Raw genomic sequence first — 45,676 nt, 5'->3', positions numbered from 1 at the left:
AGCTCGGCCGCATCCAGGGCATCGGCCATCGCATCACCGGCGACCGCACCCGCCAGAGCAACCGGCGCGGGCGTGGCGAAGGGCTCGGCTGGGAGCGACCGCCTCGTGGGCGGCTCCGATGCCGTCCTCGTCATCGACGACACCGGCATCCCGAAGAAGGGCAGCCACTCGGTGGGCGTGGCGCCGCAATACGCCTCCATGCTCGGTAAGCGCGCCAACTGCCAGACTTTGGTCTCCGTGACCCTGGCGCGGGACGAGGTGCCCGTCGCCCTGGGATTGCGCCTGTTCCTGCCCGAGAGCTGGACCAGCGATGTCGAACGCATGGTCACGGCCGGCGTGCCGGAGCCGTTCCAGGCGCCGCGCTCCAAGCTGGAGATCGCCCTTCAGGAGATCGATCGCGTCACGGCGCAGGGCGTGCGCTTCGGCCTGGTGCTGGCCGACGCCGGCTATGGCCTGTCCGCGTCCTTCCGCCAAGGCCTGAGCGGGCGCGGTCTCACCTGGGCGGTGGGCATCCCGAAGCACCAGAAGGTCTATCCGGCCGATGTGGCGCTCGTCTTCCCCGTCGCCGGGCGCGGCCGGCCTCGGAAGAACCAGATCCCCGACCAGTTGTCCGTGTCCGCCGAGACGTGCTGGCTACAGCCCGATGGCGCAAGGTCTCCTGGCGGCGCGGCTCCAAGGGACCGTTGAGCGCCCGCTTCGCCGCCTGTCGCATCCGCGTCGCGGATGGGCCGCCCCAGCGCATCCATGACAAGGGCCAGCAGCACATGCCGGGGGAGGAAGCCTGGCTCGTGGGCGAGTGGCGGTCTTCGGGCGAGCGCAAATACTATCTCTCCAACCTGCCGGCCGGGGTTTCTCTGCGAAAGCTGGCCGCTGCCATCAAGGCGCGCTGGGTGTGCGAGCAGGGCCACCAACAGATGAAGGAGGAACTGGGCCTCGACCACTTCGAGGGCCGCTCCTGGCGCGGCCTCCACCGCCATGCCCTGATGACCATGATCGCCTATGCCTTCCTCCAGCACCGGCGCCTGGAACAGCCCACTGGAGAAAAAAAGCCTGCGGAAGGGACCGCCGAGGCCGACCCTGCCGCAGATCCGCAGAGCCGTCCTCAGCAGCATCACCAGGGCATCCACATCGCCAACATGCCCACACTGCCGAAGGGCCATCTGGAGACCGCCAATCTAATTCTGCCAAAGTAGTGCTAGGGTCAGGACCCATTCATCTGGTTGAAATGGTGTGAGGCCATTTGGCCGGATTGAAGAAGCGGAGGCGAAGGAAGCCTTTCGGCTTTCGAGCGCTGCGCGACGCCGTTGCCGGCCAAATGGACCACATCCGAAGGACGCCGAAACGGCTGCGACCTGCGGCGTCGAGCCGCTCGGCCGATGGAACCCCATCGACCTTCGCGTCTCTCCAGGAATCTCTTTTCGGCATCTCATTGCCGTTTCAGGCGCCATTTCCATCATATGAATGGGTCCTGACCCTAGCCGCGCCCCTCGGCCAGAAAGGCGATCACCCCCGCCTTATGCACCTTGTCGCCCACGGCAAGATTGTGATCCCGGCCGGGAATATCGAGGGCGCGGCCGCGCGGCAGGAGCGCGGCGAGAGCCGGGCCGGACCCGGCTACGTCATCCTTCGTGCCGACTGCGACGAGCGTCGGAACGGTGATGCGCGCCACATCCTCGCGGCTCAAGGTCTGGCGGGAGCCGCGAATACAGGCCGCGAGCGCGCGGAGATCGCTCTTCGTCTGCTCGGCGAAAGCGCGGAACATGCGCTGCATCGGGTCGGTCAGATCATCGAGGGATGCTGCCTCCATGGCATCGGCGATGCCGAGCGGCAGCCCGACCCCCTCGATGAGGTGGATACCGAGCCCGCCGAGAACCGCCGAGCGCACCCGCTCGGGATTGGCGAGGGCGAGATGGGCCGTGATCCGTGCCCCCATGGAATAGCCGAGCACATCGGCCCGGTCGATCGCCAGATGATCCATGAGGCGGCGGACGTCGTCGGCCATGATCTGCGAACCATAGGCGGCGGGATCGTAGAGCTTCTCGCTCGCGCCGTGCCCCCGGTTGTCGAGCGCGATGACACGGTAGCCCGCACGCCCCAAGGTGGTGGCCCAGGATGTATTCAGCCAGTTCACCGTGTGGTTCGAGGCAAAGCCATGCACGAGAATGACAGGATCACCCTCCCCCTCGGCGGGCGGCAGATCAACAAAGGCGATACGGACGCCAGCAGATGAAAAGCTTTGCATCGAACGGAACCATGCGCATGATTGGATAGGTCGACAGGCCCGCACAATTGCCCATTCATCGGCCCCGTCCAAGCCTAAATTCCAAGCCTTTACCCTCGGTCCAAGCCTTTACCCCCAGTCCAAGCCTCTACCCTCAGTCCAAGCCCTTTGCCCCTCAGTCCAAGCCGTCACCCGTTTTTCCAACCCGTCACCCATCTTTCCAAGTCACGATCAGGCCCTGGTCCGGGATCAATGAGAGGGCTGCCGCCGCGCGCCTTCGCGGGACCGAGACGATCCGACGCTGCCGCGCGGCCAAGGAGACGGTTGGCGGCACACGCGATAGCGACTATGGTGCCGGCCGATTCATTATGGCGACGACCGCCGCCGCAGTCTGGATAGCGACGATGGCTGACAAGAGCATCCCTCATTTCCACAATACGCGCGGCGTCCGTGTGATCGAAGTCGGGGCCAAGAAGTTCATGTGCATCGGCGCGCTGCCGCCTTTCGACCACCCGCATATCTACATCGACATGGGTGACGACAACGAAGCGGTCTGCAGCTACTGCTCGACCCTCTACCGCTACCGCAGCGATCTCGCCGGCACCGCCTGCATTCCCGAAGACAGCCTCTGGGACGATCATACGACCGTCGCAGCAGCCGGCTGAGATCGCATCAAACAATGACGAACGCCGATCCCATCGTCGTCGGTGGCGGCATCGGCGGTCTCACCGTTGCTCTGGCCCTCGCGCGCCGCGGTATCGGTGTCACCGTGATGGAACAGCGCACCGTTCTCACGGAACCCGGGGCCGGCATCCAGCTGTCCCCCAACGCAAGCCGTATCCTTATTGACCTCGGCCTCGCCTCGGCGGTCGGCCGCCGGGCCGTCGAACCTGAACAGCTCACCGTTCACGCCATGGGCAGCGCTCGGCTATTGGCGGCAATGCCGCTCGGGCGCGCGATGCGCGGGCGCCACGGCGCACCCTACTGGGTCATCCTGCGCAGCGATCTGCATACGGTGCTGCTCGATGCCGCGCGCTCGACACCGAATATCCGCCTGCGCATCGGCCGGCAGGTCGTCGCTATGGTGGAGGGACCGCTGGGTGCCACGGTCAGCGTGAATGGCGATCGCGGACAGGAGACCGTCAACACACCGCTCGTCATCGGCGCCGATGGGCTCTGGTCCAAGGTGCGATCGACGATCGCGCCGGCGACGCCCGAATTCCGCGGCTATATCGCATGGCGCGCGACCTTGCCGATGGCCGACGTTCCCGGCGAATTCAGAGGCAAGCAATCCCGCCTCTGGCTGGGACGCGATACCCATGTCGTCCATTATCCGGTCGCAGGCGGCCGCGAACTCAATGTCGTGGCGATCGTCGCCAGCAAGACGCCCGCGGATGGCAATGCCGCCGCGGGCGATCCGGCTGCGCTCAAGCGGCGGCTGCGGGGTGGCGACAGGGCGCTCCGCCAGCTCATCGACGCCGTGCCGCAATGGCTGATGTGGCCGCTCTACGACCTCCCGCCCCTGCCGCGCTGGAGCAAAGGCGGCGCTGTCCTCATCGGCGATGCGGCCCATCCGGTCCTGCCCTTCCTGGCGCAAGGCGGCGCGCTCGCCATTGAAGATGCTGCCATCCTTGCCCAGCTGATCGTGCCGGAGCCGGGCCGATTGGCCGCGACCGCGAGCGCCCTCGCCGCCTTCGAAGAGATGCGCAAGGCACGCGCCGCACGCGTCCAGGCCGAGGCTCGCCGCAACGGCGCCATCTATCACATGCGCTGGCCGCTGGCGCTTGCACGCAACATGGCCATGAAACGCCTGGGCTCGGAGGGCTTCCTCGCGCGCTACGACTGGCTCTACGGCTGGAGCCCTGACTAAGGCGCCGCCCGCGGGATGGGCCGGACGGGGTCGCGCCAGATCAGAGCCGCCCGCCGCTCAGCGTATTGCAGGCCTCGACCTTGCCGGACTTCAAGCCCGTCGTGAACCAGCGCACCCGCTGCTCCGACGACCCATGCGTGAAGCTTTCAGGCACGGCATAGCCCTGGGAGGCTTTCTGCAGGCGGTCGTCGCCGATGGCGCTCGCGGCATTCATGGCCGCCTCGACATCGCCCGGCTCGAGGGACCGGTATTTCGCATCGCTGTGGCTCGCCCAGACGCCGGCAAGGCAATCCGCCATAAGCTCGACGCGCACGGACAGCTGGTTGGCCTGCGCCTGGGACGCCTGGCGCTGCGCCTCCTGCACCCTCGGCAGGATGCCCAGGAGATTCTGCACGTGATGGCCGACTTCATGCGCAATCACATAAGCATAGGCAAAGTCGCCGCTGACATTGAACCGCGAACGCATCTCCCGGAAGAAATCGAGATCGAGATAAACGGATCGATCAAGCGGGCAATAGAACGGCCCTGTCGCCGATTGGGCGATGCCGCAGCCCGACCGCGTCCCGCCTGAGAACAATACCATGCGCGGCACCTGATAGTTGACGGCGACCTGCTGCGGCAGCACGACCTTCCAGACGTCTTCGGTATTGCCCAGAATAGCCGAGGCGAATTGTCCGTCCCGGTCCTGCGGCTGGCCCAAACGCCCGGTCTGCTGTGGCGCCGGCTCGGAATACTCGCTCCCGCCGGACAGCATCTCCGCCCCGGTGATCAGAAGGCGCGGATCGATCCCCAAGGCCCAGCCCAGCAGACCAAGCACCACGATAGTTCCGATGCCCAACCGGCCGCCCCGCCCCCCTGTCGGAACCCGGAATCCGCCACCACCGCCACCACGGCGATCCTCGACATTGTCGGATCGCCGAAAATCATCCCAACGCATAGCTCTCGCCCTTCCCAGGCTGGACCGAAGCGCTCGATATTAACACAAGCGCGAGACGCCTGTTCCGCTATCGCCTATGCGATCGGGTCGATCGCACAGGACAAGATTCAAAAGAATTCACCCCCGGTATTGGCAAGAAAGAAGGAGAGGCCGGAGCGCGCGTGGGACGAATGCCCCGCCGGCCACCGGCGCCCAGGAACTCCGGCCGTTCAGGGAATGCGCGATCACCCAGGGCCCAATAGGACCAGGAGACTTCGAGTGACCACCGAAGATGGCCGGATGGCGGCGTGAGATGATGACAAGATCACCCAACGGCGAGATCGCCCGCGCGAAGACACCGTACCGACCGCGCTCTTAAACGACATGGCTGTTGGCCGACCGAACCGCAGCAGGCACGTGAAGCACATCCGACTTGAATGGAGTGGTCCGATACCATGCAAGTCATTGACGTCTCGTCTTGCTTCTCGATCGGCCCCAGTCCGCAGAAAAAGGAACCGTCGGTTCGCCAACCAGGCCATGATGTGCCGTGACTGAACACCTCGTGCGGCCATCGCGATCATGGCTTTCCCCGGCCTCGCCGGCGACCTTCCTCCCGCTTGCCGACATGCCATTGATTCGCTCCGCTATCTTGGAAAGACCGCGATGACGGGCGTCTTTGTGCTCATCGGCAGCGAGGTCCAAGGAAACGTCGAAACCGCCGGGTGGTTGAAGCAGGTAAAACGGGGCAACGACGATAAACAGGATTTATCGGATATCTGAAATGCGAGCCGACTCGCGCGGAAATCTCGATGAAGACCTCCCCAAAGACGCCCCCGAGGACGCGGGGAAGCACATCTACGCATCGATCGATACGTAATCGGGGGTCAGGAGCGACACTGCTCCCGGTTATCCAGGCCGTGCATGAGGATTGCATAGGCCTTTGAACTCCGTCCGACATCCACGTCGTTGCAAACATCAAATCCGGATGCCCTTCCGATGGATGAAGTCGCTCGCGCTCATCCGAATTCCGACATTTGCTCGGCACTTGTAACTAAGGATGCAAATGTCGGATTGACGAGAAACACTAGCAAGTTATTGGCTTTGGTGGATCTTTTGAATTTGACAGGGGATCTGGGATCGCACGTCAGGCGGGCCTCAAATGTCAAATTCGCTCCCCTAGTATCCGGCAATGAACCCAGCATCATTCCCGCATATTCACTCCCACATCCGTTGGCGATGGCGTGAAGCGCCGGCCGACCTGCGCATGACGAACTTCTGAGACGCCCGGTCTCAACCATGCCGACACCCGCCTCGATCGGGAGGCGCTGAACGGCGGCGCACGTGGCGGCGCTGCTTGCGAATCATATTTAAAATCAATACGATAACAACAATCCGCAGCAGCCGGGGGACATATGGAATGCTGCAATGCGCGCCTTCGCATCCAAGTATTTGGAGCACCTGCCGGCACCGAAGGCCTCACAATCCCCCACCGTGACACGGGCGGAACAACCGGAGCAGACAAATAAAAATTCACCAATCGCAGCCAAAATTGGCTATACATGCGTATCAAGAATATACAAAATCATGACGATCGAATATATCTCGCAACGTGAGTGATGCGAGGCGAATTCTACCCCCCCTGTCGGGACATTTCTCATGCACCGTGTCCAGAAGGCGATTACAGGCGGAGCGTCAAGGGCAACTTCCGACGACAGGACAGACGGGAAGCAAAAGACAGGACGGATAAATGATGAGCACCTGCAGCCGGGTTCATCGCATATTTTTATCATGCCTTCGACCACTTTTCGCCATATCCATAGTTGATTAGATTGAAATAATCGAATAAGCGATCCAAATTGAAAGTCATTACTCGTACTTGAGAGGCTCCCATGACAACATCTTCTGAGACTACGGATCGTGTCGCATCCGTCGAACTCGCCGCTGAAATCGTCGCCGCTTATGTCGCCAATAACAGTGTAGCCGTTGGCGAATTGCCCGGCCTGATCGCCAATATTCACACGGCGCTGCAGCGCCTTGGTGCTCCGGCCGAGGAGCCGGCTTCCAAGCCACAACCTGCCGTTCCGATCAAGAAATCGGTTACGGCAGATTTCATCGTGTGCCTGGAGGACGGCAAAAAGTTTAAATCCCTCAAGCGCCACCTGCGCACGCGTTACGACATGACGCCTGAGGATTATCGCCAGAAGTGGGGCCTGCCCGCGGACTATCCGATGGTTGCTCCGAACTATGCTGCGGCGCGTTCGGAACTTGCCAAGACCATGGGCCTCGGCCAGCAGCGCCGTAAAACCCCGGAGCCCGCCCCGGTGGCCAAGTCATCCGGTCGCAAGGCCAAGGCCGCGGCGGAACCGGTTGTCGAAGTCAAGGCGCCGGCTCCTGCGAAGCGTAAGGCAGCTCCGCGCAAGAAGGCCGCAGCAAAAGCCTAGGAGTGCCTCATTCATTCCGTTTATCGGAATTCGCAAGATCCTGTGGCACATCCTACAGTGTCTTGATCTGAAGGACGTGGGTTACGTCCTCTTCAAAAAGCCTGTCCCGGTCATGCCAGGGCAGGCTTTTTCATGCGCGTACAAGCCCATGTCGATGAGCACGAGCGACGTTGCAACGCCCGGATCCTTTGAAAAGGGACCCTATTCATGGCCGCATCGCACTCATTCAACGTTAAACTCATGATCTCATCAACGCGCGTTGATCTGCGGCGAATGTCAAAAAGATCCAACATCAACCGCAACGAATTCTGCGAGTTGCATGAATAATCAAACATCCACGGCATGGTCGATACCTTATAACGGCGTCTGGTTCACAGATTTCCCGCGATCATGAGCAAACGCGGCTTCCGTCCGCGGCCTGCCGGCGGTACATTTTCTCCTCACCCGCGCGGGAGCTGCAGGGGACGGACTATTCGCAATGCAAGTTGACGTTGACGGGCTGAGTATCAAGGCGCTTCTCGAAGGACCGGAGACTGCGCCAGTTGTCACGCTCAGCCATTCACTGGCTGCGCATTTGGATATGTGGCGGCCGCAGATGGCAGCGCTCGTCCAGCATTTCCGTGTATTGCGCTATGACGTCCGCGGTCACGGCGGCTCGTCGATGCCTGCAGGGATGCCCGATATTGCCGACCTGGCGGATGATATACGTCGGCTGTTGGATTATCTGGGCATCAGCCGCACGCATTTCGTCGGCTTGTCGATGGGTGGGATGATCGGTCAGCAGTTGGCTATTGCCCATCCCGAATACATCGAAAGTCTCGTACTCGCCGACACGCTCAGCGCCTATGGCGAAGAACATCGCCCGATGTGGCAGGCCCGGATCGATGCGGCCATGACCGGGGCCGGCATGGAGCCCCTCGTCGAGCCGACCATCCAGCGGTGGTTCACGGAGCCCTTTCGCCGCACGAACCCGGCCGCCATGGATTGGATCCGCAGCATGATTCGCGCGACGCCTCCTCAAGGCTTCATCGGCTGCTGCCACGCGTTGATGGCGCTCAACCTGACGGATCAGTTGCCTGCGATTACGGCCCCGACCCTTGTGATGGTCGGCCGGCAGGACCCCACGACACCGGTTGCCGGCGCCGCATTGATCGCCGCGGCGATCTCACATGCGCGCCTTGTCATCATCGAGGATGCAGCGCATATCGCCAATGTCGAGCAGCCGGAGGTATTTACACACCATCTACTCGATTTTCTGCTGGAACAGCGCGGGCGCGGAAATATTGGATCGATCAAGCCGCCCTCGGTTGCGCCTGAAGGATGACGGGGCGCCCGTGGAGGGAGGAAGGCGACGCCTTAGCGCGGCATCAATTGTTCGCAGGCCGCGCGATGACGGGCTCCACGCAATATTCACATCAGGCAATATTCGCGTGCGGTTTGAGCACTCCAGGACGCCTTCGCCTGCAACCACGCCCTCGTTCATCAGGAGAGCACTGTAGCCGACCACGACGGTTCCAGGTGCATCGCCGTCCCATGGAAACCGTAGGATCCTCGCCTTGCTCGGATGAGAACGTGGGAGCCTTGGTGACCACCGCCTGGAAAGGGCCGGCCGGCGCGAACCCGACGCGGCCAATCCCTCTCAACATCTCTGCCGCGATGCACGTGATCAGCCTGCCTCTCCCCGCCCGCTGGATATGTCTCATTAGCGCATACGGCTGCGGTCACGTATGCGTCCCGCGCAGTGATCGGCCGAAAAATTGAGGCGCCGCAATAACAACAGCCCAATAGCGCCCCACCGGACCGGCCAGCCATTCATGGGAAGTATTTGAGTGCCGTGGGGCACAAATGTTAGATAGCAATCATCGCAGGACTCGGGGCTGCGACACCGGTGAACCTGTTGAGCCAGCCTCCCATGAAACGAACAAACCTGTTTATCGCCGTACCCGCGTATGATAGACGTATCTACACGGATACCTCCATCGCTATTATGGATACTGTCATGCAGTTGCGCGCCCGAAAGGCAGCTGCAAGTGTCTTCTTCATGCGTGGATGCGCGATCGTTCATCACGCCCGCAACATGATCGTCAGCGAATTCCTCGCCAATAAAGACGCAACGCATCTTCTCTTCGTCGATTCGGACATGAAGTTCGAGGCGAAGAGCATCCTCAATATGCTGCGCTGCGAGGTGCCCTTCGTCGCCGCGCCCTATGTCGCCAAGAGCTATCGCAACATGCCTACGCGCGCCGTGCAGCCGCGTGACCTCGACGCCTTTCATGAGGCCACGACGAACTGGAACGTGGTGTTTGAGGATCCCCGCGTCATGAGCGGCGAGATCCAGCCGAAGGACGTGCGGAACAACTTCGTCCGTGTCAAACGCATTGGCACCGGCTTGATGCTGCTGCGGCGCGATGTACTTGAAACCATGGTCAGGAAGTACCGGCACACGGAGTATCACGCCGGCGACGCCGATGAATTCCCCTACGCCGTGAACCGGTTCTACGATCTGTTCTCCACGCGCATTGATGAGACAGGGCTGTTCATTGGCGAGGATTTCGCTTTCTGTGATCGCTGGATCAACGAATGCGGCGGCGAGATCTGGTGCGATCTCACCGCGAAGGTGTCGCATCTAGGCCATCACGAATACACCGGCACCCTCGGCGACTACCTTGCGATTCACCGGGGCATCCGCAAGCGGGCCGAGCCCCCGGCTTGATGAAACGCCGGCCTGAACAGACCCCGGACTGGGGAATCCATGAACTTTGCCAGCACGGTTCATGGATTGTGGGGGCGCCCTGTTGGCTCGCCCAGGAACGACCTCGTTCCGCATGACGTCAGCACAGTCTGGAGATAGCGCTTTCAAGCCAGAATGGTGCGGACGACGGGACTCGAACCCGTACTCCCATACGGGAGGCAGATTTTAAGTCTGCTGCGTCTACCGATTTCGCCACGTCCGCAGAGCTTTGCTCACGGATGAAGGGTTATCCGGCGCGGGGCCGCAGGGCAAGCACGGGGCCGCGCCCGACAAGCCTCACGCACAGGTATCGAGGGCCGCCGCAACGCGCGCCCATTCGGCTTCCAGGCCGGGAAGCCCGAAGCGGAGATACTGGGGCTGTTCGGCAAAGCGTCGCACGAGAATGCCGCAGGCCCCGAGCCTCTGGTGCCAAGGCTCGGCCGCATGGGTGGCGACGAACCGGAACAACGAGGTGCCGCCGATCACCGTGAGCCCCGCCCCGCCGAGCAGGGCGTCCAGGCGTCGCGCCGATGCGGCAAGTTCGGCTCGCGTGGCCGCCTGCCAGGCCTGGTCCGCGAGCGCCGTCTGGCCGATCGCGATGGCGGCGCCGGAAACGGGCCAGGCCCCGAGGTGATCGCGCAGCCGCCCGGCGAGGTCGCCATCGGCCGTCAGTGCAAAGCCGAGCCGAACCCCTGCGAGACCGAAGAACTTTCCAAAGGAGCGCAACACCAGGATCCGCGGATGATCAGCGAGCCTTTCGGCAAAGCTGATCTCTGGCATCACGTCGGCAAAGGCTTCATCGATCACGAGCAGCCCGTCGGGACCGAGGCCGGCGCCTGCCGCGATGAGCGCCTCCGCCGACAGGCAGCGCCCGTCGGGATTATTCGGGTTCGTCACGACGACAACACCAGCCCCGGCGCAGTCCGCAAGCGACGCGACTGTCTCGACGCTGTGGCCGGCCGCTGTCCAGGCCGGCGCATGCCCGCCGTAGGTCGGCCCCAGCACAGCCACGCGCCGCGGAGACAAGAGCCATGGCACCCGCTGAATCAGCGCCTGGCTTCCCGGCGCGGCGACGACATGGGTGCCGGCGGCCGCGCCATAGGCCGTTGCCGCCACCTGTTCCAGATCCGTCAGTGCGTCGGGTTCAGGCAGACGGGTCCAGACGGCCGGGGCGAGCACGGGTACGGGATAGGCGCGCGGATTGATACCCGTCGAAAGATCGACCCACGGGCGGCGCGCCTGGGGAAAAGTCCGGCTTGCCGCGCCAAGATCGCCGCCATGGAACACCGGCGATATTCCTGCGTCTCCACTCATGTTATCGCCTTTCACCATGGATCTTCAGACGACCCTCCTCGTGACCGCCGCAGCCCTCGCCCTCGAGGCGCTCATCGGCTATCCGCAACGCCTGTACCATGCCATCGGCCACCCCGTGACATGGATGGGGCGGCTGATCGCATGGCTCGACAGGCATCTCAACAGAGAAAACCACGCGCCCGCCACACGCCGGCGCCTGGGTATCGTCGCCCTCACGGTGCTCATCGTCCTGGTCGGCGGCATCGCCTGGTTCATCGAGAGTATCGTCTATCATCTGCCGCTCGTGCTCGTTCTGCCGGGGCTCGCCATTCTCGCCGTCATCGCCTCGACGGGGCTCGCCCAGCACAGCCTCTACACGCATGTCCGCGCCGTTGCGGAGGGGCTCGAAAAAGGCGGTCTCGCGGGTGGCCGCGAGGCCGTCTCAAAGATTGTCGGCCGCGATCCCGAGAGCCTCGACGAACAGGCTGTGGCGCGCGCCGCCATCGAGAGCCTCGCGGAAAATTATGCCGACGGGGTCGTCGCCCCCGGCATGTGGCTTGTCGTCGCCGGCCTGCCGGGCATGGCGATCTACAAGGCGATCAATACCGCCGACAGCATGATCGGCCATCGCACGCCCCGCCATGATGCCTTCGGATGGGCGTCCGCGCGTCTCGACGATCTGGTCAACCTTCCCGCATCGCGGCTCGCCGGCTGCCTTCTCATCGCCGCGACCTGGGTGACGCCCCATGTGGCGCGCCAGGGCATCTTCCAGGCCATGAAGCGCGATGCGCCGCGTCACCGCTCGCCGAATGCCGGCTGGCCGGAGGCCGCCATGGCGGCGGCGCTCGGCCTGAAACTCGCCGGCCCGCGCAGCTATCACGGCCACGTCGTCCATGATCACTGGATGGGCGATGGCCGTGCGGATGCCGGCCCAAAGGACATCCGCCGCGCCCTCACGCTCTATCGCAACGCTTGCATCCTGCAATGGCTCTTGGTCGTGGCGCTGTTTGCCCTGTTTCTCTGACGGGCTCAGCCCGCCGCGCCATGCCGGATCGGCGGCTGGAAGGTGAGCCCCATGTCCCACGGCAGATAGATCCAGGTGTCCTGCGACACCTCCGTGATGAAGGTATCGACGGCGGGACGCCCCTGCGGCTTCGCATAGACCGCGGCGAAATGGGCTTTCGGCAAGAGCTCCCGGACCATGCGCGCGGTCTTGCCGGTGTCCACCAGATCGTCGATGACGAGAACGCCCTTGCCGGTGCCGCCCCCGAGCGCCTTGATGTCCGGCGCAACGTCCTTGAGGATCTGCAGCTCACCCTGGTTCTTGTAGTCATGATAGCTTGCCGCGCAGATCGTCTCGATCAGGCGGACTTCCAATTCACGGGCGACGATCGCCGCCGGGACAAGACCGCCTCGCGTGATGCACACCATCGCCTCGAACGGCCCGAAGGCGTGCAGGCGCCACGCCAGCGCACGCGCATCCCGGTGGAACTGGTCCCACGAGACGGGGAACGCTTTGTCTGGAGATCCTGCCATTACACTGTCTTTCCGTTCACTGTCGGTCTTGACGAGCGGGCCTTGACCTTGCCGCTCCGGCGGAAGGGGGCAAGGCCCACGGTCTCAATCATCATGAGCGCGCCGCATTGAGGGATGTCAGCATGTCGCGCACGGCGGCCGTCGCAACGGCAAGCCGCGATGCCTCGCGTGAGCGCAGCACGAGATTGGTCTTGAAACCCGTCTCGTCGTTGAAGGGATAACTGCCGATCATCACGTCCGGGTAGCGTTCCGCGATCGCGCGCAGAGGCCCGGCAACATCCCCCTCCTTGCATTCTGCGCGGATGGTCTCCGACAGCATCACGCGACCGGTGGCGAGTTTCGGCGCCACACTATCCAGCATGGCCTGCATGATCGTCGGCACGCCTGCCATCACGATAACATTGCCGATCCAGAAGCCCGGCGCCTTCGATACGGGATTGTCGACGAGGTCCGCCCCTTCCGGGATACGCGCCATGCGGCGGCGTGCCTCGTTGAGGTCCTCAGGTTTGATCCGCTCCAGGAGGCGGGCGATGGCGCGCGGATCCTCATGAATGGGGACGCCGAACGCCTTGGCGACGCAGTCGGCGGTGATGTCGTCATGGGTGGGGCCGATGCCGCCGGTGGTGAACACATAGGTGTAGCGCTGCCTGAGCGCGTTCAGCGCGTCGATGATCGCCGCCTCGTCGTCGGAGACAACGCGGACCTCCGTGAGATCGACGCCGATCGCCGTGAGATATTCGGCGATATAGCCGATGTTTTTATCCTTGGTGCGGCCTGAAAGGATCTCGTCTCCGATGACGAGGAGAGCTGCCGTCACCACGCCCGTCTCAACCGCAGTCGCCTCGCCCATGCTCAATCTCCTTGCGAGCCGGGACTATCCGGTCGCTCGACGCCCCGTTGATCTACTCTCTGCCTCGGCCTCTCTCAAGAGCGCAGCCGGGAAAGCGGGCCTGCCCCGTGCTTGAGAACGGAAACGCGGGCTGATAACCCACATCTGCTCGTGGAGCGAATTTGACATGTGAGTCCCGCCCGACATCAAGCTCCAGATCAAATGTCGGAGTCGAACCCCTATCATTATGGTGTCTTCGGAAGGCCTCCGATGCAATTTTCATCCCCTTTGGTCGAAGGTCGCCTGATCACGCGGTACAAGCGCTTTCTGTCCGACATCCAGCTGGCCGACGGCAGCACTGTCACGGCGCATTGCGCCAATCCGGGCGCGATGCTCGGTCTCGTGACGCCGGGCAACCGCGTCTGGCTGTCGCTTTCGGCCAATCCGGCCCGCAAGCTTCCCTATTCATGGGAGATGGTTGAAGCAAATTTCGGTGCGGGCGCGCAATTGGTCGGGATCAATACATCCCTGCCGAACAGTCTCGCCGCCGAAGCCATCATCGCCGGCCTCATCCCAACGCTCGCAGGCTATGCCCGCCTGCGCCGGGAGGTCAAATATGGCCGCGCCAGCCGCATTGACATCCTCCTGGACGATGACGACCGCCCTCCCTGCTATGTGGAGGTCAAGAACGTCCATATGATGCGCCAGCCTCCCCTCGCCGAATTCCCCGATTGTGTCACCGCGCGCGGGACAAAGCATCTCCACGAACTCGGCGACATGGCAGAAGACGGTTACCGCGCCGTCATGCTGTTCCTCATCCAGATGCAGGCCGAGCGCTTCACGCTCGCGCGCGACATTGACCCGACCTACGCGGCCGCCTTCGACCGTGCCCTGCAGCGCGGTGTCGAGGCCTATGCCGTCACCTGCCATCTGACCCCACAGATGATCATGGTGGATCGACTTGTCCCGATCATCGACTGAGGTCCGTCAGATCAGATCCCATGACGATGGTTACCTAGAATCATAATCCTTGTTGTTATTGACACGGGCATCGGGCACCTTGCGCCAAGTTTATGCGGCGCCTGGAGCCAATCCCAGGCTTCACCACGAATTTCTGAGGGTTGATATGCCTTTCCCATTGACCGCCCTGGCCATCGGCGCGCACCTCTTTCTTGTTGCGGAGGGTCCAGTGCCGACGCTCGATACCGGGCCCAGCTGCCGTGCAGCCGCGGAGTTCGGCGCCGAGTCCAAAACGACCTTTGCCGCATGCATGGCTGACGAAAACAGTGCCCGCGTCGCGATCGAGAAGGAATGGAAGACCTTCGATTCCGGCAGTGTCGCCCGCTGCCTCTCGGAAACGCGCTCCGACGGCACGCCGAGCTATGTCGAACTGCAGGAATGCCTGGAGCTCGCCCGCGATTCCAAGAAATACCAGAATCAACCGCAGCCGAAGATCTGAGGCGAAAGCGACCGCTCGATTGCGGCTTGGAGCGCATTACGATCTGATTGCATCAGATCGGCGCTCTAAGCTCCGTTATTTCAAGCATAATCGCATCGATCCTCATTTCACTCCTGTCGGATTATGCTCTGGAGCATTTTCGAGCGAAGTGGACACCGGTTCGCGTGAAGAAAATGCGCTAAAACAAAGACATGGAGCATTTTCGCGATTCGGAGAAACGCGAAAATGCTCTAGCGCTCGAACACCAGGTTGAGGCGCGTGCGCGTGACGAAGCGATATCCCTTGGAAACGAGGAGTTTCGGCAAATCCGTCTGCCAGCGCCCCTCACCGTCTTCGATGATCAGGAGCTTGGGGAACAGCGCCTCCGGCGCCTGATCCAGAAATGGCTCCATGATCAGATCCTCGGCGCCCTCCACGTCGAGCTTGGCCGCATCCAGATGCGCAAAGCCTTCCTCGCGCAGAAGTTCGAGCAGGGTCTTGGCGGGAACCCGAACGGCAGTCGTGTTGTCCGAACCGACGATCTTGACGCTTGATTCGCCGCGGTTCTCATAGTCGAGAAACAGCGTCAGCTCGCCGGACTTGTCCGCGAGCGCACAAGCGATCGCCTTGATGGTACCGAAGGGATTGAAACGGATATTGGCGACCAGCCGTTCGAAGATGTCCGGCTGGGGCTCGATCGCCAGGATCCGCGCCCGCGGTCCGGCCTGGGCCGCGGCAAACAAGCTGTACGCGCCGACATTCGCGCCGATATCGATGAAGGTGCAATCGCCCTTCAACCGGCTCGCGAGGATTTCCCGCTCCTCCACGTCAAAATACTGAGGCGTGAAGAGAATCCGCTTCTCGCAAACATTGTTGTAGGGAAACAGGCGCATGCGCACGCCGAGTGTCTCCACGTCCACCGGCCGCCCATCCAAACCGCGAAGCGCAATATTGCGCAGCGCCAGCGCTGTCCGCTTCGGCAGCCATACGTCCGGCATCGAGCGGGTCATCGCAATGATGGACCGCAGCGCATTGTTGGGGGCGAAAGTTCCAAAGGGCTCGCTGTCATAGGAGCCGGCATTCACGGGACGAAGCGTCATGGTGGCGATACTTACACCGGCCGCGCGCAATACGCCAGCATGCGCGTGCACCCGGCGCGACCCCTTGCGGTGATCGCGCCATGGACTAGACTTGACGTGGGGGATCGTCGAGGAGCGCACTGCTTGCATTGGGCAGCAGGCCGCGGGGCCCCTACGGGATTTTGGGGTAGCGCATATGATCGAGCTCAGCGACGCGCTTGTCGGACGCCGCGGCAATGGTATCAAGATCTATGGCCGCGAAGCCTTTGCGGGCATGCACCGGATCGGCCGCATCGCGGCCGAATGCCTCGACATGCTCGCAGCTCACGTCCGCCCCGGCATCACGACCGAAGCCATCGACAAGCTCGTCTTCGATTTCGGCATGGCGCATGCTGCCTTGCCGGCCCAGCTTATGTACCGCGGCTACCGCCATTCCTGCTGCACGTCATTGAACCACGTGGTCTGCCACGGACAGCCCAACGACAAGCCGCTGCGCGAAGGCGACATCATCAATATCGACGTGACCTTCATACGCGATGGCTGGCATGGCGACTCGAGCCGCATGTACACGGTCGGCGAGGTGCCGCGCCGCGCCATGCGGCTGATTGAAATCACGTATGAGTCCTTGATGCGCGGCATCGCGGTCGTCCGGCCCGGGGCGACGACCGGCGATATCGGAGCCGCCATCCAGGAATTCGCCGAAGCCGAACGCTGCTCGGTGGTGCGGGATTTCTGCGGCCACGGCATTGGCCTCGAATTCCACGAGCAGCCGAGCATCCTGCATTTCGGCCGCCGTGGTGAAGGGGTTCCCCTGGAGCCGGGCATGATTTTCACCATCGAACCGATGATCAATCTGGGGCGTCCGCAGGTGAAGGTGCTGTCGGATGGCTGGACGGCTGTCACCCGCGATCGTTCGCTATCCGCGCAGTTCGAGCACACCATCGGCGTGACCGAGACAGGGGCTGACATTTTCACGCTCTCGCCGGCCGGCCTGCACTGCCCCCCCTATGCCAGCGCCGCTTGAGGCCGAACACGATGGCCGAGGCCAAGCACGACGATAACCCCGTCATCGGTAAGGAATCTCCGGCGTCGCGGCCTCCGGAGGATGCTGCGCCGCACTATGCCAAACACCGGGAGCGCCTGCGGAACCGCTTTCGCGAAGCAGGCGACACGGGCCTTGCGGATTATGAGCTTCTGGAACTCGTGCTCTTCCGCTCGATCCCCCGGCGTGACGTGAAGCCAATCGCCAAGCAGCTCCTCAAGCGCTTCGGCAGCTTTGCGGAGGTGCTGGCCGCCCCTCCCCCCCGCCTCGTCGAGGTGAGCGGTATCGGCGAGAGCGTCGTCACGGACCTCAAGATCATCGAAGCCGCCGCGCGCCGCCTCACCAAAGGTGAGATTGCCCAGCGGCCTGTTCTGGCCTCATGGAGCACCGTGCTCGACTATTGCCGCACGGCCATGGCATTCGCGGACAGGGAACATTTCCGCATTCTGTTCCTCGACAAGCGGAACGCGCTGATTGCCGACGAATTGCAGCAATCCGGTACAGTCGATCACACGCCTGTCTATCCACGGGAAGTGATAAAGCGCGCCATCGAACTCGCCGCAAGCGCCGTGATCCTCGTCCACAACCACCCATCCGGCGACCCGACACCGTCGACGGCGGATATCCGCATGACGCAGGACATTATCGCCATCGCAAAATCTTTAGGCATCGAGGTACACGATCACATCATCGTTGGCCGAAATGGCCACGCCAGTCTGCGCGGCATGGCCCTAATATGAGGCCGTTAACCATGAAAATGGATTGACCACGCGCTTCCCTTCATAAGAATTCGTAACCAGTTCGCACAAGCAACGACTCGTCAATTCAATCTGTGAAATATGCAGTGTGCGTCACTGGCCGCGGACTAGCCTGCCATTCGATCGCGAGGAACATCGCCGCTTTGTTGCTCTCCGGTTTCCGCACCGCCCGGCCAGCGGCCTTGATTGGTCGTCTTTTGTGGCCAATCGCGCTGATCGTCGTTGCGGTTATCGCGGGGATGCTGCTTGCGCTCACTTATATGAGCAACAGCGTCGATCAGTGGTCGATCGCGGAACAGCGGCAAAGGATCGTCGGAACCCTGACGACCCATAAGACAAAAGTTGAACAACGACTCGATACCATACTGGCCACGACGGATCTCACTGCGTCCGAGGCGCCGAGCGCCGCATCTCTCCCGAATGTGGCCGGCGATCACGCATTCGCGCACGCCGGTCGCTTCGACGCTCTGGTTATCATGGAAGGCCCGCGCATCGTGCGCACCGTCGCCCTCTCCGGAACGGACCGTGCCGGCGAGCATGGGAGCCGCGAGGCGCTCGTTCGCTTCTTTCTCAGCAATCCGCCGACACCGGGTCAGGCGATCGATCATTTCGTCTATCACGACAGCGCCGTCTATCTCCTCGTCGCCAAGGATGCACGCCGACCGAAACCGGCTGCCGTCGCAGCGCCCCACCGGACCGTCGTCCTCATTTACCGCTACACGCACGGAGATGTCGAAGAAATCGGCCGGGCGTCGGGCAGCGCCCCGGTCACGCTGTCTCGCCAGCCTGATCCGCGGCATCAGATCCTGCCGATCAAGTCATCCCTGGGCGATACCGTATCGCTGTCCTGGCAACCGTCCTCTCCGAGCGAAGCCGTCTGGCCACGGCTCGTGGGCATCGCAGCGCTCACCTCGATCATCGCGCTCATCGCCCTGGGCATCGTCTGGCTTGTCATCCGACGCCTCGCCCGTGATGAGATTCGCGACCAGGAGTCTTCACGCCGGCTCGCCGGCCAGGATGCGCTATCGGGATTGCCCAACCGCCTCTCGTTCAGCATGCGGCTCGAACAGGAACTCGCGCGAGGCCAGCGCACGGGTGAGGGTCTTGCCGTCCTCTTCCTCGACATAGACCGCTTCAAGGACATCAACGATATCTACGGCCATGCCATCGGCGACAACGTCATCCGCATCGTCGCGCAGCGGCTCTCTGACCTTCTGCGCGGCGCGGACACGCTGGCAAGACTTGGCGGCGACGAATTCGCAATCATCCAGACCGGCGTCAGCGCCCACCATGATGCCGAGGCGCTCTCACGCCGCATTCTCGACGCGATGAAGAAACCGATCGAGATGGGCGACACGATCGTCTCCGTCGGCGCTTCGATCGGCATCGTGCTCAGCCCGCAAAACAGCACGGATCGCGAGACGTTGCTGCGATTGGCGGAAACGGCGCTCTATCAGGCCAAGAACGGTGGCCGCAACCGGTTCAGCTTCGTAGAGCGCCAGATGGACGAGGCGCTGAGGCTGCGCAAGGTCGTTGAGGACGATCTGCGTAAAGCGATCGAGAACGATGAACTCGTCCTGCATTATCAACCCCAGGTCGAGATAGACAACTACACGGTCGTCGCCGTGGAGGCGCTGGTGCGCTGGCCGCATCCGGTGCACGGGATGATCGCGCCGGAGAAGTTCATCACTGTTGCCGAGGAACGAGGCCTCATCATAGCCCTCGGCGAATGGGTCCTGCGACGGGCCTGTACGGATGCGATGCGCTGGCCTGGCGTCCGCATCGCGATCAATGTGTCCGCCATCCAATTCCGCCATCGCGACTTCGTCTCGGACGTCATGCGTATCATCACCGATTGCGGTATCGATCCCACGCGTGTCGAGTTGGAACTGACGGAAAGCGTGGTGGTCAAGGACGCCGATGCTGCCGAGGAAGCGATGATCGAGTTGCGCGCCCATGGTGTGCGTCTGGCGCTCGACGATTTCGGAACCGGCTATTCGAGTTTGATCTATCTGCGGCGTTTCGCCTTCGACAAGATCAAGATTGACCGCTCATTCCTGGAAGCGGCCGAAACAACCGGCGAATCCGCCATCCTCATCCATTCCATCGTGCATCTTGGCCGCGCGCTCGGCCTGACCGTCACTGCGGAAGGCGTGGAGACCCACGAGCAGCTTGAATTCCTCCGCGCGCTCGGTTGCCACGAATTGCAGGGCTATCTCTTCTCCAAACCCGTAACGGCCGAGGAGATCGACGTGATCCTGGCACAGCCCGGCACGCTCGAGGAGCGCGCAACCTTGGTCAAGAAAGTGGCGCGGGGCTCTAAATCAGCGCCGTAACACCACTGATGATGGCGACAACGAAGCCGAGGCTGAGGCTGAGGCCGATGGCGCCCACGGCGGTGCCGCCGATCACCAGAAGACCGTCGCGCTCCACGAGACCGAGCCCGACCAGGCAGGCGGCCAATCCGAGCGGGATCTGGCCGATGATCGGCGCGGCCACCAGAAGCGCCAGGGATATGACGAGCACGACAGCGCCGACGATACGGATACCGAGCGGTGTACCGAAGAAGGTGAGCCGCGGCCGCGACCAATGCTCCAGCTTGCGGATGGTGGGCAAGGCCCGGCCGACGGCACGTGCGAAATCGGCACGTGCCATGGAGCGACCGAGAACCCGCTTGGGCAGCCAGGGCGTGCTGCGGCCGACGACCATCTGCATGGCCACGAACAACAGCAGAAAGCCGAACAGGAGCGGGATCGGCGGCGGCATCGGCAGGCAATTGGGCAGCCCGAGCACGAGGATCAGCGCCGCGAACGCCTGCTGGCGCAGAGCCGCCAACAATTCGCCGATCGTGAGGCGCTCGTCGGGGCGTGCCGCCAGTTCAAGCAATACGGCTGATGTGCTGGTCGATGAAGACACTGAGAAAGGGCCACCAATGGGAGCGCGGGAGACTTCCTAGCCTACGCAGAGCATTTGGCCAAGTCGCATCCGTCTGCCAAGTCGCATCCGTCTCCCAAGTCGCATCCCTATCCCAGATCCCTAAGCCGGATTTGCTCGTTCACTTTTGAACGAAGCAAGTCCGCAAAAGCCGGACTTGCGCTAGTGGAATGTGAACGCGTCATCGATCGTCCTGATCTCGGCAGGCTTTAGCAGGCACGCATGCGCCACGGTCACCGAATGCAGCGGCCCCTCGAGCTTGCGTTGCCAGAAGGCGAGAAAATGTCGCAGCTCGGGGAAATGAGGGGCGAGATCATAGTGCTGCCAGATGAAGGTCTGCAGCAGATGCCGATGATCCGGCATGCGGTAGAGGATGGTCGCCGTCGTCAGGCCGTAGCCGGCCAGTTGAAGCGCGAAGTCACTTGTCGAAGAATTCCTGGCGGGCATGCGCGTCAATCCACTCCTGACCCGGTGCCGGATCGGGTTGACACCCTCCGGCGCCAAACTGCCTAAAGGACCGCCTGCCGCTGTTTCAGGCAAGCTGGCCCAGCGCCTATAGTATGGGCACAGGTGCAGCAGCGATCAAGTTTTTTGTTTTTATATCAGTATCTTAGCAGCAGTCGCGCGACAGTGCTGACAAACCGCCGTGGCCTTGTGAACTGTCCGCCCTCCCTCTCTCTCAGTCACTCTCTCTGGATTGCCTACAGGGGTGCCTATGGGGGAGCGCGACCTCGGCCGCGCTCCTTTGCCCGTGGCGCGGTCAGCGGATCGCGAGTTTGCCGAGAGGAATGAACTGCGTTTCTCCCGAAGAGCCATCGACACCGTCATTGTCGGTCACGATGAAGGCATTGCCGGCCGCATCGATGACGAAGCTCTCCACCTTGTCGAGCACATAGCCCTTCGGCGCGGCGAGATCGGGGGCCAGATCGCGCACAAGGCTCTTGGTCACCGTGGGGATCGCTTCAGCGCCGGGCGCTGCGGGCGTCAGCCCTTTCACCGAAAACGACCGTAGCGCCTTCAGAGCCTTGTCACCGAGCTGGTTGTCGCGCTCCACGACCACAAACGTGCCATCACCGACAGCCGTGATCTCGGACAGTCCCACCCAACCGTTGGCGATGCTCTCGAGCGGGTAGTGCAGAACCCCCCAGGTCTTCGTGGCAGGCTTGTAGGACAGGATCTTCGCCTTGCCCTTGGGATCGTCCTTCCATTCGCGCTGCACCGCGATCCAGACCGTCTCGTCGGCGCCCTCGCCGGTCACCGTCACCCCCTCGAAGCCAAAGCGCGTGGCGTGTTTGGCCAGGGCGTCGGGCAGCGCGATCTCCTCCTCCACACTGCCATCTGGCGCAATGCTCACGAGTTGGTTGGCGGTGGGATTGTCTTTCTTCTCGGGGTTGCCTTCGGACACGATCCAGAAGCCGCCGTTGCGGCGGAAGGCGATGCCTTCGCCGTCATAGCTCGCCGCCTTCCCATCGCGCGTCACGGGTGTCGCCTTGATGATGCGCGCCGGCTTGGCCGAGGCGTCGATCTCCAGTATGCGCGTGTTGCCGTAAAAGCTGTCGGTGACCGTGAAGAGCCGGCCCGGCGTCTTCCCATCGGTCGTCAGGCCGGAGAGCGCTCCCCAGGGCAAGGGCAGGCCGTCGGCTCCGTCCACAGAGACGATCGTCGGGTAGTTCGGCGTGCCTTCAGCGCGCTTGTAGAGAACGACATGGCTGCGCGGCCCGCCGTCCTTGACATTGTCGGCCTCGTTGGCCGTGACGAGGAGGTCGCGGCCGGGGATCGCGAGGACCCCTTCCGGGGCGACGCCCGACGGCAGGGTCTGCAGATACTCCGGCGCCTGGCCCGGCCCCTTGTCGCGGAACACGAAGACGACCGAGCCGCGCTCCGAGGCGATGAAGATCAGCTTGTCGTCACCGAAGGTCGCGACCTCGCCGCCTTCCGGCTCGACGCCCTTGGCGCTGGCGCGCTTTTCCGGGAAATGGCCGAGGCGCACGGCAAGGTGCTCTAGGAGATTGCCGCTGTCATATTCGACGCGGCCATCGCGGTTGAAGATCGTGAAGCCGCGCGAGCCGCCCTGATAGTCGCCTTCGTTGGCCGTCAGGAAACGCTCGTCATCGATCCATTGGACCGTGTCCGGTTCGCGCTTCACGCCCTCGATCCGCCCGTTGAGGGCGATGACACCGTCGCGCTTGGCATCGACCTTGTCGAGCGTCACGACGCCGGCGGGGAAGTGCTTCACGACCTTGCCCGAGGCGAGATCGACGATGGCGAGGTGGTTATTCTCCTGCAGCGAGACGATCGCCTCGTTGCGGCCGTTGATGTCCACGAATTCGGGCTCGGGATCTTCCGGCGCGATCGCGCTGAGGCCGGTCAGGTCGACCACCTTCTTGCCGGCGCAATCGACGCCATCGGCGGCAAGCGGCAAAACCGTGAGATTGCCGCCCGGGAGCTGCGGGATCTTGCCCTTGTCCTTGTCCTCGTCGCGTTCGTTCTCGATGACTACGGCGAGGAATTTCTTGTCCCGGCTCGCCGCGACCGAGTCCGGCTGACCGCCGAGGTCGCAGACCTTGTCGATCGCCTTCCGGGCGAGATCCAGGACGACGAGTTCACCCGCCGGATTGGCCTTGTCCTTGGAGGTGACGACGGCAATGAGGGCCTTTCCGCCGACGATGGTGACGGAGGTCGGCTCACCCTTGAGCGGAACGAAGCCCGCCGGCTTCGGCGCCGAGGCATCCGTGATGTCGATGAAGCCGACGCCTTCCTGCGGCGAGTCCGTATAAACGAGGAGATTGCCGTCTTCGGAGACCGTGACGATCTCGGCCACCGTTGGCTTGGCAGCATCCCGATCACCGGGCAGGTTGGCGACGACCGGGAAGCTCGCGATCCGGTTGAAAACGGGCTCTGCGGCAGCGGTCAGGCTGGTGCTGGCCAAGAGCAGCGCGGCGAAGGCGGATGTGGATGTGATGCGACGCATGGCGTTCCCCAGGGCAATGGCATGTGAGCGGCATGGCTGCCGCGTGCGGACGAACGCAATCGACTGGAGTTCTATGACGGCTGCATGACAGCGGCGACGCCGCTCCCTCACTCAATCCAGCGTCTGGCGAAAACGCGCGACGGCCACGCCCATCGCCACGAACATGGCGACGGCAAGCGCCAGCGCATCCCCCTGCAAGGTGGCGAGATCGCTGCCCTTCAACATGATGCCGCGCGTGATCCTGAGGAAATGGGTGAGCGGCAGTGCCTCGCCGATCCATTGCGCCCAGCGCGGCATGCCGGCGAAGGGGAAGGCGAAGCCCGACAGCAGAATGTTGGGGAGAAAGAACATGAAAGCCATCTGGATGGCCTGCAGCTGGTTCTGCGCGACGGTGGAGAAGGTATAGCCGATGGCGAGATTGGTCGCGATGAACAGCGTCGTCAGCGCCGCCAGCAACGGCAGGCTGCCCAGGATCGGCACCCCGAACAACAGCGTCCCCGCGCCGATGATGATCGCCCCCTGGATGAAGCCGATGAGCACATAGGGCAGGATCTTGCCGAGCATGATCTCGACCGGGCGGATGGGCATGGCGAGAAGGGATTCCATCGTGCCCCGCTCACGCTCCCGCGTCACCGAAAGCGCCGTGAAGATGAGCATGGTCATCGTCAGGATGATGCCGAGAAGGCCCGGCACGATATTGAGCTGGGATACTGCTGCCGGGTTGTAGCGGGCGTGAGCGCGGATCTCGAACAAGGGGCCGCTCTCCGCATCATCACGCGGCGGCAGGCCGCGCTCATGGACCAGGGCATTGGCGACAATCCCGTTGAGCGCCGCGATCGCGCTGCCCGTCGCCACGGGATCGGTCGCATCGGCGGCGACGAGAAGCGCCGGCTTGTCGCCCCGCCGCAGCGCGCGCTCGAAATCAGCCGGAAATTCGATGCCGAACTGCACCTCGCCTGAGGCAATCGCGAAATCGAAGTCCTTCTCGCTGCGGACCTGCTTGATGATCTTGAAATAGGCGGTGTTGCTGAAGGCCGCGAGGATCGCCCGCGTGGCATCGCTGTCGTCCTGGATCAGGATGGCGGTCGGCAGATGGCGCGGCGTCGTGTTGATGGCATAGCCGAACAGGACGAGTTGCATCAGCGGGATGAAGATCATGGTCGCGAAGGTGATGCGATCCCGCGAGAGCTGCAGCCCTTCCTTGATCAGCATCGCCCAGACGCGCCGGAAGAAGCCGCCGCGCCGGGGCCGCCCGCCCTCGTCCGGACGAACGGGCGGTTCGGTCATTGGAAATTGTCCTTCGACCGGTTCATGAGGTCGATGAAGACATCCTCGAGGGTCGGCTGGTCCTCCTGCCAACTGAGGGCGGGGTCTCGACGATAAGGCGCGATCGCCGCATCAAGCTTCGCCTTGTCGCGGCCGGCGACATGCAGGCTCGCTCCGAAGGGCGCCACCATGTCGACGCCCTCGCGGCTGCTGAGCTCCTCCGCCAGCCGCCAGGTGTCGCCGCCTGTCACCGTCCACGTGGCCAGGCCGGAGTTGCGGATCACATCCTTCACCGGGCCGCGCGTCAGCAATTCGCCGTAAGCGATATAGGCGATCTCGTGACAACGCTCGGCCTCATCCATGTAATGCGTGGAAACGAGAACCGTCATACCCTCGCTCGCGAGCTGATGAATCTGGCTCCAGAAATCGCGCCGCGCCTTGGGGTCGACGCCGGCGGTCGGCTCATCGAGCAAGAGGAGCCGCGGCTCGGGCAGAATACAGGCGCCAAGCGCGAGCCGCTGCTTCCAGCCACCGGACAGGGTCCCGGCCAACTGGTGGCCGCGCCCTTCGAGACCGAGCCTGACGAGCGCCGCCTGCGCCGCGCGGCGGGGGTTGGCGAGCCCGTAGAGGCGCCCCACGAATTCGAGGTTCTCGCGAACGGACAGATCCTCATAGAGGCTGAAGCGCTGCGTCATGTAGCCGACATGCCGCTTGATCTCGGCTGCCTCCGTCAGGATGTTGTAGCCGAGGCAGGTGCCGGTCCCAGCGTCTGGCGTCAGAAGTCCGCAGAGCATGCGGATCGTCGTCGTCTTGCCGGAGCCGTTCGGTCCGAGAAAGCCGTAGATCTGCCCGCGATAGACCCGCATGGAGAGATCCCGGACGACGACGCGCTCGCCGAACCGCTTCGTGAGGCCATTCACGTCGATGGCAATGGCCCGGCCGTTGCCGGTCTCCCCCTCCCCGGCGCGCTCCCTGCCATCGCCGCCGACGTCGCTCACAGCGCGGCTTCCGCTATCGCTCACGGCCCGGCTTCCGCTATCGCTCACGGCCCGGCTTCCGCTATCGCTCATGGCGAGGCCCCGTCGCGCAAGGTTACCGTGACCGGCTGGCCGACGCGGAACCGGGACGGCTCCGCCGGCTTGGCCTCCACCATGAACACGAGCTTCGTGCGTTCCTCCTGCGAATAGATCACCGGCGGGGTGTATTCGGCCTGCCGCGACAGGAAGGAAACCTGCGCGGTGAGATCCCCCGCGCAGCCATCGCAACTCACGGCAACGGTCTGCCCGACATCGAGCCGCGGCAATATCGCTTCGGGCACGAAGAAGCGGATCTTGAGATTGGGCGGCGGCAGAAGGGCGACCACGGGCCGGCCGGCCGGCACCATCTCGCCCGGGCGGTAATAGACCTGCTGAACGCTGCCCGCTGCCGGCGCATGGACCTGCCGCCGCGTCAGGCGTTCCTGGGCGCTGGCGAGGGCAGCCTCGGCGGCAGCGACAGCATGGCGCGCCGCCTCGATGTCCTGATCGCGCGCGCCAAGCTCGGCGACCTCGATCTGGCGTTGGATCTCGAGAAGCTGCGCCGCGTTCTGGTCGCGCAACGCCGTCGCGTTGTCGAGCGCCGCCCGGCTTGCATTGCCGGTAGCAAACAATTTTTGCTGACGATCGAGATCGGATTGCGCGAGCTGAAGCGCCGCCCTCACACGCGCCTCGCTCGCCCGCAGGATGGCAATCTCCTCCGGTCGCTGCTGGGCCTCGATCCGACGCTCCAGCCGCGCCTGCGCTTCGAGAAGCGACGCCTTGGCCTGATCGCGCGCGGCCACCTGCAGTGGGTCGTCGACGGCGAACAGGGGTGCATCCGTGGCAACGGTCGTGCCCTCCTCGACGGAGAGCGTGGCGAGCCGACCCGCTTCGTCCGGCCCGATGAAGAGGAGATCGGCCTCCACATAGCCCTGAAAGCTTGGCGGGCCACCCGGCTGGCAGGCTGCAAGGCCGAGCGGCGCAGCAAGCGCCAGCGCGACGCCCCAGCCGGCAAGCCCCCTGCGCGGCAGGGACAGAATCGCGGTCAAGCCCTCTCGCATGCGAGCCCCCGCATGAGAACGTCGATGTAATTGTCGAGGAAGGCCTCGGTATCAAGGGGTTCGAAGGGTTCGAACAACGCTTGCCAGATGACCGACACCAGGAGCGGCGCCGCGACGATCTGCGGGAAACGCTGCAAAGCGGTCGAGGAGATCTCGCCGCGCGCCACCCCACGCGCGGCAATCGCGCGTATCAAAGCCATGATGCGCTCCACCACTTCATGCCAATAGAAAGCGGCCAGCCAGGGGAAGCGCGGGGCCTCGCTGATGACCAGCCGCAGGATGTCGGCGCGCTGGGTGCCAAGGACTTCACGCTGCATGACCCTCGCAAGCGCCCGCAGCAGATCGCGCGTGTCGCCCTCGAAGGATGCGGCCAGCGTCGTGCCACGCGCGATGATGGGCCCGATCTCCTCGTGGATCAGGCTGCGGAACAGGGCTTCCTTGTCGGCGAAATGCACATAGATGGTGCCCTTGGCGACCCCTGCGCGTGCCGCGACCTGATCCATCCGTGTGGCAACGTAACCCTCGGCCAGGAACACGCCCAAGGCCGCCTCGAGGATCTTCTTGCGCCGCGCATCGGCACTGGCGCGCCGCCGCTTGCCCTCCTTGCCGTTCCCGCCGTTCCCCTCCCCGGCCATCCCCGCGCCCCTCTATAATGACTGACTAGTCAGTCATTATAGACAATGAGATAGCCGTTGTCTTTAACGCATCGACCCGGGAAGCGTGCTTTCTTGGCTGTCGCTGGACCGCGTCCGTCTGCTGCGGACTGGCTCCCTCAAAAATAGACGAGGAAATCCATCGACTTTGATGATATCGGACGATCCCCTTCGAGCGGGATATGCCCCACGCGGACAGGCAGCACCTGCCGGGGTGCCCCGCAGCCAGAGCACATCCGCGGCTTGCGCAAAGCGGCGGATGGCGAGGCGGGGGAACGCATGGCCGGAGGCTATTGGAACGATCCGGGTTCCCGCATCAGACGCGCGCGATGGCGACAATCGGACGGCGCGCCGCGATCCAGGCGGGAATTGCGGCCAGCACCGCACCGCCAAGCGCGAGCGCAGCCAGGAGCGGCAGGTCCGAGGCGTTCACGCCGATGGGCAAGACAAGCGCCGTGGAAAGGGTGAAGAAATCACCCAGAAGAAGGGCGGCGACATAGCCAAGGACCACGCCGAGAACGAGCCCGAACGCCACGATCGTGAAGAGCTGCGTCCAGACCAGCCCAAAGATCGAGGCGCGTGTGACACCAAGCGCGCGATAGGCGGCGATCTGTCCCCGCCGATGGCCGAGATGGCTGATCGCGATCAGGACAACAGCCACGGCGACGATCCCGAGCCCCCCGAACGCGATGACATTCAGAGCTGCCTGAAGATTGGCGAAGGTACCGCGCAGGGCCTCGATCTCTTCCCTCGGGATGATCGCCATCGCCACGTCGCTGCTGTAACTGTCCTTGAGACTTTGCGCATCGGCCGGGGACCTGGCCCGCAGGGCGACGGCCCCGACATGCCGCAGGGGGCGCATCCACGGCTGGGTTGACGACGGCGTAGGAGGCGCCAGAGCGCCAACGCGCGTCGTCCCTTCACCGACCCGGGTCATGACGAGCCGCGGCGGCGCGGCGCCGATGATATCGTCATCCGCAGACCACGGGACGACCTCCTCTCTCTGCCAGAAGCTCTCGAGCGGCACCAGCACCGCGCGGTCCCAAGGCGTGCCCGTCCAGTTCAGGCGCCCCACGATGGTGTAGCTGTTCAGTCCACGCACGCCCGGCCCGCGGCGCCGGTCGTCGGGCGAGAGCGTCACAAGCTCATTCGGACCGACCGGCGATCGTGCGCCGACGATCGCCTCGCCCGGCGCCATGAAGATCCGCCCGGCGGCGAATTTGATGCGCCCGCCATCCGTTGCGAAGGCTGCCGTCGTCCCGATGATCGGCATGCCGCGAAACCGTTCGCCGAAGATGAGTGGCGCAGCGGATATCGCGCGCTTGTCGGCAAGAAGCTGTTCCACGACCTGCGGATGCATCGCGACGAGTGGCTCGCGGCGCAGCAGAAGGCTCGACAGCGTCAGGTCGACCTCACTGCCGGGCGCTCCGACGACGACATCGAACCGTTCGGCCGCGCGGCCGGCGGCCTGCACCAGGGCGCGTTCACCGATGCGCAACGCAAGCACCAGTGCCGTCACCATGGCGATCAGCAGCACCAGGACGATCGTGGCGAGCCACATGCGGCGGAGATCGGCCGCAATCAGCCTGACAGCGATCACGACGCCATCTCCACCAAGCCGTCCGAGAGAACACGGCCGGCACGCAGCGGAACGACGCATTGCGCATGGCTGATCAGTCGCTCGTCGTCGGTAAACGCCACAAGCGTCGCGCCGTCCTCCCGCGCGAGCGTCAGAAGAAGATTGCCGATCGCTTCGGCCGCATACGGTCCCAGGTCGCCGGTGGGATCGTCCACGACGAGGATGCCGGGCCGCCTCAGCAGCATCCGCGCCAGCGCCACGCGGCGCCGCTCTTCCCGCGTGAGGCCGTCGACCAGCCTGCCCGGCTCCGCCAGCCCGACGCGTTCCACCAACGCGATGGCCCGGTTGCGCAGATCGGCCGAGCCGCTCCAGAATCCGAAGCCGCTGCGATGACTGAGCCCGGCCGGCAGCAGCACATTGTCAACGATGCTGAGCCCGGGGAATAAATTGGTCTCACGTGACAGGAACCCCACGTGGCGGGCACGCCAGAGGTCACGCCTGGACGCGGTGAGCGCCGCGATATCCACCCCGTTCCACGCCACCCGGCCGCTCGTTGGTGTCTCCAACCCGGCGAGCACGTTATGGAATGTGCGCCTGGCGAAATCGGCCCGTCCGGTCACGGCCATCGTCTCGCCACATCCAAGCTCCAGCCGGGCGATCGACAACTCGGGCGTCCCCCGATCACGGGAGACGGTAACCTCGGCGAGCTCTAGTGCCTGCATGGTCAGATACTTCAGTAAGCCGCGGGGGCGAAGGAGCTCGCCTTACCCGCCTATTTTTATGGCATGAATGGCAACCTTTCGTCGAGATGGATCACAATCTCGTCAGGTGTGATTTTTGATGTGGACAGCCTGTTTCGCGGAATCGGCGAAGTCCCTCGACATGTCGGCCAGCGCTTCGGGCGTATCGACATCCCTGACGATCCCGGGATCGTCGACGGCGATTTCAAGGACCGCTTCACGCGCGAGCAACCGCCGCGCGCCCTCGTCCCCGGCAAGCCCCATGACCGGCGCAAACAGACGGCGCGCCAGAAGCACGGGGTTGCCCCATCGCCCGCCGCAAGTCGGCACCACCGCTGCGTGCTCGGGCGCCTTGGAGAACGCATCCATCAGGCGGCCAAGGAGCGATGCGGAAATGACAGGCATGTCGCCGAGCAGGATGATCGCGCCGTCCATATCGCCGGGAAGCGCAGCGATCCCGGCTTGCAGCGAGGAGGCCAGCCCCGTCGCATAGGCCGCGTTGTGAATGAATGTCACCGGTTGGCCCGGTAAAGCCGCGGTGATGGCTGCAGCGACAGCGTCGGCCTCGTGGCCCGTCACCACGACAACGGGCCGTGCCGTCGAAGCGAGGGCCTCCGCCACGGCGTGAGCCACGAGGGGTCTGCCGGCGAGAGGAACGGTCAGCTTGTTCACCGCCCCCATCCGTGTCGAGCGGCCGGCGGCCAGGACGATCGCCGCGACTTTTTTCATGCGTCGTCCCCAAGGTCGTCATGGCCGTTGGCGTCGAGCTCGGGCTCGCCACCCTCGCGCGGCTGGGGACGCGACCGGATCTCCATGAGGAGCCCGCCGACGCCGAGCCGCGTGATGTCGGCGCGTGTCACGGCGAGCCGCGCGAGCAGGCGATGCAGGATCCAGTCGAAGCCATTCTCCTTCGGTGAACGCGCACAGCCAGGCGCACCGAGGACGGGGCGCCCCGCCCGCTCGCCGAGAAGCAGCAGATTGCCGGGATCGACGGGCATGCCGAGATGCCGGATCTCGCCGCCCACGGCCTCGAGCGCGGCCGGCACGACATCGCGGCGGTCGGCCACGGCCGAAGCGCCGAAGATGACCAGGAGGTCGGCCTTGGCCGCGTCCGCAGCTTCGATGGCCGCGGCGAGCGCCGCGGTCTCATGGTCGACGCGCAGGTCCGCAACGATGGTCGCGCCGGCCGGCGCGAGCCGCTGGCGCAGGACCTTCAGCGTTTTGTCGATGGTGCTTTCCTTCAGCGAGGGAAGCCGCGTCGAGATCACGGCCACACGTTGGAGCCGATAGGGTGCAACCTGAACGAGAGGGGACGCACCGGCCGCCAGGTCCATCGTCCTTGCGAGAACCGCGCCGGCGACCGCATAGGGGATGATCTTGACCGTGCCGACCATGTCGCCGGCCGCCACCGGCCTGTAGGCTTGGAGGGTCGCCACGGTCACGGTCTCGTCGACGGCGTTGACCGCATCGATACCTTCAGCATCGACGACGAGAACGCCGGACGTCGCGGCATAGAGATTGGCGCGTCCGGTGAAGGGAGCCTCGACCCTGACGCCCGGCCCCGCCACCGCCTCCGCCAGCGCAGCCGCCGCCTTGTCTTCGGGCACGTCGTCCGGCTCCAGGCGGGCGACGGTCAGCGCGGTGACGCCCGCGGCCTTGAGATCGGCGATGTCGGCCGCCGCGAGCCGGCTCCCCTTCTTGATCAGACGCTGCGGCAGACGCACGGAATGGGCGACAACGGCCCCTTCCGCCTCGTCCAGGCCGACCGGTCCGAATTTCACGACGCCTCTCCGCGCGGTGATGTCAGCCGGAGTGCGGCGACGACCTCACCCAGGATGGCAAGCGCGATCTCGGCCGGGCTCACCGCACCGATCGGCAGCCCGATGGGCGCCTTGATGCGCGCCAGATCCATATCGGAGAACCCCTGCTCGCCCAGGCGTTCGAGCCTTTTGGCGTGGGTCTTGCGCGACCCGAGCGCGCCCACATAGAAGGCCTCGCTGCGCAGCGCCGCCGCGAGCGCGGGATCGTCGATCTTGGGATCATGGGTCAGCGCCGCAAACGCCGTATAGCGATCGATCGGCATATCCCGGAGCACCGCATCGGGCCATGCGGCCAGAAGCCGGACATCGGGGAAACGCTCCGGCGAGGCGAAGGCGGTGCGCGGATCGATGATCGTGACATCGAGATCGATCAGCCGCGCCATCGGCGCGAGCGCCTGGCTGATGTGCACCGCGCCCGTCACGACGAGCCTGACAGGCGGCACCTGGACGGTGAGGAAGTAACGGCCGGCATCGGTCTCGAGGAGGCCGCTCTTGCCGAGCCGCAGCCGCTCCGCGATCCCCGCGCCGAGCGGATCACCCGCCACATCGGCCGCTTTCACGAGCCGCTGCGGACCACCATCGAGCGGCGTCACGAGAACTGCCGCACGGCGCGCGGCCCGCTCGGCGTTCAGGGTGGCAAGGCTTTCGAGTTCCATTGCTTTTCCCCGTCCGGCCTCAGGTCACCGGCTCGACGAAAACCCGGATGCGCCCGCCGCAGGAGAGGCCGACGCGCCAGGCGGTCTCGTCCGCGACACCGAATTCGAGCATACGTGGCGTTGCATCGGCGATGACGTCCAGCGCCTGGGTGATGACCTCGCCCTCGACGCAGCCGCCGGACACCGAGCCCAGGAAATTACCCTCGCCGTCAATGACGAGATGGCTGCCGACGGGCCGCGGTGCCGAACCCCAGGTCTCGATGACGGTGGCAACGGCAACCTGGCGGCCGGCGCGCTTCCAGGCCTCCGCCTCGTTCAGGATCTGATCGTCGGTCGCGAGCATGAGCGGCCCCCATTGTTGCAAGCCAGGCGAATGCCTGCTCGGATATCAAGTGCCTGCCCCGATATATCGTATCTCACGCGGCGGGCAGCAACCAGCGGCGCGGGTCGGCGTCCTCCCCTTTCACCGACAATGCCGCGACCAGGGCCGTCATGGCATTGAGGTTATGCATGGTCCGGAATTCATCGACATGCGGCAGCATGGCACGGATGCCGCCGGCCCTGGCCTGGAAGCCATCGTAGCGCAGGAGCGGGTTGAGCCACACGAGCCGCCGGCAGGACCGATGCAGACGGTCCATCGCGGCGCCGAGCTCTGGCGTGACCTCCCGCTCCAGGCCGTCGGTGAACAGCAGGACGATGGCGCCCTGCCCGAGCACCCGCCGCGACCATTGGCGGTTGAACTGGGCAAGGGATGCGGCAACGCGCGTCCCGCCTTCCCAGTCCTTCGCCAGGAGGGACGCGCTCGCCAGCGCCTCATCGGGGTCGCGCCGTGCCAGCGCGCGGGTGACGTTGGTGAGGCGCGTGCCGAAGACGAAGCTTGCCACGGGCCGCCGCTCAGCAAGCGCATGCAGGAAATGCAGGAAGAGGCGGCTGTAGTCGGCCATCGAGCCGGAAATATCGACCAGCGCGACGACGGGCGGATGGCGCTCCGCCCGTTGCCGCCACGCGAGATCGACGAAATGCCCACCCGTCGCCAGCGCCCGGCGGAAGCTCGCGCGGGCATCGATGCGCCGGCCGCGCGGATCGGCACGCCAGCGGCGCGTCGTGACCTTGTCCTGCGGCAGCACGAGGCGGGCGATGAGTTGCTTGGCCTCGGCGATCTCGGCCGCCGACATCTGCGCAAAGTCGCGGCTCGCCAACCGCTCGCGGTCCGACATCGTAAACTGGGCCGACAATTCGAGCGCGCGCTTCGGTGGCGGCGGCTCGCGCGTTCCGGTGGGAAAGGCCGTCGCCACACGCTCCGCGCCCGGCTTCGGCTTGTCCTTTGACGTCTGCTCCCCCGGCGCGATCGGCGACAGTGCGGCGATCAGCTTTTCGACCAGCGCCCGCCGACGCCAGAAAAGCCGGAACGCCTGATCGAAGATCACCGACTGCGCGTGCTTCGTCACGAAGATGGCATGGAGGGTCCAGTAGAAATCCGCGCGCGTGCCGATATGGGCCGCCTCGACGGCCGCGATCGCATCGACCACCGCGCCAGGCCCGACGGGCAGGCCGGCGGTGCGCAAGGCACGCGCGAAATAGGCGATGTTGTCGGCGAGATGGCCAGCCGGGGCTGCGTCGTCGGGTGGCACCGTCCGCCGATCCCCCTGCATGTCACGCCGCCTTCAGTTCGGCCTGCACGGCATCGAGCATCGCCTTCACGGCCGAACCCTGCATTGTCTGGATGTCGTCCTGATATTTGAGGAGCACGCCGAGGGTATCCGACACGACGGCCGGATCGAGCGCCACCGCATCGAGCTCGACCAGCGCCGACGCCCAGTCCAGCGTCTCGGCGACGCCCGGCGCCTTGAACAGATCCTGCTTGCGGATGGCCTGGACGAAGGCGACGATCTCCCGCGTCAATTCGGCCGGGGCGTTCGGGAGGCGCGCCTTGACGATGGCAAGCTCGCGTTCCGCATCGGGATAGTCGACCCAATGATAGAGGCAGCGGCGCTTCAGCGCGTCATGGATCTCGCGGGTGCGGTTGGAGGTGATGAGGACGATCGGCGGGCTGTCGGCGCGGATCGTGCCGAATTCCGGCACCGTAACCTGGAAGTCCGACAGGACCTCCAGGAGAAAAGCCTCGAAGGCCTCGTCGGTGCGGTCGAGTTCGTCGATCAGCAGCACGGGCGGCCCCGCGGTGTCAGGCTCCAGCGCCTGCAGAAGCGGCCGCTTTAGGAGATAGCGCTCGGAGAAGACATCCGCCTCCAGGCGATCCCGGTCCGTCTCGCCCGCCGCCTCGCCGAGGCGGATCGCCATCATCTGCGCCGCATAGTTCCATTCATAGACGGCCGAGGCGACATCGAGCCCCTCATAGCATTGCAGGCGGATCAGCCGGCGGCCGAGCGCGCCCGCGAGAACCTTGGCGATCTCGGTCTTGCCGACGCCCGCCTCCCCCTCGAGGAACAGCGGGCGGCCCATGCGCAAGGCCAGAAACAGCACCGTGGCCAGCGGCCGATCGGCGACATAGCCTGCGCTGCCGAGAAGCGCGAGCGTTTCATCGATGGAAGACGGCAGGGATGTCATGCAGTCGCTCCAGCCGCGACCCTCAGATCAGGAGCCCGGCTTGTCCAAGGCAAGTCCGCAACAGACGGACTTGCCCCGGTGGTTCTCTTGACTTCGCCATTGGCTCCAACGCCCTCATCAGGCGCGTGCAAATGTCGACGACGAACCACTAGCCGTCTCAGCTCGGCGCAGCTTCGTCAAGGTGCAAGGCGCTCAGCGCGCCGCCGCCTTGGCTACAGCGCGCCGGGCCATCACCGCCACGAGTTGGGCGCGATAGGCGGGATCGGCGTGAATGTCACCGATCAGACCATCCGGCGAGACCTTGAGGCCCTCGATCGACTTCGGCGAGAAGCGCTTCTTCAGCGCCTCCTCGAATTCCGGCAGCCGGAAGACGCCGCTCTCGCCTGCACCGGTCACGGCGACACGGATATCACTGCCGCGCTTGGCCACGAAGACGCCGGCGAGCGCATAGCGCGACGCGGGATTGCGGAACTTGGCGTAGGCAGCCCTGCTCGCGACGGGGAAGACCACCTTCGTGATGATCTCGCCGTCCTCGAGCGCCGTGTCGAACAGGCCCGTAAAGAATTCATCCGCCGCCAGCTTGCGCTTGTTGGTGACGATGGTCGCCCCAAGGGCGACGCAAGCCGCCGGATAGTCCGCCGCCGGGTCGTTATTGGCGATCGAACCGCCGATCGTGCCGCGATGGCGGACCTGGGGGTCACCGATGAGATGGGCGAGTTCAGCGAGCGCCGGCAACGCTTGCTGGATCTCCGGCGATTGCTCGACGGAGGCATGGCGGGTCATCGCGCCGATGACGATTGTCCGTCCGCGCAACTCGATACCGGCGAGTTCCTTGACCCTGTTGAGGTCGATGAGGGCCGACGGCGACGCCAGCCGCTGCTTCATGGTGGGCAGCAATGTGTGCCCCCCGGCGAGGAACTTGGCGTCCTCGACCGTGGCGGCGAGACTGGCGGCCTTCCGCAGGCTGTCCGGGCGGTGATAGTCGAAGGCATACATGGGCTGCTATCCCTCTCCAAACGAGGCGGTCATCCCGGTCGAGGCGTCCTTGGGCGTGCGAAAGGCCGGAATCCTTAAGCGCGCGCGGTCGGCGCTGCTGGATCCCGGGCTCCCGGAGGCCCCGTCCGCTCCCCGGTATGACGTCCCGATGATTGCACTCATTCCGCGGCCATTTGTGTCGGCATCCGCTGCAAGGCCCGCCAGATCTCCTGCGAGGTGGCCGGCATGGCGACGTGCTCGTGACCCAGCGCGTCCGTGATGGCATTGATGACCGCCGGTGGCGCGGCGATGGCCCCCGCCTCCCCGCACCCCTTGATGCCGAGCGGGTTCGACGGACAGGGGGTCACCGTCATCCCCACCGTATAGGATGGCAGGTCGCCGGCACGCGGCATCGCATAGTCCATGAAGCTCGCGGTGACGAGTTGGCCCTCATCGTCATAATGCGCGCCTTCAAGCAGCGCCTGCCCGACGCCCTGGGCGATGCCGCCATGCACCTGGCCTTCGACGATCATCGGATTGATGACCGTCCCGAAGTCATCCACCGCCGTCCAGCGGTCGATCCGCGCGACACCGGTGTCCGGGTCGATCTCGAGCTCGCAGATATGGACCCCGGCGGGAAAGGTGAAATTGGTGGGGTCGTAGAACGCGCCTTCCTTGAGGCCGGGCTCCAGCTCCTGGCCCGAGAACTTGTGCGCGATATAGGCCTGGAGAGCCACCTCGCCGAAAGCCAGCCCCTTGTCGGTGCCCGCCACCGTGAAACGGCCATCCTTGAACTCGATGTCGCTCTCGGCCGCCTCGAGCACGTAGGCTGCCACCTTGCGGCCCTTCGCAATGACCTTGTCGAGCGCCTTGACGATGGCCGACATGCCGACCGCGCCGGAGCGCGAGCCGTAGGTCCCCATGCCGAACTGCACCTTGTCGGTATCGCCGTGGACCACGCTCACCTGATCGATGCCGATGCCGAGGCGGTCGGAGACGAGCTGGGCAAAGGTCGTCTCATGGCCCTGGCCGTGGCTGTGAGATCCGGTGAGGACTTCGACAGATCCGGTTGGATTGACTCGCACTTCCGCCGATTCCCAGAGGCCGACGCCGGCCCCGAGCGAGCCGACCGCCTGGGACGGCGCGATGCCGCAGGCCTCGATATAGGCGGAGAAGCCGAGGCCGCGCAGCTTGCCGGCCTTCGCGCTCTCGCGCTTGCGCCGCGCGAAGCCCTTGTAGTCGGCGAGCTCCAGCGCCTTGTCCATCGCCGCGGGATAGTTGCCGACGTCATAATTCATGATGACCGGCGTCTGGTGCGGAAATTTGGAGACGAAATTCTTCTTCCGGAACGCCACCGGGTCCGAGCCGATCTCGCGCGCCGCGACCTCGACCAGCCGCTCGACGACGAAGGTCGCCTCGGGCCGGCCGGCGCCGCGATAGGCGTCAACGGGCGCCGTGTTGGTATAGACGCCATCGACCTCGGCATAGATCGCCGGGATATCGTATTGGCCCGACAGCAAGGGCGCATAGAGATAGGTCGGCACCGACGACGAAAAGGTCGAGAGATAGGCGCCGAGATTGGCGATCGTGTGCACCCTGAGACCGAGCATCTTGCCCTTGGCGTCAAGGGCGAGCTCGGCGCGGGTCACGTGGTCGCGCCCATGGGCATCAGCAAGGAAGGCCTCCGTGCGGTCGGCCGTCCATTTCACCGGCCGGCCGACACGCTTGGCCGCCCAGACGCAGACCGTTTCCTCCGCATAGATGAAGATCTTCGAGCCGAAACCGCCGCCGACATCAGGCGCGATGACCCTGAGCTTGTTCTCCGGCGCGATGCCGATGAAGGCCGACAGCACGAGCCGCGCCACATGCGGGTTCTGGCTCGTCGTGTAGAGCGTGAAGCTGTCCGTGCCGGCATCGTAGTCGCCCACCGCAGCGCGGGGCTCGATGGCATTGGGCACGAGCCGGTTATTGATGAAATCGAGCCGCGTGACATGGGCCGCGCTGGCGAAAGCGGCATCGGTCCCCGCCTTGTCACCGAGCTGCCAGGAGAACACCGTATTGTCCGGCGCGACATCGTGGACGGCGGTGGCCCCCTTCACCTTGGCCGGATCGACGACGGCAGGGAGCACGTTGTAGTCGACGGAGACAGCCTCCGCCGCATCACGCGCCTGCAACGCGGTCTCGGCGATGACGACCGCGACATGGTCGCCGACATAGCGCACCTTGCCCTGGGCCAAGGCCGGATGGGCGCCGGCCTTCATCGGGCTGCCATCCTTGGAATGGATCATCCAGCCGCAGATGAGCCCGCCGATCTTGTCCGCCGCGAGGTCCGCGCCGGTGAGCACGGCGATCACCCCCGGCATCGCCAGGGCGGCGGACGTGTCGATGCCGCGTATCTCGGCATGGGCATGCGGCGAGCGGACGAAAGCGGCATAGGCCTGTCCGGCCCGGTTGACGTCGTCGGTATATTGGCCCTTCCCGGTGATGAAACGCTGGTCTTCCTTGCGGCGCACCGCGGCGCCGATCCCTGTGGCGTTCATCTCTGCCTCCCTCGCATGCCGGCGTTTATTCCCCGGACATCCCAGTCCGGATGCACCCTTGCCCGGATAGTCCCTGCCCGTTCCGGTCTTTCGGCCATGAACTGCGGCCATGAACTGCGGCCCATGAACCGCAGCCCATGAACCGCAGCCAACCGCAGCCGATAAACCGCGGCCGCGGCGCGCAAGCCTTTATTCGGCAGCGTGCTGCATCGGCGAAGAGGCACCCATGGCCTCGGCGCCTGCCGCGATCGCCTTGACGATATTGTGGTAGCCCGTGCAGCGGCAGATATTGCCCTCGAGTTCCTCGCGAATGGTCTGTTCGTCGAGATGGTGACCACAGCGCGCGACGATATCCACCGCCGACATGATCATGCCCGGCGTGCAGAAGCCGCACTGCAGGCCATGATGCTCGCGGAACGCCTCCTGCATCGGGTGCAGCGCGCCGTCGGACGCCAGCCCCTCGATGGTACCGACGGTCGCGCCATCGCAGGACAGGGCCAGCACGGTGCAGCTTTTCACGGCTTGTCCGTCGAGATGCACCACGCAAGCCCCGCATTGGCTGGTATCGCAGCCGACATGCGTACCTGTGAGCCGCAAATTTTCGCGAAGAAACTGGACGAGAAGCGTACGCGGCTCGATATCGGCGGATACGGCCTTGCCGTTCACCGTCATGGACACGGTGGTCATGGTGGGCTCCCTCGCTGGCTGGAGTGCTTCACCGCAGCCTTCGTATGCTGTTGGCAGGGGTGCCGCGGCCTGACCGTGCGTACCGCCTGCGTGACCATGGACGATCGCACTCAGTCTAGAATCATAAAAATGTAGGTCAAGGCCGCTTCTTGCCGCGGCGATCACAAGATCGATCGCGAAAAGGCGCCGTTTCCGGCGAATTTTCCCGATTTTTGCAATGGCTACGACTAAGGTCGTAGGTGCGATCGCGTCACGATGGCATCGAGCCTCGCGAAAAAGGCGGCACAGTCGATGCTGAAACTCTGCATCGCCCCTTCAGGGGAAGCCAGGAAGAAATCGTAGCCCAAATCGTGCTCGGCCGCCCAATGGAGGCCTGTGGTCTTGCGGAAGGTCGACGGGAAGATCTCGACGAGATGCGCGCCCGGCTGCATCCAGGCGACATTGGCAAGGCCGGCGCCGTGCACACCCACCAGCACCGAGGCCTGTGTGAAGGTGGCGATCTGCTGCGGGTGGTTGCCCCAGCCAGCCTCGAAGACCGTAAACCCCCGTTCGATCAGCCCATGGCGAAGCTCGTCCTCATTGAGGAGGCGCCGCAGTCGCGAATGCCCGCGCGAGAAATAGACGAGCGGCGACGGCGGCACCGAAACCGGCCCATAGGCGGCCTCGAAGATCGACCGGAGATAGGGCAGCGATTCGTGCAGCCCGTAGGCCCGCTCGACATTGCGGCAGAGCGAACGCGCGAGCAGGAGTTCCGGCACCACCGCATGGTCGAAGGGCGTCAGTTCCATCACCTCGACGGTATGGCCGAGCTTCCTGAGACCGCTCACGAAGGCATTGATGAGCGGAATGCGGTGCGCCTTGGTGATGATGGTGAGCTTGCGCCCGTCGCCCGCCCCCAACCGCAGCGCATGGGCGATCGGCATCAGCACGTCGAGCAGGAGATGGCCGTAATGCGGATACGGCGGCAACACGATGCCGAGCCCCTCCGCCACGCGGCGCTTGAAGAGGATCGGCGCGGGATAGGCGAAATTCCAGTTGGCGAGCCGGCTTTCATCCAGCGCGAGCTGCGCGAGGCTCTCCGCATCGACCGGCGTCAGCGTATGGCCCGGGACGATTGCGTCCTGGAAAATGCCGACGAACCGCCGGATGATCGTCTCATCGGCCTCGGCAAAGCTGGGGAGCTTCACATCCCAGTTGTCGATCGCCAGCGCGGGCAGAACGTCCGCATAAGGCGGCGACGCCAGCCGCATGCGATAGCGGTCGTTCTGGTAGACTTGGACAAAGCGGTCGGGATAGGGCCGGATGTCAGGGAAGAAGCCGAGATGCAGCGGCGAACGGCGCGTGACGCGCGACAGGCGTTCGAACAGCGCAAAGGCCTTCGGCTTGAGATCCATCGCAAGGGCGAGGCGGGAACGGCGACGCCCCATCGAGCAGGCTCCTGATCTTCATGGTCCGCGCGATATCGCCAGCATGGATGCGCGCGGGCGTCCTTATAGGAAAGCGTGAGACAACCAGCAAGGCGCGGCGTGCACGGGTCCCCGGTCCCGGCGCGTGATGCCACGTTGACCGCGCCCTCCGGCATTGCCATAGCTGCCTGCGGTTGAACGATGGGTTGACCGTTGTCCCGTCGCCATGTGACGAACCCGAGGAGTCCCATGCCTTCACCAACGTCGTCTTCACCGTCGTCGCCTTCACCGTCGTCGGCCAAATGGCTCACCGGGGCTCCATGGCTCACCAAGGCCCGGCTCGCCGGAAGCGATGCCCTTCATCGCGATCGCTTCGCCTCGACCCTCGTCTACGCGACCATCGTCGCCATCACCCTGGTGCCGCTCCACATCTTCTGGCTGGCAGTCTTCGTCGGGTTGATTGCGGCTGGCGTCGCTCTTCTCGCGACCGACGGCGCGATGCGGCGCATGTTTCTCAGCGATCCCCGCCCCAGGCTGGCGGCGCTCCTGATCCTCGGCATCGTCGCCTGGGAGGTGGTGGGGGTGTTGTTCCGCGGCGCGGGCTCGCCCGGCAAGGCCTGGCAGGCCGCCGGCAACGCGCTTGCCATCCTGACCTTCGGCGTGGTGGTGCTGACGGCGCTGCGCCGCGACCCGGACTTTCCCCGGCGCCTGCTCCTCGTCTCGGCCTTCGTCCTCGCCCTGGCGACCGTCATCGCTATCCTGGGGCAGGTGGTCATCGAATGGCCGACTTTCGTCCGCCTGCACCTCTACGGCCGGGCGAACGGCGCCATCTTCAGCGCCGGTGCCCTCATATTCGGGGTTGCGACCGCCCTCACGGCGGCGATCACCGCGCGCGGGCGCCTCAGGCTCGCCTTGCTGGCGGCGGCCGCGGTCAACGCGGCGGGCTTCATCCTCACCTTCAGCCGGGGGCCGATCATCGCCGCCTTCCTCGCGGCCGTGGTGCTCGCCATCATTCTGCGACTGCCCGCCGGCCGCAGGGGCAGGCTCATCGCGGCGCTCGCCATCCTCGCGGCGATTGCCGCCCCCGCCCTCCTCGTCTTTAACGAGGGCACGCTGCAGGATCTGGCCTGCGGCCAGGGCGGCGACATCTGCCGCAAGTCCTATCGCCTGGATATCTGGAGCCTCGCGGCCCGGTCGATCATCGAGCACCCATGGCTCGGCGCAGGCCCCACGGCCGAGATCGAGAACCCCTTCGGCCGCCATCCGCACAACGGCTATCTCGGGCCCGCCTTCTATTTCGGCATCCCGGCGGCGCTGGCGTTCTTCGCGCTGATCGTCAATTCCCTGGCCGCGACGCTGACCGATATCGACGCGACGCGCGGCACCGGCCAGCCGCTATCTCCTGCCGGGCATCTTGCGCGCCTCAGCCTGTTCCTGCTGGTTTTCTCGCTGGTCTATATGGTGACAGACCTGTCCGACGCCTTCACCTTCGTGAACGCGCATTTCCTGTTCTTCTGGCTGCCCGCCTTCCTGACGCTCTCGCCGGCCCTGCGCGGCGCCGGCGGGAGTGAGGCGATGCCCTGAGGCCGATCGGATCTCAGGATGGAATCCCACGGTCATCCCGGGTCGTTGCGCAGCAACGAGCCCGGGATCCATGAACACGCGGCCCGAGAAAAGATGCATCGGACTGTGCCTCCCGGGTTGAGCGTGGTGTTGTTGAACCTGGTATTCTTGGGTTCCGGGCTCGGGCCTTTCGGCCCGCCCCGGAATGACACGGTGGTTCCGTATAAAATCAGCATGCATTAGCAAGCTAATGATTCTCGTGTGGTTTTGGGATTTGAAATGCGTTCGTCACCCTCGATCCATTCTGTGACGAATTTCAAATCCACCACACTAACTGGCGACGGTCTCAGCCTGCTCGGGCGACACGATCGCGGCGAAGCTGGCAAAAAAATCGTCGGCATATTTCTTGGCGACGCCGTTGATGAGCCTGCCGCCGAGCTGCGCGATCTTGCCACCGACAGTCGCCTCGACGTCATAGGACAGCTTGGTGCCCTCCGGCACGGGGGCGAGCCCGACCTTGGCGGCCCCCTTGGCGAAACCGGCCACGCCGCCCTCGCCCTCGCCGACAATCGTGTAGCCATGCGGCGGGTCGAGATCGGTCAGCGTGACCTTGCCCTTGAAGGTTGCCTTGACGGGGCCGAGCTTCACCTTCACGACGGCGCGAAAACCGCCTTCGTCCGTCCGTTCCAGCTCCTCGCAGCCGGCGATGCAGGCCTTCAGCACTTCGGGATCGTTGAGCTTTTCCCATACGGCCTGCGGTTCTGCCGCAAGAACGAACTCACCCGTCATCGTCATTGCCACGGCGACGTCTCCTCCTCTTGGCGCCAACACAACCCGGCACCGCTCCCCATTCCGATACCACCGCCCCCGCATGTCCCCGCGCGACCATCCATGGCTCTTCGCGAAGACTGGTGACGAAAGACGGGCCTATCCTAGAGCAAGTCCAGGAAAACTGTGTAGCGGTTTTCCGTTCGGAACGGCGCGAAGGGCGAGGCGAGCGAGCATTTTCGCAATGTGATGAGCAACGAGACAATTTGGCGCGCGGCTTGGTACGCGGCACGCAGGAGAAGTCCGGCGCCGGGTGCGATCACCGTCCAACGGGGTGAAGCGAGCTGGATGACTGCGCCGCGATCCGGGGCTTTGCGGACTTGCGGACTTGCGGCCTTGCGGCCTTGCGGCGCTTGGTCGTGAAAGCCAGCGCACCCGTCGCGGTCCGAATCACACCTCGCCCGGGGGGCACCTACATGCCGACAACCGTTCGCTTGATGCCGCCGCGCAAATAGTCCATCAGGGCATCGGACGCCGTCTCCGCTGCGGCGCTTTCGCCAGCCAGCACATGGCCGATCATCGTCCGGTGCAGACGCGCGGGTTCGGTGAGATCGTCATTCCGCAGGAAATAGTAGCGCGCGCGCCGCGCCATGGCTTCCAGCGGCGCGAGCGCCCTGACCAGGAAGGGATTCGAGGCCATCTCACCGAGGCGATGGTAGATCGCCCTGTCGAGTTCAACGAACCGATCATGGTCGCCGGCCTCGGCCGCCGCCGCGAGTTGTTCCAACAAGGCGCCGAGCTCCGCCCGCGATTGCGGCCCGGCACGGCGCGCCGCGGCCGCCGCCAGGAGGCGTTCAAGCACGGTCCGCACCTCCAGCGCCATCAGCACATCCAGCGGGTTCACCACGGATACCGCAATGCCCTTGCGCGGGAAAACCACCACGAGGCCATCGTTGACAAGGCGCTGCAAGGCCTCGCGAACCGGCGTCCGGCCGATGTCCAGGCGCGACGCGAGCTCCTGCTCGGTCAGGCGTAGGCCCGGAGGAAGAACGAGCCGTATGATCTGATCCTCGATGACCCGATAGGCGCGTTCTGCCAATGTCTCATCGGATAAATTCGTGCCGGATTCCGCAGCCGTCGCGCTGGGATTGTCATCCTGGCCGGGGTTCGTCGGAACTATGGACATAACAATCGACCTGCATTGCAAAAGGCAGTCGGCCAGACGAGCATTCAACGGAATGAAGCCGCACCGACGCATGAAATAGATAAATAAAATCAATAATTAACGGCGTTGCGATCTCCGCTTGAGACAGAGCGACCACCGTTGCGTGATTGCGCGGACCCGTCTCCTGGATCGCTGTTGCGCCGAGCGCGACACCCGTCGCTTCGATCTTTGCCTTATCGCATCGGCATCTCCTGTCGATCGCCTTTCGATTGGGCGTGTCGGCCAAATGCCCAGGTCAAACGTCGCGACAAACGCAGACCGGACGCCATAAGGCGACAGCCTGCCAAGTCCCTGACCGCAGCCAAGCCCCTGACCGCAGCCAAGTCTCTGACCGCAGCCAAGTCACTGACCGCAGCTGCCGCCGCTCCGACCGGTCAATGCCGCCCTCATGCTTCAGCAAGACACTGGTGATGGGCACGTCGGCCATCGATCAGTTCGGCTGTGGATATCATGACAGAGGTTGTGACTGAAATAGCGGCTGCCCCTTTGTTCGTGGCAATCACGGCACGGGACGGCGCGTCACAGATGATCTGTTTCCGCTGATATCTCAAATTCTTGGCATGACACGGCTGGCCAGCCTCCGGCGCGAACGGTCGCCCGCCTCAGCCTCGCCTCTCGCGATCACGGATCGATCGGACAGGAAGACGCGTCTGTGCATCAGCTGTGGATCAGCGGGGGGCACCGCCTGCACTGCGAATGCGTCCGAATCCGAGGCGAGGGCCAACGTCTGCGCCTAATACGCCTGCCAGGAGACGCGATCATGTCTGCCGGGCTGGCACCGTCCGGCCGGCCCGGCCGCTTGGCCGACAGCTGTCTTCAACCAATGTCGGAGTTTCCGCGCCGTCGGTTTCGCGGCATAGTTTTGACAAGACGATCAACGTAAGCGATTGTCATCGATACCAGAGGTTACAGAATGCGGACACTTCAGCGTGACGGGATCCGTCTTTCGCCCGGCGTCATGTAAGTATTTGAATAACTTTGGGCATGATTGCCACCTGACAGACGTAAAGTCCCGACGCCACGGGGGCAAAGGCACGATATGGAAGTTTTTGTGCAGCAGCTCGTTAACGGGCTGACGCTTGGCTCGATTTATGGGC

General features: G+C 64.4%; 42 protein-coding genes, 1 tRNA gene and 1 pseudogene (1 of these 44 running past the window's edge). 15 read left to right on the top strand and 29 right to left on the bottom strand.

Annotated elements, in window-relative coordinates; genetic code table 11:
* Window positions 1-93: 93 nt before the first annotated feature.
* A pseudogene (locus C7450_RS27995) lies at window positions 94-1,193 on the top strand (IS701 family transposase); the annotation flags it as partial.
* Between the two features lie 281 nt (window positions 1,194-1,474).
* On the opposite strand, the gene C7450_RS27990 reads toward C7450_RS27995, so the two are convergent.
* Window positions 1,475-2,242 (bottom strand): alpha/beta fold hydrolase, encoded by a 768-nt coding sequence (locus C7450_RS27990; RefSeq protein WP_110377780.1) that lies wholly within the window; start codon window positions 2,240-2,242, stop codon window positions 1,475-1,477.
* Window positions 2,243-2,625: 383 nt separating this feature from the next.
* Between C7450_RS27990 and C7450_RS27985 the strand changes: the two genes are divergently transcribed.
* Window positions 2,626-2,886: a zinc-finger domain-containing protein gene (locus tag C7450_RS27985; protein WP_110377779.1), complete on the top strand. Its 261-nt coding sequence runs from the start codon at window positions 2,626-2,628 to the stop codon at window positions 2,884-2,886.
* Window positions 2,887-2,900: 14 nt separating this feature from the next.
* Complete coding sequence (locus tag C7450_RS27980; RefSeq protein WP_110377778.1) at window positions 2,901-4,091, top strand: FAD-dependent monooxygenase; 1,191 nt, start codon at window positions 2,901-2,903, stop codon at window positions 4,089-4,091.
* 40 nt (window positions 4,092-4,131) lie between these two features.
* Here C7450_RS27980 and ypfJ read toward each other — a convergent pair whose 3' ends face one another.
* Entirely contained in the window at window positions 4,132-5,028 is an 897-nt protein-coding gene (gene ypfJ, locus C7450_RS27975; protein WP_110377777.1) for a KPN_02809 family neutral zinc metallopeptidase, read from the bottom strand.
* Between the two features lie 558 nt (window positions 5,029-5,586).
* On the opposite strand from ypfJ, the gene C7450_RS27970 reads away from it, so the two are divergent.
* From C7450_RS27970 to C7450_RS27955, 4 genes are all read left to right on the top strand, one after another.
* On the top strand, window positions 5,587-5,787 hold the full coding sequence (locus C7450_RS27970; RefSeq protein ID WP_110377776.1) for a hypothetical protein: 201 nt from the start codon (window positions 5,587-5,589) through the stop codon (window positions 5,785-5,787).
* Between the two features lie 1,109 nt (window positions 5,788-6,896).
* Window positions 6,897-7,448, top strand: a complete 552-nt coding sequence (locus tag C7450_RS27965; protein WP_110377775.1) for a Ros/MucR family transcriptional regulator — start codon at window positions 6,897-6,899, stop codon at window positions 7,446-7,448.
* A gap of 478 nt (window positions 7,449-7,926) precedes the next feature.
* Window positions 7,927-8,772: a 3-oxoadipate enol-lactonase gene (pcaD, locus tag C7450_RS27960; protein ID WP_110377774.1), complete on the top strand. Its 846-nt coding sequence runs from the start codon at window positions 7,927-7,929 to the stop codon at window positions 8,770-8,772.
* Window positions 8,773-9,447: 675 nt separating this feature from the next.
* A complete protein-coding gene (locus C7450_RS27955) occupies window positions 9,448-10,161 on the top strand; it encodes a hypothetical protein (protein WP_110377773.1) in 714 nt (237 codons plus the stop codon).
* A gap of 154 nt (window positions 10,162-10,315) precedes the next feature.
* Here C7450_RS27955 and C7450_RS27950 read toward each other — a convergent pair.
* Both C7450_RS27950 and cobD read right to left on the bottom strand, forming a co-directional pair.
* A tRNA-Leu gene (locus C7450_RS27950) sits at window positions 10,316-10,402 on the bottom strand.
* A 74-nt stretch (window positions 10,403-10,476) separates the two neighbouring features.
* Window positions 10,477-11,493, bottom strand: coding sequence for a threonine-phosphate decarboxylase CobD (gene cobD, locus C7450_RS27945; RefSeq protein ID WP_245450156.1), 1,017 nt, complete (start codon window positions 11,491-11,493; stop codon window positions 10,477-10,479).
* A 16-nt stretch (window positions 11,494-11,509) separates the two neighbouring features.
* On the opposite strand from cobD, the gene cbiB reads away from it, so the two are divergent.
* Window positions 11,510-12,496 (top strand): adenosylcobinamide-phosphate synthase CbiB, encoded by a 987-nt coding sequence (gene cbiB, locus C7450_RS27940; RefSeq protein WP_110377771.1) that lies wholly within the window; start codon window positions 11,510-11,512, stop codon window positions 12,494-12,496.
* Between the two features lie 5 nt (window positions 12,497-12,501).
* Here cbiB and gpt read toward each other — a convergent pair whose 3' ends face one another.
* A complete protein-coding gene (gpt, locus tag C7450_RS27935) occupies window positions 12,502-13,008 on the bottom strand; it encodes a xanthine phosphoribosyltransferase (protein WP_110377770.1) in 507 nt (168 codons plus the stop codon).
* Window positions 13,009-13,099: 91 nt separating this feature from the next.
* Complete coding sequence (locus C7450_RS27930) at window positions 13,100-13,858, bottom strand: competence/damage-inducible protein A (protein ID WP_110377769.1); 759 nt, start codon at window positions 13,856-13,858, stop codon at window positions 13,100-13,102.
* 249 nt (window positions 13,859-14,107) lie between these two features.
* Between C7450_RS27930 and sfsA the strand changes: the two genes are divergently transcribed.
* On the top strand, window positions 14,108-14,818 hold the full coding sequence (sfsA, locus tag C7450_RS27925; protein ID WP_110377791.1) for a DNA/RNA nuclease SfsA: 711 nt from the start codon (window positions 14,108-14,110) through the stop codon (window positions 14,816-14,818).
* Window positions 14,819-14,975: 157 nt separating this feature from the next.
* A complete protein-coding gene (locus tag C7450_RS27920) occupies window positions 14,976-15,296 on the top strand; it encodes a hypothetical protein (RefSeq protein WP_110377768.1) in 321 nt (106 codons plus the stop codon).
* A gap of 230 nt (window positions 15,297-15,526) precedes the next feature.
* Here C7450_RS27920 and C7450_RS27915 read toward each other — a convergent pair whose 3' ends face one another.
* The gene (locus tag C7450_RS27915) at window positions 15,527-16,375 is read right to left on the bottom strand and encodes an FkbM family methyltransferase (protein ID WP_110377790.1); all 849 of its coding nucleotides are present in this window, start codon (window positions 16,373-16,375) and stop codon (window positions 15,527-15,529) included.
* A gap of 175 nt (window positions 16,376-16,550) precedes the next feature.
* On the opposite strand from C7450_RS27915, the gene map reads away from it, so the two are divergent.
* Both map and radC read left to right on the top strand, forming a co-directional pair.
* A complete protein-coding gene (gene map / locus C7450_RS27910) occupies window positions 16,551-17,378 on the top strand; it encodes a type I methionyl aminopeptidase (protein ID WP_110377767.1) in 828 nt (275 codons plus the stop codon).
* 11 nt (window positions 17,379-17,389) lie between these two features.
* On the top strand, window positions 17,390-18,136 hold the full coding sequence (gene radC, locus C7450_RS27905) for a RadC family protein (RefSeq protein ID WP_110377766.1): 747 nt from the start codon (window positions 17,390-17,392) through the stop codon (window positions 18,134-18,136).
* 125 nt (window positions 18,137-18,261) lie between these two features.
* On the opposite strand, the gene C7450_RS34155 is transcribed toward radC, so the two are convergent.
* Window positions 18,262-18,693, bottom strand: coding sequence for a hypothetical protein (locus tag C7450_RS34155; protein WP_170147484.1), 432 nt, complete (start codon window positions 18,691-18,693; stop codon window positions 18,262-18,264).
* On the opposite strand from C7450_RS34155, the gene C7450_RS27900 reads away from it, so the two are divergent.
* Window positions 18,649-20,490 carry a putative bifunctional diguanylate cyclase/phosphodiesterase gene (locus C7450_RS27900; RefSeq protein ID WP_170147483.1) on the top strand — a complete coding sequence of 614 codons (1,842 nt, stop codon included), beginning with the start codon at window positions 18,649-18,651 and terminating at the stop codon, window positions 20,488-20,490. The genes C7450_RS34155 and C7450_RS27900 overlap by 45 nt on opposite strands.
* Here C7450_RS27900 and C7450_RS27895 read toward each other — a convergent pair.
* From C7450_RS27895 to C7450_RS27805, 19 genes are all read right to left on the bottom strand, one after another.
* Complete coding sequence (locus tag C7450_RS27895; RefSeq protein ID WP_110377764.1) at window positions 20,474-21,070, bottom strand: exopolysaccharide biosynthesis protein; 597 nt, start codon at window positions 21,068-21,070, stop codon at window positions 20,474-20,476. The two genes, C7450_RS27900 and C7450_RS27895, sit on opposite strands and share 17 nt — an antisense overlap.
* A 180-nt stretch (window positions 21,071-21,250) precedes the next feature.
* Complete coding sequence (locus C7450_RS27890; RefSeq protein WP_110377763.1) at window positions 21,251-21,535, bottom strand: usg protein; 285 nt, start codon at window positions 21,533-21,535, stop codon at window positions 21,251-21,253.
* A 313-nt stretch (window positions 21,536-21,848) separates the two neighbouring features.
* A complete protein-coding gene (locus C7450_RS27885) occupies window positions 21,849-24,059 on the bottom strand; it encodes an esterase-like activity of phytase family protein (protein WP_110377762.1) in 2,211 nt (736 codons plus the stop codon).
* 111 nt (window positions 24,060-24,170) lie between these two features.
* A complete protein-coding gene (locus C7450_RS27880; protein ID WP_110377761.1) occupies window positions 24,171-25,346 on the bottom strand; it encodes an ABC transporter permease in 1,176 nt (391 codons plus the stop codon).
* Window positions 25,343-26,257 (bottom strand): ABC transporter ATP-binding protein, encoded by a 915-nt coding sequence (locus tag C7450_RS27875; protein ID WP_245450159.1) that lies wholly within the window; start codon window positions 26,255-26,257, stop codon window positions 25,343-25,345. The genes C7450_RS27880 and C7450_RS27875 overlap by 4 nt, the downstream gene beginning before the upstream one ends.
* A gap of 134 nt (window positions 26,258-26,391) precedes the next feature.
* Window positions 26,392-27,390: an HlyD family secretion protein gene (locus C7450_RS27870; RefSeq protein WP_245450153.1), complete on the bottom strand. Its 999-nt coding sequence runs from the start codon at window positions 27,388-27,390 to the stop codon at window positions 26,392-26,394.
* The gene (locus C7450_RS27865; RefSeq protein ID WP_110377758.1) at window positions 27,387-28,037 is read right to left on the bottom strand and encodes a TetR/AcrR family transcriptional regulator; all 651 of its coding nucleotides are present in this window, start codon (window positions 28,035-28,037) and stop codon (window positions 27,387-27,389) included. Before C7450_RS27865 ends, C7450_RS27870 begins: the two co-directional genes overlap by 4 nt.
* A 334-nt stretch (window positions 28,038-28,371) precedes the next feature.
* Window positions 28,372-29,655 carry an FtsX-like permease family protein gene (locus tag C7450_RS27860; RefSeq protein ID WP_170147482.1) on the bottom strand — a complete coding sequence of 428 codons (1,284 nt, stop codon included), beginning with the start codon at window positions 29,653-29,655 and terminating at the stop codon, window positions 28,372-28,374.
* On the bottom strand, window positions 29,652-30,356 hold the full coding sequence (locus C7450_RS27855) for an ATP-binding cassette domain-containing protein (protein ID WP_110377756.1): 705 nt from the start codon (window positions 30,354-30,356) through the stop codon (window positions 29,652-29,654). Before C7450_RS27855 ends, C7450_RS27860 begins: the two co-directional genes overlap by 4 nt.
* A gap of 102 nt (window positions 30,357-30,458) precedes the next feature.
* Window positions 30,459-31,103 (bottom strand): nucleotidyltransferase family protein, encoded by a 645-nt coding sequence (locus tag C7450_RS27850; protein WP_110377755.1) that lies wholly within the window; start codon window positions 31,101-31,103, stop codon window positions 30,459-30,461.
* Window positions 31,100-32,155: a molybdopterin-binding protein gene (locus C7450_RS27845; RefSeq protein ID WP_110377754.1), complete on the bottom strand. Its 1,056-nt coding sequence runs from the start codon at window positions 32,153-32,155 to the stop codon at window positions 31,100-31,102. Before C7450_RS27845 ends, C7450_RS27850 begins: the two co-directional genes overlap by 4 nt.
* A complete protein-coding gene (locus C7450_RS27840; RefSeq protein ID WP_110377753.1) occupies window positions 32,152-32,850 on the bottom strand; it encodes an XdhC family protein in 699 nt (232 codons plus the stop codon). The genes C7450_RS27845 and C7450_RS27840 overlap by 4 nt, the downstream gene beginning before the upstream one ends.
* Before the next feature lie 19 nt (window positions 32,851-32,869).
* The gene (locus C7450_RS27835) at window positions 32,870-33,193 is read right to left on the bottom strand and encodes an XdhC family protein (RefSeq protein ID WP_110377752.1); all 324 of its coding nucleotides are present in this window, start codon (window positions 33,191-33,193) and stop codon (window positions 32,870-32,872) included.
* Between the two features lie 73 nt (window positions 33,194-33,266).
* Window positions 33,267-34,502: a vWA domain-containing protein gene (locus C7450_RS27830; protein WP_110377751.1), complete on the bottom strand. Its 1,236-nt coding sequence runs from the start codon at window positions 34,500-34,502 to the stop codon at window positions 33,267-33,269.
* Between the two features lies 1 nt (window position 34,503).
* Window positions 34,504-35,415 carry an AAA family ATPase gene (locus C7450_RS27825; protein WP_110377750.1) on the bottom strand — a complete coding sequence of 304 codons (912 nt, stop codon included), beginning with the start codon at window positions 35,413-35,415 and terminating at the stop codon, window positions 34,504-34,506.
* Window positions 35,416-35,607: 192 nt separating this feature from the next.
* Window positions 35,608-36,411 carry an FAD binding domain-containing protein gene (locus C7450_RS27820; RefSeq protein WP_110377749.1) on the bottom strand — a complete coding sequence of 268 codons (804 nt, stop codon included), beginning with the start codon at window positions 36,409-36,411 and terminating at the stop codon, window positions 35,608-35,610.
* A gap of 158 nt (window positions 36,412-36,569) precedes the next feature.
* Window positions 36,570-38,930 carry a xanthine dehydrogenase family protein molybdopterin-binding subunit gene (locus tag C7450_RS27815; protein WP_110377748.1) on the bottom strand — a complete coding sequence of 787 codons (2,361 nt, stop codon included), beginning with the start codon at window positions 38,928-38,930 and terminating at the stop codon, window positions 36,570-36,572.
* A gap of 189 nt (window positions 38,931-39,119) precedes the next feature.
* Window positions 39,120-39,617, bottom strand: a complete 498-nt coding sequence (locus C7450_RS27810) for a (2Fe-2S)-binding protein (RefSeq protein ID WP_110377747.1) — start codon at window positions 39,615-39,617, stop codon at window positions 39,120-39,122.
* Between the two features lie 227 nt (window positions 39,618-39,844).
* Entirely contained in the window at window positions 39,845-41,044 is a 1,200-nt protein-coding gene (locus C7450_RS27805) for a glycosyltransferase family 61 protein (RefSeq protein WP_110377746.1), read from the bottom strand.
* A 228-nt stretch (window positions 41,045-41,272) separates the two neighbouring features.
* Here C7450_RS27805 and C7450_RS27800 point away from each other — a divergent pair, with 228 nt between their 5' ends.
* The gene (locus tag C7450_RS27800) at window positions 41,273-42,607 is read left to right on the top strand and encodes an O-antigen ligase family protein (protein WP_110377745.1); all 1,335 of its coding nucleotides are present in this window, start codon (window positions 41,273-41,275) and stop codon (window positions 42,605-42,607) included.
* Window positions 42,608-42,916: 309 nt separating this feature from the next.
* Here the strand turns inward: C7450_RS27800 and C7450_RS27795 are convergent, their stop codons facing one another.
* Together C7450_RS27795 and C7450_RS27790 are read right to left on the bottom strand one after the other, a co-directional pair.
* Entirely contained in the window at window positions 42,917-43,387 is a 471-nt protein-coding gene (locus C7450_RS27795) for an SRPBCC family protein (protein ID WP_110377744.1), read from the bottom strand.
* Between the two features lie 439 nt (window positions 43,388-43,826).
* The gene (locus C7450_RS27790) at window positions 43,827-44,540 is read right to left on the bottom strand and encodes a GntR family transcriptional regulator (RefSeq protein WP_170147481.1); all 714 of its coding nucleotides are present in this window, start codon (window positions 44,538-44,540) and stop codon (window positions 43,827-43,829) included.
* Window positions 44,541-45,618: 1,078 nt separating this feature from the next.
* Between C7450_RS27790 and C7450_RS27785 the strand changes: the two genes are divergently transcribed.
* Window positions 45,619-45,676, top strand: partial view of a branched-chain amino acid ABC transporter permease gene (locus tag C7450_RS27785; RefSeq protein WP_110377742.1) — the beginning only. 860 nt of this gene lie beyond the right edge of the window; the window shows 58 of its 918 coding nt (coding positions 1-58); it begins with the start codon at window positions 45,619-45,621; its stop codon lies beyond the right edge, outside the window.

The organism is Chelatococcus asaccharovorans (assembly GCF_003201475.1).
GTDB classification, from domain to species: Bacteria; Pseudomonadota; Alphaproteobacteria; order Rhizobiales; family Beijerinckiaceae; genus Chelatococcus; species Chelatococcus asaccharovorans.
The sequence above is the reverse complement of the archived record's forward strand: the minus strand, read 5'-3'. Positions and strand labels throughout refer to the sequence as shown.

Coding starts and splice junctions, on each gene's coding strand:
- C7450_RS27890 (WP_110377763.1), bottom strand. CDS start 21,535: ATGCCCGCCAGGAATTCTTCGACAAGTGACTTCGCGCTTCAACTGGCC.
- ypfJ (WP_110377777.1), bottom strand. CDS start 5,028: ATGCGTTGGGATGATTTTCGGCGATCCGACAATGTCGAGGATCGCCGT.
- C7450_RS27820 (WP_110377749.1), bottom strand. CDS start 36,411: ATGTATGCCTTCGACTATCACCGCCCGGACAGCCTGCGGAAGGCCGCC.
- C7450_RS27990 (WP_110377780.1), bottom strand. CDS start 2,242: ATGCAAAGCTTTTCATCTGCTGGCGTCCGTATCGCCTTTGTTGATCTG.
- cobD (WP_245450156.1), bottom strand. CDS start 11,493: ATGAGTGGAGACGCAGGAATATCGCCGGTGTTCCATGGCGGCGATCTT.
- radC (WP_110377766.1), top strand. CDS start 17,390: ATGGCCGAGGCCAAGCACGACGATAACCCCGTCATCGGTAAGGAATCT.
- C7450_RS27855 (WP_110377756.1), bottom strand. CDS start 30,356: ATGCAGGCACTAGAGCTCGCCGAGGTTACCGTCTCCCGTGATCGGGGG.
- C7450_RS27815 (WP_110377748.1), bottom strand. CDS start 38,930: ATGAACGCCACAGGGATCGGCGCCGCGGTGCGCCGCAAGGAAGACCAG.
- C7450_RS27790 (WP_170147481.1), bottom strand. CDS start 44,540: ATGTCCATAGTTCCGACGAACCCCGGCCAGGATGACAATCCCAGCGCG.
- pcaD (WP_110377774.1), top strand. CDS start 7,927: ATGCAAGTTGACGTTGACGGGCTGAGTATCAAGGCGCTTCTCGAAGGA.
- C7450_RS27980 (WP_110377778.1), top strand. CDS start 2,901: ATGACGAACGCCGATCCCATCGTCGTCGGTGGCGGCATCGGCGGTCTC.
- gpt (WP_110377770.1), bottom strand. CDS start 13,008: ATGGCAGGATCTCCAGACAAAGCGTTCCCCGTCTCGTGGGACCAGTTC.
- C7450_RS27880 (WP_110377761.1), bottom strand. CDS start 25,346: ATGACCGAACCGCCCGTTCGTCCGGACGAGGGCGGGCGGCCCCGGCGC.
- C7450_RS27965 (WP_110377775.1), top strand. CDS start 6,897: ATGACAACATCTTCTGAGACTACGGATCGTGTCGCATCCGTCGAACTC.
- C7450_RS34155 (WP_170147484.1), bottom strand. CDS start 18,693: ATGCTCGCCGGCACGGTCCGTTCCGGAGAGGGCGACGGTGCGCACGAT.
- C7450_RS27915 (WP_110377790.1), bottom strand. CDS start 16,375: ATGACGCTTCGTCCCGTGAATGCCGGCTCCTATGACAGCGAGCCCTTT.
- C7450_RS27985 (WP_110377779.1), top strand. CDS start 2,626: ATGGCTGACAAGAGCATCCCTCATTTCCACAATACGCGCGGCGTCCGT.
- cbiB (WP_110377771.1), top strand. CDS start 11,510: ATGGATCTTCAGACGACCCTCCTCGTGACCGCCGCAGCCCTCGCCCTC.
- sfsA (WP_110377791.1), top strand. CDS start 14,108: ATGCAATTTTCATCCCCTTTGGTCGAAGGTCGCCTGATCACGCGGTAC.
- C7450_RS27835 (WP_110377752.1), bottom strand. CDS start 33,193: ATGCTCGCGACCGACGATCAGATCCTGAACGAGGCGGAGGCCTGGAAG.
- C7450_RS27810 (WP_110377747.1), bottom strand. CDS start 39,617: ATGACCACCGTGTCCATGACGGTGAACGGCAAGGCCGTATCCGCCGAT.
- C7450_RS27955 (WP_110377773.1), top strand. CDS start 9,448: ATGCAGTTGCGCGCCCGAAAGGCAGCTGCAAGTGTCTTCTTCATGCGT.
- C7450_RS27800 (WP_110377745.1), top strand. CDS start 41,273: ATGCCTTCACCAACGTCGTCTTCACCGTCGTCGCCTTCACCGTCGTCG.
- C7450_RS27850 (WP_110377755.1), bottom strand. CDS start 31,103: ATGAAAAAAGTCGCGGCGATCGTCCTGGCCGCCGGCCGCTCGACACGG.
- C7450_RS27970 (WP_110377776.1), top strand. CDS start 5,587: ATGGCTTTCCCCGGCCTCGCCGGCGACCTTCCTCCCGCTTGCCGACAT.
- C7450_RS27865 (WP_110377758.1), bottom strand. CDS start 28,037: ATGGCCGGGGAGGGGAACGGCGGGAACGGCAAGGAGGGCAAGCGGCGG.
- C7450_RS27825 (WP_110377750.1), bottom strand. CDS start 35,415: ATGACATCCCTGCCGTCTTCCATCGATGAAACGCTCGCGCTTCTCGGC.
- C7450_RS27885 (WP_110377762.1), bottom strand. CDS start 24,059: ATGCGTCGCATCACATCCACATCCGCCTTCGCCGCGCTGCTCTTGGCC.
- map (WP_110377767.1), top strand. CDS start 16,551: ATGATCGAGCTCAGCGACGCGCTTGTCGGACGCCGCGGCAATGGTATC.
- C7450_RS27840 (WP_110377753.1), bottom strand. CDS start 32,850: ATGGAACTCGAAAGCCTTGCCACCCTGAACGCCGAGCGGGCCGCGCGC.
- C7450_RS27830 (WP_110377751.1), bottom strand. CDS start 34,502: ATGCAGGGGGATCGGCGGACGGTGCCACCCGACGACGCAGCCCCGGCT.
- C7450_RS27930 (WP_110377769.1), bottom strand. CDS start 13,858: ATGGGCGAGGCGACTGCGGTTGAGACGGGCGTGGTGACGGCAGCTCTC.
- C7450_RS27805 (WP_110377746.1), bottom strand. CDS start 41,044: ATGGGGCGTCGCCGTTCCCGCCTCGCCCTTGCGATGGATCTCAAGCCG.